Source organism: Pseudomonas sp. NY11955 (assembly GCF_048068035.1).
In the GTDB taxonomy this organism is placed as follows: Bacteria; Pseudomonadota; Gammaproteobacteria; order Pseudomonadales; family Pseudomonadaceae; genus Aquipseudomonas.
Map to the genome: position 1 here is coordinate 1 of NZ_JBLUPS010000018.1, position 52463 is coordinate 52463.

Sequence of the window (52463 nt, forward strand, 5' to 3'; positions counted from 1 at the left end):
CGTGCCTTCTGGCGTCCCGGCCCTGGGGTCGTACTGGCCAGGGCAAGGCGGCTACAACGCCGGCCTGGTGCGCGGCGAGAATGGCGCGCCGGACTATTACCTGATCGTGCCGCTGCTTACCGAGCAGGTGCGCGCCGAATGGGGTGGTCACGGCGAGGAATGTGAAGGCGCCGCCAGCATGAGCGACGGCCTGGCCAATACCCGGGCGCTGCTAGCCGACAGCAACGAACACCCGGCCGCAAAGCTGGCCAGCGAGTTCACCGCTGACGGGTATAACGACTTCTACCTGCCTGCCCGCCGAGAGTTGCAGGTGGCAGAAGCGAACGTGCCTGAGCTGTTCGAGAAGGCCTATCACTGGTCGTCTTCGCAGTTCTCCGCCTACGTCGCCTACAGCGTGGGCTTTGAGGGTGGCTGGCTCGGCACCAGCGGCAAGAACTACGAGCGTCTCGTCCGCCCCGTCCGCAGATTTATTCCGTAATCCAATTCTTCATTCATGGGCGCCTAGGCGCCCTCGCTTTTAGGAGGCCAGGATGGCCCTTCACACAGAGCTCGAAATACACAAGGTGGCCGAGGAACTGCTCGGCCTTTCGCTCGACCTGGTTCGAAACATCCCGCGCGACCTCAAGCAGGTCGTCGGCTCGAAGATCCGGGACGAATGCCTGCAAGCTCTGGTGTTGATTGGCCGAGCCAACATGGCACGGGACAAGCTCCCACACCTGAACCTCCTGCTAGAAAGCGTCTGGATGCTGAACTACCTGCTGCGTGCCCTCACCAACAAAGGGTTGATCAGCAAAGGCCAGCACGCCAAGGCAATGAAGCTCACGGCCTCCGTGGGCCGCCAGGCGAACGCCTGGAAGAAATCCGCAACCGCGCCCGCTGCTTGAGGGTTAAGGCCCTTCTGCCTGCGCGCTGAATCTGGTCGTGCCGCTGATGTGTGATCACCGCCATGCGCAGCACGGATACCACCAGCAGATGCTGGAAGGTCCGGCGCAGTTTCCAGGCTGAGCAATCGTCCTGGCGACGTAGATAGCACGATAGGTCGCAGTTCTCCGCCAACAACGCCTACAACATGGACTTTGAGGATGGCTGGCTCAACAACAACGACAAGAACAACGAGCGTCTCGTCCGCCCCGTCCGCAGATTCGCCCGTTGCGAGCTTCACCTTCGAGGAATTGGCCCAGGCCTACTACGACTGCCGACGGCACAAGCGGAACACCGCGAGCGCCCGACGCTTCGAAGTGGACATGGAGATCAATCTCCTCGACCTTTTCGACGAGCTACAGGCCGGCACCTACCGTCCTGGTCGCTCAATCTGCTTTGTGGTCACCCGACCAAAGGCCCGCGAGGTGTGGGCCGCCGACTTCCGCGACCGAATCGTGCACCACCTGCTGTACAACCGCATCGGCCCCGCCATCGAGCGCAGCTTCATAGCGGACAGCTGCGCATGTATCCCAGGGCGCGGCACGCTGTACGCCGGTAAGCGGATGGAAGCGAAGATCCGCAGCCAGACGCACAACTGGTCCCGGCCCGGCTTCTACCTCAAGTGCGACCTGGCCAACTTCTTTGTGTCGATCGACAAGCGCGTGCTGGGCCGGCAGCTGGCCGAAAGAATCGACGATCCGTGGTTCAGGCAGCTGGCCCTGCAGGTGCTGATGCACGACCCGCGTGAGAACTACGTCGAGCGCAGCCCGGCCCATCTGTTCAACCGGGTGCCGCAGCACAAGCGTCTCACTGCGCAGCCGTCGTACCTCGGCCTGCCCATCGGGAACCTGTCGTCGCAGTTCTTCGCCAACGTCTACCTCGACGCCCTGGACAAGTTCTGCAAACACACGCTCAAGGCCAAGCACTACATACGCTACGTCGACGACTTCGTGCTGCTTCATGAGTCGCCGCAGCAGTTGAATGACTGGCTCAGCCAGATCGAAGACTTCCTGCCCAGCCTGGGCGTCAGGCTCAACCCGTCGAAGACCATCCTGCAGCCAATTGATCGCGGCGTGGACTTCGTCGGGCATGTGATCAAGCCATGGCGGCGTACCACTCGCAAGAAATCGGTGGCCCAGGCCATGAAGCGCACAGCTGCCGCGCCAGCAGAGAACCTGCGCGAGACAGCCAACAGCTACTTCGGCCTGCTTGGCCAAGCCAGCCACAGCCAGAAAGACCGCGCCGCACTGGCCAACTTGGTGCTGAGGCGCGGGCATGTGGTCAATGGCGCTCTAACTCAAACCTATCCGAATCGTTGAGGTTACCCATGCCCACAGAAAACCGATCCAGCAACACCGAGATGGTCAGCGAACTGCTGCCGTGCCCCTTCTGCGGCCAGCAGGACTTCCTCATCGATCGCCTAGACAGCGACGCTTCAGTGGTGATCTGCCAAGGTTTGACAGGGCCGCATGAGGCTTGCCTGGCCCGCGGCCCGGTGGGCGTGGCGCAACATGAGGGTGAGGAGCAACCAGGCCGTGACAAGGCGGTCGAGCTGTGGAATGCGAGCGCCCAGCAGCACCAGGGTGAGCCGGTGGCGTGGATGTACACGCGCCCCGAGGTTGAATGGCCGGCCTTTTACGACAAAAGGAAAGATGCCGCAGGATGGAAAGAAACCCCGCTCTACACCCGCGCCGATCCTGGCGAGGTTGAGCGGCTGCGCAAGGAACGCCAGCGCATGGACGTGGCGCTGGTAGCAGCCGCCAATGAGCGCGACACCCTGCGCGTCCAGCTGGCCGAACGGGATGCACTGCTGGAAGAGGCATGGACACACGATATAAGCACGCCCTTGAAGCGCAGGATAAAGACCGCCCTATCAGCCAGCGCAGAGCCGAAGGTGAAGTCGTGAAGACGCACTTCGCACCATTCACCGACCTGGAAGACCTTGAGCAAGCGCCGTGCGGCACCTTCATAGGTGATTCATCTGAGCTATCAGGTGACTGGACCAAAGTCGATTGCATGCTCTGCCAGAAGCGCAAGGAAAAGATCATCGCAGCTGCAGCAGCTGAAGAGCGCGCCATAGTTGAGCAGATGGGCCACATGGCGGCCTTCATGCGCGCTCAAAGCTAAAACACCAAAGAGCACACCTGTACTCCTTCCAACTGTAACCCCTCTCCCCTCTATTCACTGCCGCGATATGGCGGCCAAGGAATCCCCGTGACTGAACAAAATCAGGTCATCGCCTGGTGCGGCATGGCCTTGCTTTGCTGCGTCGGGTTCGTGGCGATGTTCGCCATGGCCATGTTGGCCTTCAAGGACCGAGACGACGCTCGTCGGATCCGCGCCACCCTGGGCGTTCTGCAACTGACCTGCACTCCAGCAACGCAGGCCGGCAACCAGTGCCAGCTCTCCCCGCACGAAACCCAACCCGAACCTACACCCGCTCTTGCGCCTGGGCGCTGGATTGATGAGAGGTATCATCTGTGAGCAAGATCGATTGGAGCAACGCGCCGAAATGGGCAACGCACTATGGGGAGGACACTGAATCCCATGTGGCTGGCTGGTACCGGGTTGACGACCTTGGTGTTCGTGGGTTTTGTGCTGATGCGGATCCTCACAAGTATCAATTGTCATGCAGTTACCATGACGATTTTCCGTCGATTGACTCATTGCATGAAAGGCCAAAATCATGGCCAGGCGAAGGCCTTCCCTCTGTCGGGGATGTCATTGAACGACTTGATGTCAACGCCAAATGGGTGAGTGCTGAGGTGATGTACGTAGGCACTGATCGCGTAGTCCTTCGGGATGCCTCTGGGCAGGAGTTCGTACCGAGGCTCCAAGAGTTTTACCAACCTCCAGAATTCATTAGGTTCAGGCTGGTCGCGAGCGCCGAGCAGGTGAAGCCATGACCGACCTGATCGAAGTGAGGGTGTCCAACCTGGTCGGTGCGGCGCTGGATTGGGCGGTTGCCCAGGTTGAGGGTATCAACACCATCATGCTGTCGCCCCGGAAGAAGGAGACCCAAAAACCTTTCGCACTCTTCGGCTCCCTCGCTATCAGCGTGGGAGGTGGCGACGAATCGAGTTACACCCCTTCAACCTGCTGGCACTGCGGCGGCCCCCTGATCGACAAGCACCAGGGCAGCGTCCGGCACGATAAGCACCTCAACGACGGACCTTGCCGCTACTCCGGCGGCACCGGGATGAATTCGCCATGGTCCTATGGGCCGACTCCACTGATCGCGTTCTGCCGGTCACTCGTCCTTGCCAAGCTCGGCGATACCGTCCAGGTGCCGAAGGAGCTGATCAATGACCACTGAAGCAACCGACGTTCAGGGTCTGATGAAAGCCTGCCAACGCGGCGTGGCCGGCAAAGGCCCGGCTATCGAAGCGGCCAACAACCTGCTGGCTGAGTGTTACGGCCTGCTGGGCAAGCTCGCCGCCGAGAACGATGCGCTTCGCAAGGACCGAGACAGCCTGCTCGAAGCCGGAGGACACCTTCTATGATCGCCCTCGCCTACATGGCCTACCTGATCTACAGGGGGCCGCGATGAGCATTCACCAGGTCGACATTCAGCAGGAGGCCGCATGGGCTACATCAACCCGCTCCTGAAACTGCCAGCGGGGCGGGCCTTGCTGAAGCTACCGGCAGAGGACAGGGCGCGGATCGAAGCAGTGCTTCGCGAACTGCGCGCCCAAGCTGACGCCGAGGCAGAAAACTCATGGCTTCGCCGCAAGGGACCGATGGCCGCCTACTGGCGCGCCGCCTCGACCTACGCGCGCCACTTGGCGCATGCCCTTTCGCGCAACGCCCAGTCGTAACCCCTCCCCCTACTACTCAAGCCCGCCGACATGCGCGGGCATGGAGAGCTATCGCCATGCCAAACCACATCACCAACAAAGTCAGCGCGCCAGCGCACGTCCTCACATCGCTGATCAACGGGGACGGCCAGATCGACTTCGGCAAGGTCATCAAGTTTGAGGGCGAGTTCCCTTGGGATGGCGTCTGCGGTGCGGCTGAAACCGCAGCTGAGGCTGCAATCAATCTGCCCCTGAGCAACAACCCGATGCTCGCCGGAATGCAGCGCCACAGTCGCGAGACCTCTTCGGTGACGAAGCTCAGCGACGAAAGCTTCGAGCAGTTCATCCAGATGCTGCGCAATCACCGCAAGACAGGCTTTATGCACGACATGGACTTCGGGCGACAAGCTTGGGGCACCAAGTGGAACGCCTACAGCCAGAAGATCGATGCTGAGGGCTGCTCACTGTCATTCGATACGGCCTGGAATACGCCGGTACCAGTCTTCAAAGCCCTGTCCGCCTTGCACCCGACCGAAGAAATCACCGTCGTCTTCGCTGACGAGGACATCGGCAGTAACTGCGGCACGCTCAAGCTCAAAGGCGGCGAGCTGGTAGAGCAAGACTGCGCGGGCCCATGGGGAAAGATGAGCGAAGCCGATCAGGCGAAGTGGCGAGCCTTCGCCATGGAAGTTACCGGATGCACCGACGAAGACGACGACGAATAACCAACCTGCCGCCACCGGCGGCGTGGAGACCATCCATGAATCTGATCGACTGCTACGTCACGAAGATCCTCGGCGAGCCGTACCGCAAGTTCGGCCACTGGTGGGTATCGGTGGAATACACGGCCGAGGGCTGGCCGGGCACCAAAGAAATCATGTTCCGCACCGAGGAAGCCGCCCGCGCGGCGCAGGTCGGATACCACTTCACGGCCTGAACGGCACGGAGACCAATATGGCGAATGCCACAGCAGCAAAGCCCTCAAGCATTCAGCCTCGGTTCATCCGGTTCGGTGATGCGCCAGGGTATCTCGGCATGTGCCGGGATGAGTTCAACAAGACCGTAAGGCCCTGCGTTCGGGAATTCCCCATCGGAAAGCAGGGGGTCGCCTTTGATCGCCAGGAGTTAGACGAGTGGGCAGACGCCTACATTGAGGCAAAGGCGATTGAAAAAGCCACCGGACAGGACAACAATCGGCCCCGCAGCGAGCGCCGAGGAGATGATGCATGGCGCGAAAAACGATCACCGGCCTCTACGAGAAGGGCGGTGTCTGGCAAATCGACAAAGTCTACAAAGGGGAGCGAATTCGAGAAAGTACTGGAACTGGTGACCGGGAAGAAGCAGAGCAGTACTTGATCCACAAGCTGGAGAAACTGCGCCAGCAGAAGGTATATGGCGTTCGGCAGGTCCATACCTGGGAGGAGGCGGCGATGCGCTACCTCCTCGAGGTCAAAGACCAGCCATCAATCCACCTGACGGCGCTGTGCATGAAGCAGTTGCATCCATACCTTGGCCACCTGCCGCTGACGCACATTGACGATCAGGCGCTTGAACCCTTTATCAGGGACCGGCAGACGGAAAAGGTGCTGCCAGACGGATCAATTGAAAAGGCGGTGAGCAACCGGACAATCAACATCGCGATCGAGCGCGCAGTTCGGGTACTGAGCCTCTGCGCGAGGAAATGGCGTGATGATGATCGCCGGCCATGGCTGGATAGTGTGCCGATGCTGAAAAAACTCGAGGAGAAGAAGTCGAGCCGCAAGCCTTACCCGATGTCATGGGAAGAGCAGTCGATCCTCTTCAACGAGCTGCCAGGGCACCTGCAGACGATGGCCTTGTTTAAAGTAAACACAGGTTGTCGCGAACAGGAGGTGTGCAAGCTGAGATGGGATTGGGAGATTTCGGTGCCGGAACTTGGGACCAGTGTTTTCCTGATCCCCGCTGACTTCGGCGGGAGGCACGCCCGGTCGGGCGTAAAGAATGGCGACGAGCGCCTGGTGGTATTGAACAGCGTGGCCAAGTCGATAATTGAGCGTCAGCGCGGAATCAACAAGGAATGGGTTTTTCCATACAACGGCACCGCAATGCATCGAATGAACGACTCGGCTTGGAAGAAGGCGCGGGTGAGAGCGGCGAAACTCTGGCAGGAGGAAAACCTTCGCCCCGCTCACCCTGGGTATGCCTCGATCAGGATACACGACTTGAAGCACACCTTTGGCCGCCGACTACGGGCCGCGGGCGTTACTGAAGAGGATCGGAAGTCACTTCTCGGGCACAAGAACGGCAGCATCACCAGTCATTACTCCGGCGCTGAGCTGGGCAAGCTGATTGAGGCTGCGAACATGGTATCAACAACGGACTCGCGTGGGCCGGTGTTGACGATACTGAAGAGGAAAATCGGATGATGTCCCGAAAAAGTCCCCACACGCAGAAATGAAAAAGCCACCCTAAGGTGGCTAAGTCATTGGGATTATTTGGTCGGGACGGAGTGATTCGAACACTCGACCCCTTGCACCCCATGCAAGTGCGCTACCGGGCTGCGCTACGCCCCGACTACATTCTCACAACCTCTGAGAACGCTGAAGAATCTACCCTAACCTCCTGATAAATGAAAGCTTTTTATCAAATTTTTTTCACTCACCAGCAAACCGGCTCACTTCTTCAACACCACCAGCACATCTTCCAACTCAACAATCATCTGCCGAATCAGCTGCTTGTACTGGCTGGATTCATCTTTAGCCTCATCACTGGAAAGCCTCAACCGGGCCCCGCCAATGGTGAACCCCTGGTCATAAAGCAGCGCACGAATCTGGCGAATCATCAGCACATCCTGGCGCTGATAATACCGCCGATTCCCCCGCCGCTTCACAGGGTTAAGCTGGTCGAACTCCTGCTCCCAATACCGCAGCACGTGCGGCTTTACCGCACAAAGCTCGCTCACTTCACCAATGGTGAAGTAGCGTTTGCCCGGTATGGGGGGCAGCTCGTCGTTATGGCTTGGTTCCAGCATAGGCCTCAACCCGGGCCTTCAACTTCTGCCCTGGACGAAAGGTGACGACGCGCCGTGCGGTGATCGGGATCTCTTCCCCTGTCTTGGGGTTGCGGCCCGGCCGCTGGCGTTTGTCGCGAAGGTCGAAGTTGCCGAAACCGGACAGCTTCACCTGCTCGTTCTCTTCAAGTGCGTGCCGAATTTCTTCGAAAAACAGCTCGACCAGCTCCTTGGCCTCACGCTTGTTAAGCCCCAGCTCCTCGTACAGCCTTTCGGCCATCTCAGCTTTCGTCAGAGCACCCATGCCGTTATTTCCTTAACGTGGTGTTCAACCTTTGTTCGAGCGAGGTGAGGATGTTTTGCAGGGTAGTGTTCACCTCATCGTCGTTAAGAGTGCGCGATGGATGCTGCCAGGTCAAGCCGACGGCAAGGCTTTTTCTATCAGGATCAATGCCTTTACCTTGGTAGACATCAAACAGCCTGAGGTCTGTGAGCCATTCGCCTGCATTGTCACGAATTAATTCAAGCACCGCGCTAGAAGCGACATCACGTCCTGCAATCAAGGCCAGGTCGCGGCGGGTTTCCGGGAACTTGGACAGCTCGCTGAACTTCGGCAGGCGGCCTTCGACCACGTCGCCCAGCACCAGCTCGAACAGGAATACTGGGCGGTCCAGGTCCAGGGCCTTGGCCAGCTCTGGGTGGATGGCGCCCAGGTAGCCGACCAGTTTGCCGTCGCGCTCGATGGCGGCGGTCTGGCCTGGGTGCAGGGCTGGGTGCTTGCCGGCGCTGAAGGTGAAGTCGCTCAGGGCGCCAGAGTAGCCCAGCAGGGCTTCCACGTCGGCTTTGACGTCGAAGAAGTCGACGCCGTCGCGGCCGTTGGCCCAGCCTTCTGGCAGGCGGCTGCCGGTAATGACGCCGGCAATCATCGGCTGCTGCTGCAGGTCACCCAGCTGGCCGACGAAGCGCAGGCCGCTTTCGAACAGGCGCACGCGGTCCTGCTGGCGGTTCAGGTTGTGCTGCAACGCCTTGACCAGGCCCGGCCACAGGGATGCACGCATGGCAGCCATGTCGCTGGAGATAGGGTTGGCCAGCAACAGCGGTTCTACGCCTGGGCTGAACAGCTCGAACAGTTTCGGGTCGATGAAGCTGTAGGTGATAGCTTCCTGATAGCCGCGGGCAACCAGCAGGCGACGCAGGGTCGGCAGGTCACCGCGAGTCTCCGGCTTGCCTTTGGGGGCCAGGCGGGCTTGCGGGTAGCGAACCGGCAGGTTGTTGTAGCCGTACAGGCGGGCCAGTTCTTCGATCAGGTCCACTTCCAGGCTGATGTCGAAGCGGTGGCTTGGCACGTCGACGGTCCACTGCCCTTCACCGTTGCGAGTCGTGGTCAGTTCCAGGGCGTTGAGCAGCTGCTCGACCTGGGCTGGGTCCATTTCCATGCCGAGCATCTGGGTGATGCGTTCGGCGCGCAGGGTGACCGGGGCTACTTGTGGCAGGTGCTGTTCGCTGACGGCTTCGACGATCGGGCCGGCTTCGCCGCCGACGATGTCCAGCAGCAGCTGGGTGGCGCGCTCCATGGCTTCGCGGGCCAGTTGCGAGTCGACGCCGCGCTCGTAGCGGTGCGAGGCATCGGTGTGCAGGCCGTAGGAACGGGCTTTACCGGCGACGGAAATTGGCTCGAAGAACGCGCTTTCCAGGAACAGGTCGCGGGTTTTTTCGGTATTCACACCGCTGTGCTCGCCACCCATGACGCCGGCGATGGCCAGGGCGCGGGTGTGGTCGGCGATCACCAGGGTATCGGCGCGCAGTGCCACTTCCTGGCCGTCGAGCAGGACGAGCTTCTCGCCCTCTTCAGCCATGCGCACGCGGATGCCGCCGTTGATTTCTGCCAGGTCGAAGGCGTGCATCGGCTGGCCGAGTTCGAGCATCACGTAGTTGGTGATGTCGACGGCGGCGTCGATGCTGCGCACGTCACTGCGGCGCAGGCGTTCGACCATCCACAGTGGGGTTGGCTTGCTCAGGTCGACATTGCGGATGACCCGGCCCAGGTAGCGCGGGCAGGCAGCCGGAGCGCTGACTTCGACCGGGCGCACTTCATCATGGGCAGCCGCTACGGCTGGCACGACCGGGCGGGTGACCGGGGTGTCGTACAGGGCGCTGACGTCACGGGCGAGGCCTGCGATGGACAGGCAATCACCGCGGTTCGGGGTCAGGCCGATTTCGATGCTGGCGTCGTCCAGGCTCAGGTACTTGCGAATGTCTTCGCCAACCGGGGCGTCGGCCGCCAGTTCCAGCAGGCCGTCGTTTTCTTCGCTGATTTCCAGTTCGGCAGCCGAGCACAGCATGCCGAAGGACTCGACGCCGCGCAGCTTGGCTTTCTTGATCTTGAAGTCGCCAGACAGCTCGGCGCCGATCATGGCGAATGGGATCTTGATGCCTGGGCGGGCGTTAGGCGCACCGCACACGACCTGGAAGGTTTCCTGGCCATTGGTCACCTGGCACACGCGCAGCTTGTCGGCGTCCGGGTGTTGTTCGGTGGCTAGGATTTCGCCCACGACGATGCCGCTGAACTGGCCAGCAGCGGGGGTAACGCTGTCGACTTCGAGGCCGGCCATGGACAGGCGGGCGACCAGTTCGTCACGGGAGACTTGCGGGTTTACCCAACCGCGCAGCCACTGTTCACTGAATTTCATGCTGTTCTCCTGAAAGTTGCGTCGGGCATTGACCTAGCGGAATTGCGCGAGGAAGCGCAGGTCGTTGTCGAAGAACAGACGCAAATCGTTGACGCCATAGCGCAGCATGGCCAGGCGCTCGGCGCCCATGCCGAAGGCGAAGCCCTGGAATTCTTCAGGGTCGATGCCGGACATGCGCAGCACGTTCGGGTGCACCATGCCGCAGCCCATCACTTCCAGCCAGCCGGTTTGCTTGCACACGCGGCAGCCATTGCCGGAACACATCACGCACTGAATGTCGACTTCGGCGGACGGCTCGGTGAAGGGGAAGAACGATGGGCGGAAACGTACCGCCAGTTCTTTTTCGAAGAACACGCGCAGGAATTCTTCGATGGTGCCCTTGAGGTCGGCGAAGTTGATATCGCGATCGATCAGCAGGCCTTCGACCTGGTGGAACATCGGCGAGTGGGTGATATCCGAGTCGCAGCGGTAAACACGGCCTGGGCAGACAATGCGAATGGGCGGCTGGGTGGACTCCATGGTCCGCACCTGCACCGGCGAGGTGTGGGTACGCAGCAGCATGTTGGCATTGAAGTAGAAGGTGTCGTGCATCGCCCGGGCCGGGTGGTGGCCAGGGATGTTGAGCGCTTCGAAGTTGTGGTAGTCGTCTTCCACCTCTGGGCCTTCGGCAATGCCGTAGCCGATGTGGGTGAAGAACTGCTCGATGCGCTCGAGTGTACGGGTGATCGGGTGCAAGCCACCGGTGGCCTGGCCGCGGCCTGGCAGGGTGACGTCAATGCATTCGGCGGCCAGGCGAGCGCTGAGCTCGGCTTCTTCAAAGGCGGCTTTGCGAGCATTGAGCACGACGGTGACGCGCTCTTTGGCGTCGTTGATCAGTGCGCCGACTTTCGGCCGCTCTTCGGCTGGCAGGTTGCCCAGGGTCTTCATCACCTGGGTCAGCTCGCCCTTCTTGCCGAGATAATTAACCCGGATCTGTTCCAGGGCGTTGATGTCTTCAGCGCGTTCCACGGCCTCTAGGGCTTGGGAGACCAGCGCATCCAGGTTTTCCATGTACAGACTCCAGATACGAAAATAGGGGAAGAGCTTTGAAGGCTCTTCCCCTATCGATGACGTTCAATGCCCGGCGGCGCTAGCGCCGCCGGGTGATTGTCGCGGGTACTTAAGCCAGAACGGCTTTAGCTTTCTCGACAATCGCAGCAAACGCCGCTTTTTCGTTCACTGCCAGATCAGCCAGAACCTTACGGTCGATTTCGATCGAAGCCTTTTTCAGGCCAGCAATCAGACGGCTGTAGGACAGACCGTTGGTGCGGGCACCGGCGTTGATACGAGCGATCCACAGTGCGCGGAACTGACGCTTCTTCTGGCGACGGTCGCGGTAGGCGTATTGGCCTGCCTTGATGACCGCTTGCTTGGCTACACGGAATACGCGCGAACGTGCACCGTAGTAACCTTTAGCCAGTTTCAGAATTTTTTTGTGACGCTTACGAGCGATAACGCCGCGCTTAACACGAGCCATGAGTAACTTCCTCTATCTTAACCAGAATTAACGAACGCGCAGCATGCGCTCGACTTTTGCCACGTCGGACGGGTGCAGCAGGCTGGCACCGCGCAGTTGACGCTTACGCTTGGTCGACATTTTGGTCAGGATGTGGCTCTTGAAAGCGTGCTTGTGCTTGAAGCCCGAAGCTGTCTTCAGGAAGCGCTTCGCAGCACCGCTCTTGGTTTTCATTTTTGGCATGTTGGAACTCCGCATTCGATAAAATTACACATAATCATCAGGCCTGCCGTGCCCGGGAGATTACTTCTTTTTCTTGGGGGCGATGACCATCATAAGCTGGCGTCCTTCCATCTTAGGATGCTGCTCAACGGTGCCGTATTCGGCGAGGTCGGCTTCGACCCGCTTCAACAGCTCCATGCCCAGCTCCTGGTGGGCCATCTCACGACCACGGAATCTCAGAGAGATCTTGGCCTTGTCCCCATCGGTAAGGAAACGTACCAGGTTGCGTAGTTTTACCTGGTAATCCCCATCCTCCGTCCCTGGACGAAACTTGATTTCCTTGATCTGGATCTGCTTCTGGTTTTTCTTGGCTTCGTTAGCCTGCTTCTTCTTCTCGAAGAGGTGCTTGCCGTAGTCCATGACCTTGCAGACCGGTGGTACCGCGTCTGCAGAGATTTCTACCAGATCCAGTTTCGCTTCATCAGCGATACGCAGCGCTTCATCAATCGAGACGATGCCAACTTGCTCGCCGTCTGCGCCAATTAACCGAACCTCGCGGGCCGAGATATTCTCGTTGATCGGGGCCTTCGGTACAGCACGCTTATCGTTTCTCATTTCACGCTTAATAGTCATTACTCCGATTCTTGGCGACCACGCCGGGAAACCGCTTGTGTCAGCAACTCAGCGAATTGGGCGACGGGCATGGAGCCCAGGTCTGCGCCTTCGCGAGTACGCACAGCGACGGTTTGCGTTTCGACTTCGCGGTCCCCTATAACCAAAAGGTACGGGACCTTGAGCAAAGTATGCTCGCGGATTTTAAAGCCGATCTTCTCATTTCTCAAGTCCGACTTGGCACGGAAACCGCTACCGTTCAGAGATTTCTCAACCTCAAGGGCGAAATCGGCCTGCTTGTCGGTGATGTTCATGATCACCGCCTGGGTCGGTGCCAGCCACGCTGGGAACACGCCGGCGTAGTGCTCGATCAGCATGCCAATGAAGCGCTCGAACGAACCGAGAATGGCGCGGTGCAGCATGACCGGGCGAACACGGCTGTTATCTTCGGCGATATAGCTGGCATCCAGGCGCTCTGGCAAGTTCGGGTCGTACTGCAGAGTACCGCACTGCCAGTTACGGCCGAGGCAGTCGCGCAGGGTGAACTCGATTTTCGGGCCGTAGAAGGCGCCCTCGCCTGGCTGGTATTCCCACTCCAGGCCGGATTCGTTCAAAGCGTCGGCCAGCGCCGTCTCGGCGCGGTCCCACAGCTCTTCGGAACCGACACGCTTGGCCGGACGGGTGGACAGCTTCATGGCGATGTCGCTGAAGCCGAAGTCCTTGTACACATCCAGAGTCAGCTTGATGAAGTCGGCGGCTTCTTTCTTCACCTGTTCTTCGGTGCAGAAGATGTGCGCATCGTCCTGAACGAAGCCACGCACGCGCATGATGCCATGCAGGGCACCGGACGGCTCGTTACGGTGGCAGGCACCGAACTCGGCCAGGCGCAGCGGCAAATCGCGGTAGCTTTTCAGGCCTTGGTTGAACACCTGCACGTGGCACGGGCAGTTCATCGGCTTTACCGCGTAGTCACGGCTTTCCGACGATGTGGTGAACATGTTCTCGGCGTAGTTGGACCAGTGGCCGGAGCGCTCCCAGAGGATGCGATCGACAACTTGCGGGGTCTTGATTTCCTGGTAGCCGTTTTCGCGCTGCACGCCACGCATGTACTGCTCGAGCACCTGGTAGACGGTCCAGCCGTTGGCGTGCCAGAACACCATGCCCGGGGCTTCTTCCTGCAGGTGGAACAGGTCGAGCTGCTTGCCGATTTTACGGTGGTCGCGTTTTTCGGCTTCTTCGATGCGCTGAACGTAGGCGGCCAGCTGCTTCTTGTCAGCCCAGGCGGTGCCATACACGCGCTGCAGTTGCTCGTTCTTGGCATCGCCGCGCCAGTACGCGCCGGACAGCTTGGTCAGCTTGAATGCCTTGAGGAAGCGAGTGTTCGGCACGTGCGGGCCGCGGCACATGTCGACATATTCTTCGTGGTAGTACAGACCCATGGCCTGCTCATCCGGCATGTCTTCGACCAGGCGCAGCTTGTAGTCTTCGCCGCGGGCCTTGAACACGTCGATGACTTCGGCGCGCGGGGTCATCTTCTTGACCACGTCGTAGTCTTTTTCGATCAGCTCCATCATGCGCTTTTCGATGGCGGCCATGTCTTCAGGGGTGAAGGGGCGCTCGTAGGCGATGTCGTAATAGAAGCCTTCGTCGATGACCGGGCCGATCACCATCTTGGCGGTCGGGTACAGCTGCTTCACGGCGTGGCCGACCAGGTGGGCGCACGAGTGACGGATGATCTCCAGTCCCTCTTCATCTTTAGGGGTGATGATCTGCAGGGTGGCGTCGTTGCTGATCAGGTCGCAAGCATCGACCAGCTTGCCGTCGACCTTGCCAGCCACGGTGGCTTTGGCCAGGCCAGCGCCGATGGAAGCGGCTACTTCGGCTACGGATACGGCGTGATCAAACGAACGTTGACTGCCATCGGGAAGAGTAATAACGGGCATGGCGCCTCCTCTCCTAGTGGTGACCCCTACCAAAGGTCACGTGGGTTGGGATGAGCCAGTACAAGATCCGACCTGCCTTCCTGTTAAGAAAGCCTGCCTCACAGTGGCAGAAGCCTTTCGGCTTGTCAGGGACGAACCAGAGTGACTGGAAAGAAAAAAGATAGCAGCGGCCGGCAACAGCGCGACCGCAAGCCGAGCATGCTAGCACGCGGGTTGCACCCCAGGCAGAAATATTTGGAAATTGCACTGCAAGGGTGAACTAACGCGAAAAAATGCCTATCAGACGTTGGGAAGCAACCTACTCTTGATGAGACCTTAACCCAAGGAGTAACTGGTTATGCGAGTTCCGTCTCTTCTGGCCCTGGCGGCCGCTGGCGCCCTGCTGCTGCCTGTGGCTGCGAACGCCGGCAACTTCCCACCCGGGAAGGAGGCCGGCTACATGACCCAGTGCACGCAAGTGGCCAGCGGCCAGGGCGTTGACGCCGCCACCGCGAAAAAACACTGCGACTGCGGCGCACAAGCTATCAAAAAGAACTTCACCGATGCCGAGATTGCCGACCTGGACAGTCAGGATGGCGTTGACGCCAAGCTGATGCAGAAGGCGCAGGCGGTGGTGAAACAAGCCTGCGCACCTCGCAGCTGAAACCTTACAGCGAGGGCTGCCGAGCGATTCTTTGCGCTGGATCAATATCCGGCGAAGGTAAAAGGCGCTAGATCCGCAGAATTAGACTATGATGTCACCTGTGCCAAGTAGCTCAGGCGTCTATGGCACTTCGAAAAATATCAAGTTTCTGGAGATTCATCCCATGTCCAATCGCCAAACCGGCACCGTCAAATGGTTCAATGATGAGAAAGGCTTCGGCTTCATCACCCCACAAGGCGGCGGCGACGACCTGTTCGTTCACTTCAAGGCCATCGAATCCGACGGCTTCAAGAGCCTGAAAGAAGGTCAGACTGTTTCCTTCGTCGCCGAGCGCGGCCAGAAGGGCATGCAGGCTGCTCAGGTTCGTCCGGAGTAATTCGGAAGCTGTAAAAAAACCCGCCCTTGTGGCGGGTTTTTTTATGGGTACAGCCGACAAGGACGCACCCAATCCTTGTAGGAGCAGCCTTGTGCTGCGAAAAGGCCAGTGCTCGCTAAGCATGAGTATCGGCCATGCGGGTTTCTTCGCGGGCCTCTTCGCAGCGCAAGGCTGCTCCTACAAGGGTATAGGCCAGCCTATCAGCCGCAGTTGACGCGGGTAACGGTGCCCTGCTCGTCCACATTCAGGTTCAGGCGCTCGGAGCGATACTCCAGGGTGACCACGTCGTGCGGCTTGAGAATGCGTGCCATCTGCGAACCACTGGCCTTGCGCGCCTGCTCCAGCAGCTCGGCGTTGGCGGGCTTGCCAATGGCGAAATCGGCACCACTGGCTTCGCAGCGGCCGTCGTTGCCTGCCGATGTGGCCGGTGCAGCGCCACTGCCAGCGTTGCCACCAGTGCTGCAACCAGCCAGGACAGCAGCCACCGCCAGGGTTGCCAGGTAAGCACGGGTACGGAACATGAAGCCTCCTAAATCGGTCTGGGAACTGCCTGATCCGACAGTTCCGCTCATCATTTGTTGCAAAACCGGCCAAGTCTGCCTGAACTGTAGCAGCGAGGCGAAAAGCAATCGTGACCGGATTTTGCACAACCCACCGCGTTTGCCATATGCTTAGCTCGCACGATCACTGACGCAAAGTCATGATTTGCTAAAAGAAGTGGAGCGCATCCCGCCTCCATCGAACACCAGGGTCAGGTGTTCGCCCTTCGTTCCGGGCCCCAAGCGAGAGCTTTTCATGAGCACCCACAGCATCGATGCCGATATCAAGGTCAAATGGGCCGAGGGCCAGAGCGCGTACAGCCCTGGCACACCGGAAGAGTTGCTGTTGATCGCCATCGACTTGCTGGTGCGCGATAACGGTGCCGAGGCGGCACGCACCTTCATCGACCAGGTGCTCGAGCGTTACGCGCCGCACGCGGCTACTGCAATCGCGCCAGACGGGCACTGAGCAGGTCGAACAGCCCCTGGGCATCTCCCTGCTCCACCCACAGCACATTCGCTGGCTGCTTGAGCACCCCGTACCAGTCGGCAATGGTCTGGCCAAACGTCGGGCCTTCGCGGCTATCGATGCTGATGTGGATGCGCCGGCCGCTGAACAGCTCAGGCTTCAACAGGTAGGCGATGACGCTCGCGTCGTGCACCGGGCCGCCAGGCATGCCATACAGGTCCATGTCGTGGCTGATGTAGGCATTCAGGATATCCACCACGCGCGTGCTGGCCTGGTTGTTCACGGCAGCCAGTTGCTTCAGGCGGGCGTCGCTGGTCAGCAGCTTGTGGGTGACGTCCAGCGGCAGGTAGGTCAGTTGCACGCCGCTGGCCAACACCACTTCGGCAGCGTGTGGGTCAGCATAGAGGTTGAACTCCGCCACCGGCGTGATGTTGCCGCCGTTGAAATGGGCTCCGCCCATGACCACCACTTCCTTGATGCCCTTGGCGATGTCTGGACGCTGGATCAATGCCAGGGCCAGGTTGGTCTGCGGGCCGAGCATGGCGACAGTGATGCTGTGCGGCTTGGCTGTGCCGAGAGTATCGACCAGGTATTGCACGGCATTACCTTGGGCCAGAGGCGCTTTCGGCTCGTGCACCTGTGTGCCGGTGAGGCCCTCTTCGCCATGGACGTCGGCGGCATAGATGGGTGTGCGCACCAGCGGTCGGCCGGCACCGGCATAGACGGGGATGTCTTCGCGCCCGGCCCACTCACGAGCCAGGCGCGCGTTGCGCGAGGTTTTCTCCAGGCGCACATTGCCGGCCACGGTGGTGATGGCGCGGATATTCAGCTCGTCGGGCGAGGCCATGGCCAGGAACAGCGCGACCACGTCGTCGGCGCCAGGGTCGGTGTCGATGATCAGGTCGATGGGAGCGGCCTGAAGGGTGGAGGCTGCGGCCATGAAGGCGGCTCCTTGTAGCAAAGGTTTGAGCATGGGGGCACTCCTTGTTGCCTGATGGGTGACTTCCGGCAGTCGGGAGCAAAGCCCACCGCCTTCAGAACGTGACGCCGGAAATGAGGGCAATGTTGCTGTAGGGCTGGCACTCACCGGTACGCACCACCGCACGAGCACTGCGCGACAGCACTTTGAAGTCTTCATGGCTCAACCATTCGCGCTTGCCCAGCTTGCCCTTCAGCCGCTCGATCTCGACCAGCGCTGGCGGCACCACTTTCTGCATTTCTTCAGCCAGCGCATGCCGCTCTACCTGCAGTTCGCTCAGCACTGCCCGCAACACACTGGCAAAATCCGGCAAGCCCGGGGTAACGGCCAAGTCGATCAGCTCCACGCCCGGCGGCACCGGTAGCCCGGCATCACCGATCACCAAGATGTCGCCATGCCCCATGCCGGCAATGACCCGCGACAGGGCAACGTTCAGCAGTGGGGTTTTCTTCATGGCGTCAGCTCCGCCAGGTAAGGAATTGATGGCTGGGCACCGACGCGGGTAACCGAGATGGCTGCGGCACGCTGGCCAAAGGCGATGGCCTCGCCCTCCTCCAGCCCTCGCACCAGTGCGGCCGCGAAGCCACCAACGAAGGTATCGCCGGCAGCGGTGGTGTCCAGCGGCTGCACCACCGGCGCCGGATAGTGCTGATGGCCTTGGGCGGTAACCAGCAATGCCCCTTGCGCCCCCAGGGTGATGATCACCTTGCCCGCTCCCAGCTGCAGCAAGCGCTCGCCAGCGCGCCGGGCGCTTTCCTGATCGGTTACCACCAGGCCAGTCAAGGCTTCGGCCTCGCTTTCATTAGGGATGAGGTAATCGATATGCGCAAACCAGTCCGCCGGCAAAGGACCGGTAGCGGGTGCCGGGTTCAGAATCACCTTCTTGCCCAGCTCACGCCCCCTGGCCAGGGTCCTGGCCACGGTCTCGGCCGGCACTTCCAGCTGGCAAATGATCACCTCGGCCGCCTGCAACAGCGCATCGAAACGCGCCACCGACGCCGGCGTCAACAGGCCGTTGCCGCCAGGAATGATGACGATGCAGTTCTGGCTGGCGGCATCCACGGTGATCAGTGCGACACCGCTGCTCACCCCAGGGCAAGTACTGACGCCCTGGCAGTCGATGCCCTCGACATACAAGGCCCGGTGCAGTTGCCGACCGTAATCATCGTTACCCACATTGCCGATCATCGCCACGCTGCCGCCCAACCGTGCCACGGCCACGGCCTGGTTGGCACCCTTGCCACCCGGCACGGTGAAAAAGCTTTCACCGGGGAGTGTTTCGCCGGCCCGGGGCAAGCGCTGGGCGCGCGCCACCAGGTCCATATTGAGGCTGCCGACCACCACAACCTTGGCTTTCATGACGTTTCCTTAGCGTTAGCGGTAATCATTGAACAGGTCCGGGCGCGGCCCGGTGGACTCCCGCAAGACGATGCGCGGCGCAACGATGCGTTGCTCCGCCGCACCTTGCCGGGGTGTACCGATACGCGTCAGCAGCAGCGAGGCAGCACTCTCACCCAGCTCACGGATCGACTGGCCCACCGTGGTCAACGGCGGGTACACGTAGCGGCTGAGCTCGATGTCGTCGAAGCCGATTACCGACAGCTCGCCGGGCACGCTGATATTGCGCTCGGCGGCAGCACGCAGCACGCCGAAACCGATCATGTCGTTGCCGGCAAAAATCGCGGTGGGCCGCTTGCCTTGCAACACCTGCGCCGCCGCCGCATGGCCACCCGGGCTGGTGAAATCGCAGTGCAGCACACGGTTGCCCAGCACCGGCGCACCGACTTCGGTCATGGCGCGACGGAAGCCGCTCAGGCGCAATTGGGTAACGCCGGTCGTGGCAGGGCCGCCGATATAAGCGATGTCACGGTGGCCCAGCTGCAGCAGGTGCTGAGTGGCCAGGTACGCACCTTGCTCGTGGTCGATGCGTACCAAGTCGGCATCGACGCCCTCCAGCTCGCGGTCGACGATGACCATGGGTGTGCGCACGCAGGCCAGGCTTTGCAGCAGGTCGCTGTCCTGGCCCACCGAGGCCACCACCAAGCCGTCAATGCGCTTTTCCAGCAACACGCGCAGGTAGCTGCGTTGCTTCTGCGGATTGTCGTCGGAGTTGCACAGGATCACGCAGTAGCCATTGCGCTCGCAGGCATCTTCGATACCCCGCGCCAACTCGGCGAAATACGGGTTGACGCTGTTGGGCACCAGCAGGCCGATGGTGGCCGTGCTGCGTGCCTTGAGTGATCGCGCCACCGCACTGGGCACGTAGTCCAGTTCGATAATGGCGGCTTCCACTTTCAGCCGCACCTGCTCGCTGACGGGACGGGTCTTGTTCAATACATGGGACACGGTGGTGTAGGAAATACCCGCCAGTGCCGCGACATCTTTGATGGTTGCCATGTTGTCAGTTCCGCCGGCCTGCACGCCGGCTACGGTAAGTGTCGAGCACCACGGCGATGACGATTACCGCCCCGGTGATGATGCGCTTCGTCGGTTCGCTGGCGCCGATTTGCGCCAGCCCGGCGGCCAGCACGGAAATGATCAGCACGCCAAAGAAGGTGCTGATGACCGAGCCACGCCCGCCCATCAGGCTGGTGCCGCCAATCACTACGGCGGCAATTACCTGCAGTTCCAGGCCAGAGCCGGCATTGGGGTCGGCGGCTTCCAGCCGCGAGATCTGGAACAGCGCGGCCAGGCCGGCGAGCAGGCCCATCAGGGCGAACACCAGCACCTTGTAGGGGCGCGGGTCGATGCCGGCGAGGCGTACGGCCTCTTCGTTGGTCCCGATGCCGATCAGGTAACGGCCGAATACGGTGCGGGTCAGCACCAGCTGGGCCAACACGATGACCAGCAGGGCAATGATGAACGCCGGCGAAATACCAAAAGCGATCGGGTTGGAGAACCAAGCATAGGCATCGCCGATATACGCGGTGCGCGAGTCAGTGAACTGATAGGCCAGACCGCGGGCCATTTCCAGCACGCCGAGCGAGACGATGAACGACGGGATACGCCAGGCCACGGTCACGCCACCGGTGATGCTGCCAGCCAGCGCGGCCACGGCCATGCCCAGCAACGCCGAGGGCAGCACGCCCCAGCCCCAGCCGAGAATCGCCACGCTCACCGCCGAGGCGGCCAGCGCCAGCACCGAGCCCACCGACAGGTCGATGCCGCCGATGATCAACACAAAGGTCATGCCCACTGCCAGCACCATCAGGTCCGGGATCTGGTTAGCCAGGGTGCTGAAGGTGTTGTAAGACCAGAAGTGGCTGCTGAGGAACGAGAACAGCACGATCATCGCCAGCAAGGCGCCGGCCAAGCCCAAGTAAGTGGCCAAGCCAAAGTACGTGCCACTGCGGCGCACGGGAGCGGCGCCTTGGCTGTCTAGCGGGGTGGTTTTCATGCATCCATCCTGGGCGCTGCATCGTGCAGCAGTGCGTCACGTTTCTGATATCCGGCAAAGGCGGCGGCCAACAGCTGGTCCTGGGTCCAATGCTCACGCGCGAAGGTGTCGATCAAGCGGCCGGCGGACAGCACGGCGATGCGGTCGCAGATCAGCATCAGCTCGCGCAGGTCGCTGGACACCACCACCAGGGCCTTGCCCTGGCGCGCCAATTCGGCCAGCAGGCCATAGATGTCGAACTTGGCGCCAACGTCAATGCCACGGGTGGGTTCGTCGAACAGCAGCACCTGGCAATCGCGCTCCAGCCAACGGCCGATCACCACCTTCTGCTGGTTGCCGCCAGATAACTCGCCCACCACCTGCTGCGCACCAGCACTGCGAATACGCATGGCCTGGATCTGGCGTTCGGCCAGGGCCTTTTCCGCCTCGCCATCGAGCACCCCGGCTCGCGAGACCGCGCCCAGGTTGCCCAAGGCGATGTTGGCGCTGATCGATTGCGTCAACAGCAGGCCTTCGCCTTTACGGTCTTCGGTGATGAGTGCGATACCGGCCCGCACGGCCGCCTTGGGCGAGTCGACGGTCACTGCCTGCGGCGGCTGGCCGAGGGCGATGCTGCCGCTGTCGGCGCGGTCGGCACCGTAGATCAGGCGCAGCAACTCGGTACGGCCGGCGCCGATCAGGCCGGAGATGCCAAAGATTTCCCCGGCCCTGACTTCGAACGACACCTCGCGCACCTTGTCAGCGCGGCTGAGTTTGTCGACCTTGAGTAGCGGTGCACCGATCTGCCGGCGGCCCAGGTCGATATGCTCGCCCAGCTCGCGGCCGACCATCAGGTTGACCAGTTCGGCGCTGCTGTAGCGCTGAATCGGCTCATCGCACACCAGCCTGCCATCACGCAGCACGACGATGCGCTGGGCCACGCGCTGCAACTCTTCCAGGCGGTGCGAAATATAGACGATGGCCACGCCGCGCTGGCGCAGGCGCTCGATCTGGGTGAACAGCAACTCCACCTCGCGCGCAGTGAGCATGGCAGTAGGCTCGTCGAAAATCAGCACATGGCAGTCACCGATCAGGTTACGGGCGATCTCGACCATCTGCTGATGGCCGATGCCCAGTTCGCCGACCGGGGTATCCGGGTCGATGGCATCGAGCCCGACCTGGGCCATGGCGGCCATGGCCAACTGGCGCAGGCGCTTGTGATTGATCCAGCCAAAGCGGCTAGGCAGGTTGTCGAGGAACAGGTTTTCCGCCACGGTCAGCGTCGGCAGCAGGTTCAACTCCTGCATGACCATGCGCACTCCCAGGCGTTCGGCCTCGCTGCGGCTGGCGGGCGCATACGGCTGGCCGCGATAGGTCATGTGCCCGGTGGTAGGCACCTCCAGGCCGCTGATGAGCTTGGACAGCGTACTCTTGCCCGCGCCGTTCTCGCCGGTCAGGGCCAGCACTTCGCCCGCCCGCAGGCTTAGGCTGACCTCGCCGAGCACCGGCTGGGTGTAGGTCTTGCCCAGGCCGCTGGCGGCGAGCACCACTTCGTTGGCCGATGCAGGCATGGCCGTATCTCCTGCCAGCGATCAGGGTTTGGTGATGAGTTGGACCGGGGTCTGGATGACGTTGTCGGCATCCACGTCAGGCTTTTCGCCCTTGACCATCTTCAGCGCCGCCTGAATGCCGTACACCGCCTGCTGGCTGGCGGCCTGGTCGAGGGTGGCGAGTACGCGGCCATCGGCAAGCATCGGTTTGATGGCATTGATGTTGTCATAGCCCACCACTTGCACCTGACCAGTCTTGCCCGCGGCGCGCACGGCCGACACGGCGCCCAAGGCCATGCTGTCGTTGCCGGCCAGCAGCGCTTTCAGGTCGGGGTATTCGTTGAGCATGGAGGCGGCGACAGCATTGCCTTTGTCGATTTCCCAATTGCCGCTTTGTACCGAAACGATCTTCATTTGCGCGGCTTCCATGGCGTCCTTGAAGCCGGCGGTGCGCTGCTGGGCGTTGGTGGTGGTCGGCACGCCTTCGATGATACCCACCTGGTCGCCGGCCTTGAGCTTCTGGCTGGCCAGGTAGTCGCCGACCAGGCGCGCGCCCTTGCGGTTGTCAGGGCCGACGAAGGGTACGCTGATGCCTTTGCTCTTGAGCAGTTCTGGGTCCAGACGGTTGTCGATGTTGATCACCACCACGCCCTGGTCCATGGCCTTCTTCACTGCCGACACCAGCGCCTTGGAATCGGCCGGGGCAATCACCAGGGCCTTGGCGCCGGAATTGACCATCTGCTCGACGATGCGGATCTGTTCGCCGGTGTCGGTTTCGTTCTTGATGCCGTTGGCGATCAGGTCGAACTCAGCGGCGTGGGTTTTCTGATAGTCCTTGGCACCGTCTTCCATGGTGCGGAAGAACTCGTTGGCCAGTGACTTCATGACCAGGGCGACCTTGGGCTTGTCTTCGGCGTGGGCAGCAGACAATGGCAAGGCGAGGGTTAGCGAAGAAACAACGGCAAGGGCCAGCAGACGACCGGGGAACGGCAGTTTCATGAACGATGACTCCGAATTTTGTGTTTTTTATCGGATAGCAAACGTTTGCGATACCTAACTATGGAAACAGGATCGAGGTTTGTCAAATCCGTTCGGCTTTCGGAGGCCAAATCACTGCTGGGCTGATTATCCAGTTTTTTCCGAAAAACCGAACACCCTTTCCTATGCTTGTTCGGAATTTCGAATGGAATACGCCCCCTTTCATGGCCCGAGGCCACGCCTACGCTGATTCCCGCAAGCTGGTACGAAACATGCCTGAAGCCCTGCGCGACTCAATAACTATCTCACTAGGAAGAGAGAGAACAATAACGATGAATGCCGCACTGAAAACCTTCGCCCCCAGCGCACTCGCCCTGCTGCTGATCCTGCCAACCAGCGCGTCGGCCAAGGAAGCCGAAACCCAACAGAAGCTGGCCAACGTGGTCATCCTCGCCACCGGCGGTACCATTGCCGGCGCCGGTGCCAGCGCCGCCAACAGCGCTACCTACCAGGCTGCCAAGCTGGGCGTCGACAAGCTCATCGCCGGCGTGCCGGAACTGGCCGACATCGCCAACGTACGCGGCGAACAAGTGATGCAGATCGCTTCTGAAAGCATCAGCAACGATGACCTGCTGAAACTGGGTAAACGCGTCGCCGAGCTGGCCGAAAGCAAGGATGTCGACGGTATCGTCATCACCCACGGCACCGACACCCTCGAAGAAACCGCCTATTTCCTCAACCTGGTGGAAAAGACCGACAAACCGATCGTGGTGGTCGGTTCGATGCGACCGGGCACCGCCATGTCCGCTGACGGTATGCTCAACCTGTACAACGCCGTGGCCGTGGCCAGCGACAAGCAGTCGCGTGGCAAGGGCGTACTGGTGACCATGAACGACGAGATCCAGTCCGGCCGTGACGTGAGCAAGTCGGTCAACATCAAGACCGAAGCCTTCAAGAGCGCCTGGGGCCCGATGGGCATGGTGGTGGAAGGCAAATCCTACTGGTTCCGCCTGCCAGCCAAGCGCCACACGGTCAATTCCGAGTTCGATATCAAGCAGATCAGCAGCCTGCCGCAGGTGGACATCGCCTATGGCTATGGCAATGTCACCGATACCGCCTACAAGGCGCTGGCGCAGAATGGTGCCAAGGCGCTGATCCATGCCGGTACCGGCAACGGCTCGGTGTCGTCGCGGGTGGTGCCAGCACTGCAAGAGCTGCGCAAGAACGGTGTGCAGATCATCCGTTCGTCGCACGTCAACCAAGGTGGTTTCGTGCTGCGCAACGCCGAACAGCCGGATGACAAGAACGACTGGGTAGTGGCCCACGATCTGAACCCGCAGAAGGCGCGGATTCTGGCCATGGTGGCAATGACCAAAACCCAGGACAGCAAGGAGCTGCAGCGGATCTTCTGGGAGTACTGAGTGCTCCCCCTCAGCGCCGGCGTGCTGGCGCTGAGGGCCGCGCACCCCTCCAGGCTTGCGCCGTACCTGTAGGAGCAGCCTTGTGCTGCGAAGAGGCCGGTAAGGCAAAAGACCATCTCCAGCAGTTACGGCCTCTTCGCAGCACAAGGCTGCTCCTACAGAGATGGACTGCCCCCACGAGAATCGGCACATTGATGCCAACCATGCCCTGACAAGCTGTTGCGATTTTACTTACAGTGAAATACTGTATGCACATACAGCAAAATAAGGAACAGCTCGTGTCCAGCACCGCCTCCGCCACTCCAAGCAGCTATGAACAGCTGGGTGTCCGCATCCAGAAGATCATCAACAGCCCCACCGCCCAGCGCAGCCGTGCGGCGCTGATCTTCCGCCTGGAGCAGGAAAGCCCGGATGACTGGGAGACTTTGCTCGAGGAGATCGCCGAGAACGACAACGTCACCCTCGCCCACCGTGACGACGGCGGCGTACAGATTTTCTGGACTGTGCCGAAAGAAGACTGACCACGAAGATGCCGCGCCCGTCGACCCTCGGCATGATCGCGCGCACCTACTCAAGGCCTGTGGCTGAACCTCACGCCAACGCCTGCAAGTACGCGCTGGCTTCCCGATAACGGGCCAAGCGCGCGAGGTCGGCGGGGCCTGGGCAGGGGATGCGTGAGAGGTCACTGTTGTCGGCCAGGTCGGCCAGCTTGACGGTACGCGCCAGCGGGTCATCGCCCAGGCGTACCACGAAGTCCTGGTAAGCCTCGCCCTCACGACGGCTAAGCGCCAGCAGCGCGGCCAGGATTTTCAGCGCGAAGCCCTCGCGCGCCAGGTCGGACAGGGTCAGCGGGGTGTCTTCGATCACATCGTGAAGCACCGCGACAATCCGTTGTTCAGGTGTGGAAACCCGCATCATCACGCGTAACGGGTGGAGGATATAAGCCGCCCCACCCTTGTCGTGCTGCCCTTCATGCGCCCTGGCGGCCACGGCAATGGCCCGCTCCAGTGTAGACATGAGGCCCTCCCCGTTTGGCATCTCCCAACCCAAGCATAGCCAAACTTGTGTGAGGAATGTCTAGCACGAGCCCGACTGGGCTGCACGCACTGGGTTGAAATCGCCTTGTGGGAGCGGGTTCAACGAGCTACGCCGTGCTGGATAACCACCGAATCGGTACCCAGCTTGGCCATCACTTCATCTCTGCGCGCTTGCGCTTCTTCGCGGGTCGGGAACGGCCCCATCAGCACCACGGGTTTGCCGTTGCGGTACTCGACAGACGACGGGATACCCTTCTCGATCAGGCGCGCCGTCATGTCGCTCAGCGCGCCCATGTTGGCGCCCTGCACCACTTCCACATCCCAACCCTGGGGTGCCGGCTGGTCTGCCAGCGCTTCGGCACGCCGCTGCAGGTCGGCACCACCGCACAGCTCGCGAATACGCAGGTTGTTGCCGGTGTCGTCGACAATGATGTCGTACTGGCCATCGCGCTTGATCGCCACGTAGCTGCGGTAGGCTTCGTACTGCCCAGCATCATCCTTGCCGCGGACCTGGCCGCAAATGGTGCCCTGGGTGTCGATCCGTACGTTGCCGAACTTGGCGGTCTTGGGGTTGTGCAGGTGCTCGGCAACCTGTTTGTGCACGCCTTCGACCTCGTTCTCACAGCCCGCCAGGGCGAGCACTGCCATTACCACAGCCAGTTTGCGCACGCGTGTACCTCCAAATTCGAAGGGGCGGATTCTAGCATGCCGGACCATGCCCTAACTGCGACCAAACGTTACACGCTGCCTCGGACGCAAATGCAAAAAGGGCGATCATTGCTGATCGCCCTTTTTCGATTTGGTAGGCACAATTGGACTCGAACCAACGACCCCCACCATGTCAAGGTGGTGCTCTAACCAACTGAGCTATGTGCCTGTCGTGTGGTGCGCATATTAGTGATCGAATGCGTACCTGTAAAGCTTTTTTTTGATAAAAATCAGAAACTTTCGAATGCGAGCGCTTTGCGCCTGTTGCGTACCGACCTTTTTCGCAGCACAAGGCCGCTCCTGCACGGTGAGCGTTGGCTACAAAATATCGGCAATGAAAAAAGGGTGACCCTTGCGGATCACCCCTCTTCGATTTGGTAGGCACAATTGGACTCGAACCAACGACCCCCACCATGTCAAGGTGGTGCTCTAACCAACTGAGCTATGTGCCTGTCGTGTGGTGCGCATTTTACGCATTCCAAAAACCCTGTCAACACTTTTTTTCGCGCTAAGCTACTGAATCTTAAACTCTTTATATAAAGGGAAGCAGCTAGGCACCCCGTAAAGGATTTTCACCAGACGACTAGCGGGTGTTTATTATTATTGATAGCATCGGTACATTCGTTAAAAATATAAAACACGAGGTTCCTGCAGCATGGCTAACACCCCCTACCCCCAGTCCTACTACGCCGCCTCGGCCAACCCGGTGCCGCCACGTCCGGCGCTGCAGGGTGAGGTGGAAACCGATGTGTGCATCATCGGCGCCGGCTACACCGGCCTTTCCAGCGCCCTGTTCCTGCTGGAGAACGGCTTCAAGGTGAGCATCGTCGAAGCGGCCAAGGTCGGCTTCGGCGCGTCGGGCCGCAACGGCGGCCAGATCGTCAACAGCTACAGCCGCGACATCGATGTCATCGAACGCACCGTTGGCCCGAAACAGGCACAACTGCTGGGCCACATGGCCTTCGAAGGCGGCCGCATCATTCGTGAGCGCGTGGCCAAGTACAACATTCAGTGCGACCTGAAAGACGGTGGCGTGTTCGCCGCCCTTACCAGCAAGCAGATGGGCCACCTGGAGTCGCAAAAGCGCCTGTGGGAACGCTTTGGCCATAATCAGCTGGAGCTGATGGACCAAAAGCGCATCCGCGAAGTGGTTGCCTGCGACAGCTACATCGGCGGCATGCTCGACATGAGCGGCGGCCACATCCACCCGCTGAACCTGGCCCTGGGCGAAGCTGCCGCAGTCGAGTCGCTCGGCGGCATCATCTATGAGCAAACCCCGGCCGTACGCATCGAGCGGGGCGCCAACCCGGTGGTCCATACCCCGCAGGGCAAGGTCCGCGCCAAGTTCATCATCGTGGCCGGCAACGCCTACCTGGGCAACCTGGTGCCAGAGCTGGCCGCCAAATCCATGCCGTGCGGCACCCAGGTGATCACCACCGAGCCGCTGGGCGAGGAACTGGCACGCACCCTGCTGCCGCAGGACTACTGCGTCGAGGACTGCAACTACCTGCTCGACTACTACCGCCTGACCAGCGACAAGCGCCTGATCTTCGGTGGTGGTGTGGTATACGGCGCGCGTGACCCGGCCAACATCGAGGCGATCATCCGTCCGAAGATGCTCAAGGCGTTCCCGCAGCTGAAGAACGTGAAGATCGATTACGCCTGGACCGGCAACTTCCTGCTGACCCTGTCGCGCTTGCCACAGGTTGGTCGAATCGGCGACAACATCTATTACTCGCAGGGTTGCTCGGGCCACGGCGTCACCTACACCCACCTGGCGGGCAAAGTACTGGCCGAGGCCCTGCGCGGCCAGGCGGAGCGTTTCGACGCCTTTGCCGGCCTGCCGCACTACCCGTTCCCGGGTGGCCAGATGCTGCGCGTACCGTTCAGCGCCATCGGTGCCTGGTACTACAGCCTGCGCGATCGTCTGGGCTTCTGATGTAAGCAGGCAAGGCCTCTTCGCGGGCACGCCCGCTCCCACAGGATTTGTGCTGGTGGCACCATCCTTGTGGGAGCGGGCGTGCCCGCGAAAGGGCCGACGCAGGCAACGCTATTTACCCAGGCTACTCACCGCCTGCTTCGCCGCAATCTCCTGCCCCGCCCTGGCCAGCTCATCCGCAGCCGTCAACCAGCGCTGGCGATCCACCTGGGCCGGCAATTGCCGCGGTGGCTGCACCAGCACCGCCCAGCTCCCCTGCTTCGCCCACGCCGAGGCAAACTCATCGAATGCCATCACCTGCCGTCGGTGCATGCCAGAGCGCAACAGCACCCGCTGCTTGTAGCGGTCATAACCGATCAGCACCGCATACCGCGGCTCGCCCCACCAGGCCGAACCCTCTTCGTAACGCAGCAGCACCGGGTTGCCCGCCGCCACTTGGGTCAAGAGTGCGTCCAACTGCTTGTCCAGCGGGTACACCACCATGCCGTAGTCCCGCGCCACACGGGGGATGCCGGTGTCCAGCGCTTCGGCGCCCTGGGGCAAGTTCAGCGGTTTGTCCAGAAGCCCCGGCGTGATCGGTGCACCCTGTTGCGACAGCACTGCCGCCAGCGCCATGGCCCCGCTGTGGTTGGCATTGCCACGGTAGAACGGCACGCTGCTGATTTCGACTCGCTGCGGCAAACCCTTGAGGTTGCTGGGCGGTGCGCTGGCACAGCCGGCCAGGGTGACGGCCATCAGACAGGCAGCCAACAACCGCCGAGGGGCCGTTTTGAAGGAATGTTGCTCCATGGACACTCGCTTGTTCCAACGCCAGGCAGGCAGCGCCCGGCTCTGGCCACCGATCATAGGTCCGACAGCGGCGTGGGTATAGTCCGACAGCGGCTTGGAGCGAATCGGACCAAGCGATAGACCTTTGTTCGATGGAACGTCACAGGCGAAGGGCTAGACTAAAGCAGTGTCTGGAAGGCATGCGCTGGCCAATCGAGCGCGTGCCGTAGAGATGGAGGCACAGATGAGCCTGACCCTGGCAATTCTCATGCTGGTAGGCATGTGGCTGAGCGTTGCAGCCGCCATGCTGTGGGGTGTGCTGCGTATCGTGCGGCGGCATGCGCAACATCATCACCTGCCACCGCAGGCCCCGGCCAAGCCACAGCCAGTACGGCGGGCGCGGCGGCATGCCGGGGTGCACTGACCTCAAAATTTCCTGAAGCCCATTCGCGGGCAAGCCCGCTCCCACAGGTGCCTCACAATGCCACGGCGCTGTGATTTACCTGTGGGAGCGGGCTTGCCCGCGAATGGGGCGCAATGCGCCCCGCTTTTACATCAACCTTCAGCTGCCTCACGCTTCAAGCGCGCCCGACGAGCCAGGATGTTGAGGATCTCGATAGCTGTCGAGAACGCCATGGCCGCATACACATAACCTTTCGGTACATGAGCGCCAAAGCCTTCGGCGATCAGCGTCATGCCGATCATGATCAGGAAGCCCAGGGCCAACATCACCACGGTCGGGTTGTCGTTGATGAAGTTGGCCAGCGGGTCGGCGGCCACCATCATCACGATCACAGCGGTGATCACGGCAATGATCATGATCGGCAGGTGCTCGGTCATGCCCACGGCGGTAATGATGCTGTCGACCGAGAAAACGATGTCCAGCAGCAGGATCTGGAAGATCGCCGCGGCAAAGCCCAGGGTCACTGTCGAACCAACCTTGGCTTCTTCCTTGGCACCGTGCGGGTCGACGCTTTCGTGAATCTCCTTGGTTGCCTTCCACAGCAGGAACAGGCCACCGGCAATCAGGATCACATCTTTCCACGAGAAGGCGTTGCCGAACACTTCGAACACCGGGTCGGTCAGTTGCACGATCCAGGCCACGGTGCTGAGCAAGGCCAGGCGCATGACCAAGGCCATGCTGATACCGATACGCCGCGCCTTGGAGCGGTACTCCACCGGCAGCTTGTTGGTCAGGATCGAGATGAAGATCAGGTTGTCGATACCCAGTACAACTTCCATGGCCACCAGCGTAGCCAGGGCAACCCAGGCGGTAGGGCTAGCGACGAGTTCCAGCAAATATTCCATTGTTCAGATCCTGCAGCGGCGGTTGGGGTCAGATTTCCTGGGTTTCTTCTTTTTTCTCGGCATCCTTGGGCTTCTGCCCTTCGTTGCCGATGGCATCGCTCAACGCCTGCTGGGCAGCCTTGTTGGTATCGTCGATGGCCTGCTTGGCCGATTGTGCGGCCTGGTCGAGCATCTGCTGGGCGGATTTCTCGGCCTGGTCGCAACCGGCAAGGGTGAACAGGGCCAAGGCCAGCACCAACGGGGTGCCGATGGATTTGAGTTGTAGCATGGTGTCCTCGCTTGAAAAATCCCGGCGGCGCATGGCGCCTGATGCCGTGCATTCTAGAGACGCCAATAGTTCAGGAAAATTCGTATTTTCATGGCGTATACTTCGGTTTTTACGAATCGGAACGACCGACGGTGCTCAACTATCGCCAGTTGCATTACTTCTGGGCAGTGGCCAAAACCGGCAGCATCACCCGTGCCAGCCAACAACTGAACCTCACACCGCAAACCATCAGCGGGCAGATCACCCTGTTCGAGCAAACCTACGGGCTGGAACTGTTCCAGCGCGCCGGCCGCCAGCTGGAACTGACCGAAACCGGCCGCCAGACGTTGGTGTACGCCGAGCAGATGTTCCAGATCGGCGGCGAACTGGAAGCCATGCTGCGGGCCGGCCCACAGGAGCAGATTCTGTTCCGCGTGGGGGTGGCCGACGTGGTACCCAAATCCATCGTCTACCGCCTGCTGGCACCCACCATGGAACTGGATGAGGTGCTGCGTATCAACTGCCGCGAAGACAAACTCGAGCGGTTGCTGGCAGACCTGGCCATCCAGCGCCTGGACCTGGTGATTTCCGACAGCCCCATGCCCAACCACCTGGACATCAAGGGCTACAGCCAGAAGCTTGGCGAATGCGGGCTGAGCTTTTTCGCCACTCCCGCGCTGGCACAACGCCTGGACGGCCCTTTTCCGGCCTGTCTGCAGGATGCTCCGCTGCTTGTTCCTGGCCAGGAAACCGTAGTGCGCAGCCGCCTGCTGCGGTGGCTGGGCGAGCAACAGGTGCAGCCTCGAATCGTGGGGGAGTTCGATGACAGTGCCTTGATGCAGGCGTTCGGGCAATCGGGGAGCGGCATTTTCGTTGCCCCCAGCGTGATCGCCGAGGAGGTATGTCGCCAGTATGGCGTGGAGCTGATCGGCCAGACCGAAGCCGTGCACGAGTCGTTCTATGCCATTTCGGTGGAGCGCAAGGTCAAGCACCCGGGGATCATGGCGATTACCGAGGGCGCGCGGCGGGAGCTGTTCCATTGGTAGCCACCATTGACCATAGCCACGCGCTGAACCTGTAAGCACAAGGCCAGGCATGCCCTACGGGCCTCTATGGTAAAGTCCGCCCTTTCCAGATTCCGAGATACCGCTGCACATGACCCCCTTCCTCCGCCTCCTCAACCGCACCAGCCTGGTGACGCAGATCGTCATCGGCCTGCTCGCCGGCATCGCCCTCGCGCTGCTGGCACCTGCCATCGCCCGCGACCTGGCCTTCCTCGGCAAGGTGTTCGTCAGCGCCCTGAAGGCGGTTGCGCCGGTGCTGGTGTTCATCCTGGTCATGGCGTCGATCGCCAACCATCGCCACGGCCAGGAAACCCACATTCGCCCGATCCTCTGGCTGTACCTGCTGGGCACCTTTGCCGCAGCAGTGGTGGCCGTGGTTGCCAGCATGCTGTTCCCGTCCCATCTGGTGCTAAGCACCGGCGAGGCCACGCTCAGCGCCCCGGGCGGCATTGCCGAAGTGATGCAGAACCTGCTGCTGAGCGCGGTCGACAACCCGATCAACGCACTGCTCAACGCCAATTTCATCGGCGTGCTGACCTGGGCCATTGGCCTGGGCATTGCCCTGCGCCATGCCGGCGAAACCACCCGTACCGTGGTCGAGGACCTGTCCAATGGCGTAACCCTGATCGTGCGCGTGGTCATCCGTTTCGCCCCACTGGGCATCTTTGGCCTGGTCAGCTCCACCCTGGCCCAGTCGGGCCTCGACGCCCTGCTCGGCTACCTGCACCTGCTGGCGGTGCTGATCGGCTGCATGCTGTTCGTGGCGCTGGTGATGAACCCGCTGATCGTGTTCTGGAAGATCCGCCGCAACCCCTACCCATTGACCCTGCTGTGCCTGCGCGAAAGCGGCATCACCGCGTTCTTCACCCGCAGCTCGGCGGCCAACATCCCGGTCAACCTGGCGTTGTCGGAACGCCTTGGCCTGCATGAGGACACCTACTCGGTGTCGATCCCCCTGGGCGCGACCATCAACATGGCCGGTGCGGCGATCACCATTACCGTGCTGAGCCTGGCCGCCGTGCATACCTTGGGTATTCCGGTAGACCTGCCGACCGCCGTGCTGCTCAGCGTGGTAGCGGCGGTGTGTGCCTGCGGCGCCTCGGGTGTGGCCGGCGGCTCGCTGCTGCTGATTCCGCTGGCGTGCAGCCTGTTTGGCATCCCCAGCGAAATTGCCATGCAGGTGGTGGCGGTGGGCTTCATTATCGGCGTGTTGCAGGATTCGGCCGAAACGGCGCTCAATTCTTCGACCGACGTGTTGTTCACTGCCGCGGCATGCCAGGCCGAAGAACGGCGCAACGCTTGAGATGTTCGGGGCCGCCTTGCGGCCCCAATTGCCTTACGCGACGGCATTACCTACCCTAGTGGCCTTTCCCCAGCCATTGAGACAGGGCCATGTCAGAACACGAAACCGCCGGTGAAGGCCGCTTCAACAGCATCGAGATCCGCGTTCTCGGCTCGCTGATCGAAAAGCAGGCCACCAGCCCGGAAAGCTACCCGCTGACCCTCAATGCTCTGGTCCTGGCCTGCAATCAGAAGACCAGCCGGGAACCTGTGATGAACCTCACCCAAGGCCAGGTGGGCCAAGCCTTGCGCGCTCTTGAGGGGCAAGACATGACCCGCCTGCAGATGGGCAGCCGTGCCGACCGCTGGGAGCAGCGGGTAGACAAGGCACTGGAGCTGGTGCCAGCGCAACTGGTGCTGATGGGTTTGCTGTTCCTGCGCGGCCCGCAAACCCTCAACGAACTGCTGACCCGCAGCAACCGCTTGCACGACTTTGACGACACCGAGCAGATCCAGCATCAACTGGAGCGCCTTATCTCGCGGGACCTGGCCTTGCACCTGCCACGCCAGGCCGGCCAGCGTGAAGACCGCTACACCCACGCCTTGGGCGACCCGGCGGAAATCGAGGCGATCCTCGCCGCCCGCCAGCAGGAAGGTGGCGCACGCAGCAGTGGTGGTAGTGTGTCGGAAGAGCGCATCGAAGCCCTCGAAGCGCGTATTGCGGCGCTGGAGGCACGCCTGGCCGAGCTGGAAGGCTGAGCCGTCACGGTTCGGGGTCGGGGAAGTTGCGGCAGCTCTTGCGTTCGGCCAGTTCCCGGTCACTGGGGCGCTGATCGACGAACACGGTGCGGCCGTCGGCGTAGATTTCCAGGTAGCCCCAGTGCAGGTCCTGCTCTTTCTGCCCGGGGCTTGGGGGAACTAGCCACCAAGGTTCGCGGCTGATCAGGGTCATGTTCACAGCTCCTGAAGGTGTCTGCACTAATCATAGACACCCTCAGGCCACGATTTGCTTGTACTAGCCTCTTCGCGGCTAAAGCCGCTCCTACAGGACCGCACAGATTTCAGAATCTGCGCAACACCTGTAGGAGCGGCTTTAGCCGCGAAGAGGCCAGTACAGGCTTATGCCGGCGCCGAAGTGCGGATCAGGTGGTCGAAAGCCGCCAGCGAAGCCTTGGCGCCCTCGCCCACTGCAATGACGATCTGCTTGTACGGCACGGTCGTCACGTCACCCGCCGCAAACACACCCGGGATGCTGGTCTGGCCCTTGGCGTCGACGATGATCTCGCCACGCGGCGACAGCTCGACGGTACCTTTCAGCCAGTCGGTATTGGGCAGCAAGCCAATCTGCACGAAGATACCTTCCAGCGCCACTTCGTGCTGTTCATCGGTGGTGCGGTCCTTGTAGCGCAGGCCGGTCACTTTCTCGCCATTGCCCAACACCTCGGTGGTCAGCGCGCTGGTGATCACTTTCACGTTCGGCAGGCTGTGCAGTTTGCGTTGCAATACCGCATCGGCGCGCAGTTGGCTGTCGAACTCGATCAGCGTCACTTGGGCGACGATACCGGCCAGGTCGATGGCTGCTTCCACGCCCGAGTTGCCACCGCCGATCACCGCCACGCGCTTACCCTTGAACAGCGGGCCGTCACAGTGCGGGCAGTAGGCCACGCCACGCGCGCGGTACTCCTGCTCGCCCGGCACGTTCATTTCGCGCCAGCGGGCACCCGTCGCCAGGATCACGGTCTTGGCCTTCAGCGACGCACCACCCGCCAGGCGAACTTCGTGCAGGCCGCCCTCGGTTGCGGGAATCAGCGCTTCACCGCGCTGCAGGTTCATGATGTCGACGTCGTACTGCTTGACGTGCTCTTCCAGCGCCGTGGCCAGCTTCGGCCCTTCGGTTTCCTGCACCGAGATGAAGTTCTCGATGGCCAGGGTGTCGAGCACCTGGCCGCCGAAACGCTCGGCGGCAACACCGGTGCGGATGCCTTTACGCGCAGCGTAGATGGCAGCGGCAGCGCCAGCGGGGCCACCGCCGACCACCAGCACGTCGAAAGCGTCCTTGGCGTTGATCTTTTCAGCCTGGCGGGCACCGGCGTTGGTGTCGATCTTGGCAAGGATTTCTTCCAGGCCCATGCGGCCCTGGCCAAACACTTCACCGTTCAGGTAGATACTCGGCACCGCCATGATCTTGCGCGATTCCACTTCATCCTGGAACAGCGCACCATCGATGGCCACATGGCGCACGTTGGGGTTGAGCACGGCCATCAGGTTCAGCGCCTGGACCACGTCCGGGCAGTTTTGGCACGACAGCGAGAAGTAGGTTTCGAAGGTGAATTCGCCTTCCAGGGCCTGGATCTGTTCGATCACTTCAGCACTGGCCTTGGACGGGTGGCCGCCAACTTGCAGCAGCGCCAGCACCAGGGAGGTGAACTCGTGGCCCATGGGGATGCCGGCGAAGCGCAGGCTGATATCGGCACCCGGGCGGTTCAGCGAGAACGACGGGCGACGGGCATCGGTACCGTCCGCGCTGAAGGTAATAAGGTTCGACAGGCCGGCAATTTCCACCAGCAGGTCGTGCAATTCGCGGGACTTCGCGCCGTCGTCGAGGGAGGCAACGATCTCGATCGGCTGGGTGACCCGCTCCAGGTAGGTTTTCAGTTGCGATTTAAGCGTGGCGTCCAACATACGGGCGATTCCTTTTTCAAAACTCGGATACAAAAACGCCCAGGCGAGGTCGCCCGGGCGTTTGACGGGGCGGTAACAACTTCAGCTTTGGCGGCTGACTACCGCCCGCGACTGGCTCACAGTCTTAGATCTTGCCCACCAGGTCCAGCGACGGCGCCAGGGTGGCCTCGCCTTCTTTCCACTTGGCCGGGCACACTTCGCCTGGGTGAGCGGCAACGTACTGGGCAGCCTTCACCTTGCGCAGCAGTTCGGCAGCATCGCGGCCTACACCACCGTCGTTCAGTTCGACGATCTTGATCTGGCCTTCAGGGTTGATCACGAAGGTACCGCGATCGGCCAGGCCGGCTTCTTCGATCAGCACGTCGAAGTTGCGCGAGATGACGTGGGTCGGGTCACCGATCAGCGGGTATTCGATCTTGCCGATGGTGTCCGAAGTGTCGTGCCAGGCTTTGTGGGTGAAGTGGGTGTCGGTGGACACACCGTAGATTTCCACGCCCAGCTTCTGGAACTCGGCGTAGTTGTCGGCGAGGTCACCCAGCTCGGTCGGGCAAACGAAGGTGAAGTCGGCCGGGTAGAAGAACACGACAGACCACTTGCCTTTCAGGTCGGCTTCGCTGACTTGAACGAACTCGCCTTTGTGGTAGGCGGTGGCGTTGAACGGTTTGACCTGGCTGTTGATGATTGGCATGAGAGACGCTCCTTCATGGGGTTGGAATCAGTTGATGGATAGAATCCTAACTAATCATCCCGTTGAAGGCTCATTGGCAAAGCTCATGCTTTCGATTGGTTTTGGCTATAACAGGGGTTAATTAATAGAAGGGAATGGGCTGAGCAAAGGATTGCGGGCCTGGGCGCCGTCACATGGATCGGCATTACCCTTGTAGGAGCAGCCTTGTGCTGCGAAGAGGCCGGTATGCCTGGCAGCTGTTTGTCAGGCATACCGGCCTCTTCGCAGCACAAGGCTGCTCCTACAGGCTAGGCGTGATCAGCGGGTGGCGGTGCGCATGGTCACGAACTCTTCGGCTGCCGTCGGGTGCACGCCAATGGTTTCGTCGAACTGCTGCTTGGTCGCACCGGCTTTCAGCGCAATGCCCAGGCCCTGGATGATCTCGCCAGCGTCAGGGCCGACCATGTGGCAGCCCAGCACCTTATCGGTCTCGGCGTCGACCACCAGCTTCATCAGGGTTTTTTCCTGAATGTCGGTCAGGGTCAGCTTCATGGCGCGGAATCGGCTTTCGAACACCTGCACCTTGTGCCCGGCCTCCAGCGCCTGCTCCTCGGTCAAGCCTACGGTACCGATTGGCGGCTGGCTGAACACCGCGGTAGGGATGTTCTGGTAGTCCACCGGGCGGTATTGCTCTGGCTTGAACAAGCGCCGTGCAACCGCCATGCCCTCGGCCAACGCCACCGGCGTCAACTGCACACGACCAATTACGTCGCCAATGGCCAGGATCGACGGCGCGGTGGTCTGGTATTGCTCATCAACCCGAATGTAGCCGCGCGCGTCCAGCTCGACGCCGGTGTTTTCCAGGCCCAGGTTGTCCAGCATCGGGCGCCGGCCAGTGGCATAGAACACGCAGTCGGCGAGCAGCTCACGGCCGTCCTTGAGGGTGGCCTTGAGGCTGCCATCATCAAGCTTGTCGATGCGCTGGATGTCGGCATTGAACTGCAGGTCGAGGCCGCGCTTTTCCAGCTCTTCCTTCAGGTGGGTACGCACCGAGCCATCGAAGCCGCGCAAGAACAGGTCACCACGGTACAGCAGCGTGGTGTCGGCCCCCAGGCCCTGGAAGATGCCAGCGAACTCGACGGCGATGTAGCCACCGCCCACCACCAGCACCCGGCGTGGCAGGTCCTTGAGGTAGAAGGCTTCGTTGGAGGTGATGGCCAGTTCCTTGCCAGGGATGTCCGGCACCTGTGGCCAGCCACCGGTGGCGATGAGGATATGCTCGGCGCTGTAGCGCTGGCCGTCCACTTCCACTTCATTGGCGCCGGTCAGCCGTGCGTGGCCCTGCAGCAGGGTCACCCCGCTGTTGACCAGCAGGTTGCGGTAGATGCCATTGAGGCGTTCGATTTCCCGGTTCTTGTTGGCAATCAGGGTGCCCCAGTCGAAATGCCCCTCTTCCAGGGTCCAGCCGAACCCTGCGGCCTGCTCCAGTTCGTCGGCAACGTGCGCGCCATACACCAGCAGTTTTTTCGGCACGCAGCCAACGTTGACGCAGGTACCGCCCAGGTAGCGGCTTTCAGCCACTGCCACTTTCGCGCCAAAACCGGCAGCAAAGCGCGCCGCGCGCACACCGCCGGACCCGGCGCCAATCACGAACAGATCAAAATCGTAGGCCATGTATTCACTCTCCTAGGCAGGCGCCCAGCATAACGCACTGGGGCCGCTTTGCGACCCTTCGCGGGCCAGCCCGCTCCCACAGGAACTGCGCCACCTTGAAGGCTTGCGCAAGACCTGTAGGAGCGGGCTGGCCCGCGAAGGGCTGCAAAGCAGCCCCAGTGTTCAGCGTGGGTACAAGCAGCGGCTGATCAGTAAGCCTTGCCCGTTTTGTAGAAGTTCTCGAAGCAGAAGTTAGTCGCCTCGATGTAGCCCTCGGCACCACCGCAGTCGAAACGACGGCCTTTGAATTTGTAGGCGATCACATTACCTTCCGCCGCTTGCTTCATCAGTGCGTCGGTGATCTGGATTTCGCCACCTTTGCCCGGCTCGGTCTGCTCGATCTTCTCGAAGATGTCCGGGGTCAGGATGTAACGGCCGATGATCGCCAGGTTCGATGGCGCATCTTCTGGCTTCGGTTTCTCGACCATGGCGTCGACACGGAAGATGCCATCTTTGATCTCTTCACCGGCGATGACGCCGTACTTGTTGGTCTCCTGCGGATCGACTTCCTGGATGGCGACGATCGAGCAGCGGTACTTTTTGTACAAAGCGACCATCTGCGCCAGAACACCTTCGCCGTCGAGGTTGACGCACAGGTCGTCCGCCAGCACCACGGCAAAAGGCTCATCGCCGATCAGCGGGCGGCCGGTGAGGATGGCGTGGCCCAGGCCTTTCATTTCGGTCTGGCGGGTGTAGGCGAACGAGCACTCGTCGAGCAGACGACGGATACCCACCAGGTATTTTTCCTTGTCGGTGCCCTTGATCTGGTTTTCCAGCTCGTAGCTGATGTCGAAGTGGTCTTCCAGGGCGCGCTTGCCGCGACCGGTCACGATGGAAATTTCGCTCAGACCAGCATCCAATGCTTCTTCAACGCCATACTGGATCAGTGGCTTGTTGACCACCGGCAGCATCTCCTTGGGCATGGCTTTGGTAGCAGGCAGGAAGCGAGTGCCGTAGCCGGCTGCCGGGAACAAGCATTTCTTGATCATAAACGTCCTTACAAAAGGCTAGGCCTGTGGAATTCGGCGCAGTCTAATCAGGCGGCAGTCACCTTACAATGCCCCCGATCGCGACCGATGCCATCATAGAGATATCCCAGTGTAGATAGTTCCGGGGGATCGTGAATATTACGGTCATACATGACAGGCGGATGACAGCAAAATCTTGGTGCCTGCGCCGGCCTGTTCGCGGGCTTGCCTGCTCCCACAAGCCCGCGAAGAAGCCGGCGCAGGCACTGCATCAACTACCCGTGCCCTGCCCGATTAGCACCCCATCTACCTTCTGCCCATACAGGTTCACGCCATCGTTGGCATGAAACTTCACCCGCGTTTTCTCGATGGAACCCTCCACCAACCGCGGGTCCTGCGGCCGTTCATGGCGGTTGATCCACGCCGCCACGTCCCAGGCCTGCTGGTCGCTGAGGCTGCCCGGTTTACCCAACGGCATGTTGTACTTGATGAACGACGCAGCGGTGTTGATGCGATGCATGCCGGCGCCCCAGTTGTAGGAGTCCTGGCCCCACAGAGGCGGCATCACATACTCGCCTGCAACCTTTTGCCCTTCACCGTCATCACCATGGCAAATGGCGCACTGTTCGCGGTAAACCTGCTGACCACGCTTGAAGTCATACCCCCCCTTGGGCTGCTCCACCTCGGGGTATCCGCGCCCGGCGATTTCCACGCCAGTCGGCGCCTTGGTCGACAACCAGTACGCATACACCGCCAGCGCCGTCATTTGCGGGCTGTCGGCGGCCGGTGGCTTGCCGTTCATGCTGAACTGGAAGCAGCCCTGGATACGCTCGGCATACGTGTTGACCTTGTCGTTTTTCTTGCGGTAAGCCGGGTACATCGGGTAAGCGCCCCACATCGGCGCGGAATGCGCCAGCCGCCCCTGGTCGAGGTGGCAGTTGCTGCAATTCATGCCATTGCCCACGGCGTCGGGCATCAGCCGGCGGGTGTCGACGAACAAGGCATGGCCTTCGCGCACCATCTTGCCAAACGCATTGTCAGGCAACTCGCTTTCAGCGGGCGGCGCGAACTGCGGCGCCGCCTGCGCACCGGGCACCTTCAACTGCGACTGGTCTTCCATGGCGATCGGTGCTGCCTGGGCGCTACCCAAGGCCAGCAGCAACAAGGCTGAAATCATTGGTTTCATGGCGTGACCTCCTGGCTGGCGGGGCGGGCGAAAAACTCGGCAACAGCCTTGATCTCGTCATCGGTCATGGCTTTGGCCACGCCGACCATCAGCTGATTGGGGTCATTGCTGCGGTTGCCGTCGCGCCAGGCATTGAGCTGTGCCACCAGGTAACTGGCGGGCTGGCCGGCCAAGGGCGGGAAGTGCTCACCGACCCCGCCGCCACCCGGGCCGTGACATTGCACACAGCCAGGAATCTGCCGGCTCCAGTCGCCATACAGGGCCATGCGGGTGGTAGGGTCATTGGCAATCTGCTGGCGGCGCAGGTCGCCAGCGGGGTCTGCCGGCAGGCTGGCCAGGTAGCTGCTGACGGCCTTGATTTCATCTTCGCTCAGGGCCTTGGCCAGCGGCTCCATCACCGGCTGCTTGCGGCTGCCGTTGCGCCAGTCATGCAATTGCTTGCTGAGGTAACCAGCCGGTAGCCCGGCCAAACGTGGGAAGCCGGCAGCGGCAATGCCCTTGCCGTCCGGGCCATGGCAACCGAGGCAGGCCATGGCGGCGGGGTTGGCCCCACCCTGGGTGAAGACCTTCTGGCCCTCGGTGGCATGGGCCACCGGCCAGGCCAGGATCAGCAGGCCGCCGATCACCACGCGTCTCAACGGTGTCATCACGAAGCTCCTTTTCTATTGTTATATGTTTAGGCTTAAAACATATAAGCAAAGCAAGGAACATCCGTTGCCTCAGATCAACTTCCAGAGATGCATTGAGTGGCGGCAGTGCGCACGTCACCCAGGCGCAGCGGGAAGTTGTTCAGCCGCTCGTGCAGCTTGATGCTGCTACCGCTGCCACGCTTGTCGATATCCACCAACGCCGCCGGGCCAGCACCCGAGGTGAGCTTCTGCGGCACGATCAGCCGCAGGCCGTCGCCCCGCTGCTCTTCGGTCAGCGGGTCACGCGTATCAGCCAGCTTCTGCTTGACGCAATCGGCATAGGCGCGCGGGCTCTTGCCAGAGATCACATCCAGCGTTTCACGCGATTGTTCCAGCTCCGTAACGCTCACGCAGCCACCCAGCGTCACCGACAACGCCGCCACCATCCACTTCATTTGCAGCACCTCTGCCATCAAGAATTCGCTTCGACCACAGCCAGGCGGTTTTGCTCCCTGCTTTGGCAGAATTATCTACGCCCGGCGAACAGCGCGGCAGTGTAACGGCACATCGTGGTATCTTTTGCCTTTGCAGATCCAAACCTTGCGGAGCATCACATGAAATTCGTACACCAGCGCGAGCACCTCAACGAGGACGACATCGTCGTCATCGAATGCTCCCAGCGCTGCAATATCCGCCTAATGAACGACGCCAACTTCCGCAGCTTCAAGAACGGCGGCCGTCATACCTACCACGGCGGCCATTTCGAGAAGTTCCCGGCGAAGATCACCGTGCCCAGCACTGGCTTCTGGAACATCACCATCGATACCGTGACCACTCGCCCAATCTCGGTCACCCGCAAGCCAACCCTGACCCACAAGATCAAGATCATCCGTCGTTCGTCGTCGAAACTCAGATAAGGCCACCATGACTCAGACCATCAAGTACGTCATCAAATACAAGCTCGACGGCCAACGCCGCTGGGACTTCGCGCTGATGCCGGATGCCTCGCAAGAGCAAGCTCTCGAGGCCCTGCGCAAAATCCACGGCGAAGACGCCGAGAAAATCAGCGACATCCAGGTCAGCAAGGCCCTGTAAAAGCTGCAGCAAGCCCCCGCCGCGCCGCTCGCCGCCGAAGCAAGGAGAATCGCATGAGCCACTGGCCCGACCGCCGTATCCTCGACCTGCTGGGCATCGAGCTGCCCATTCTTCAGGCGCCCATGGCGGGGGCGACCGGCTCGCCCATGGCCATTGCCGTAGGCCTGGCAGGCGGCCTGGGCGCCCTGCCCTGCGCCATGCTAAGCGGCGAACAGGTACGCGCCGAAATCGCCGCGTTTCGCGCCAGCTGCCCAGGGCGGCCGCTGAACCTGAATTTCTTCTGCCACCAGCCGCCAGCGCCCGATGCCGAGCGCGCTGCGCGCTGGAAGCAGGCACTCGAGCCTTACTACAGCGAAGTGGGTGCCGATTTCTCGGCGCCCACGCCGGTATCCAACCGTGCGCCTTTCGACGAGCAGAGCTGCCAGCTGGTCGAAGCATTGCGCCCGGAGGTGGTGAGTTTCCACTTTGGCCTGCCCCAGGCCGGCTTGCTACAGCGGGTTAAGGCCAGCGGTGCCAAGGTGCTGTCCAGTGCCACTACCGTGGAAGAGGCCGTGTGGCTGGAACGCAACGGTTGCGACGCGATCATCGCCATGGGATATGAAGCCGGTGGCCATCGCGGCATGTTCCTCAGTGACGACATCACCAGCCAGATCGGCACCTTCGCCCTGGTGCCGCAGGTGGCCGATGCGGTCAGCGTGCCGGTGATTGCCGCAGGCGGTGTCAGTGACCACCGTGGGTTGGTGGCCGCGCTCGCCCTGGGTGCCTCGGCGGTGCAGATCGGCACGGCATACCTGTTCTGCCCCGAGGCCAAGGTATCGCCAGCGCATCGCCAGGCGCTGGACAGTGCGCCTGCCAGTGACACGGCGCTGACCAACCTGTTCACCGGCCGCCCGGCACGAGGTATCAACAACCGAATCATGCGCGAGCTGGGGCCGATGAGTGCGCTGGCACCGTGCTTCCCGTTGGCGGGTGGGGCGTTGATGCCATTGCGCGCGATCACCGAGCCGCAGGGTAATAGCGACTTCAGCAACTTGTGGGCGGGGCAAGCGCTGCGCCTGGGGCGGCATATGCCGGCGGGTGAGCTGACCCGGGAACTTGCCACCAAGGCGCTGGCGGCGGTCGCCCATCAGGTGTTTTGATAAGCAGGCTCGGCCTCTTCGCGGCGCACGCGAAGGGGCCGGCACAACCCCCAGCCACTCATTGCCCGTAGGTGATACTGCTCACATACCAGGTCGCCTCGCCGGTAGGCGTGTGCACCACCACCTCATCGCCCTCCTCCTTCTTCAACAAGGCGCGGGCCATGGGTGAGTCGATCGAGATGTAATCGTTGCGCCCGTAGATCTCGTCATAGCCGACAATGCGAAACTTCATGGTCTCACCCTCGTCGTTCTCGATCTCGACCCAGGCGCCGAAAAACACCTTGCCCTCCTGCTGCGGCGAATACGCCACCACCTTCACATCCTCGAGGCGCTTGCGCAGGTATCGCACCCGGCGGTCGATTTCGCGCAGAAGCTTCTTGTTGTACTGGTAGTCGGCGTTCTCGCTGCGGTCACCCAGCGACGCCGCCCATGCGACCTTCTGGGTGATTTCCGGGCGATACACCCGCCACAGGTGGTCCAGTTCTTTCTTCAGCGCCTCATGGCCATGGGTGGTGATGATGTTGGTGCTCAACAACGCGCTCCTCAGCGACGGGTAATCAGGCCCTGGCGCGCGATGCGGGTAAGGTGGCCGATGACTTCGGCGGCCTCGTCCGGCGCTGGCGCCTGGATCACGGCCAGGTCGAAACGGTCATTGCCATACTGCGCAAGGTAGCAACCACTATCGGCGAACTGGATCAGAAAGGCACGCGCCTGGCCCTTGCGCCGGGACAGGCCTTCGAGATGACGCAAAAGGGTGGGCTGATGTCGGCCGCCGAGCAGGATGCGCGGTGTGCGGGACGCCTGGCTGACAGGCAAAGGGCTCAAACAGACACTGGTACGTGGGCAACTCATGGAGCTTCTCTCCGCCTCGCGAATCCCGCTGGGCAGCGGTGGGAGGCGTCACCGAACCAGCGCTTTAGCGGTATTTCGGACGACCCGGAGGTGGGGCTTTCCTGCGCCCCGCAAGTAGCTGTTTAAATCGGCGCAGGCGGTATGCTAGAGCTACAAGCGGCAAGATACAAGCCTCAAACCGATCACTTTCGGCTTGAGGCTCGTATCTTGCCGTTGGCGTCGTATCAGCGGGCGATCAGGCGATCGAGCGAGAAGCGGCCAGCGCCTTCGATCATGACTGCAACAGTGCCTGCCAGCAGCGCCAGAGCAAACTCATAACCGTTGTTGGACATGAACAGGCCGTTGCCGATGTGCACCGAGAAAATCGCCACGACCAGGGTCACGGACAGCGCCAGCGCCGCCGGACGCGCCAGCAGGCCGACCACCAGGGCCAGGCCGCCGAAGAACTCGGCACTACCGGACAGCAGGGCCATCAGGTAACCCGGGGCCAGGCCGATGCTTTCCATCCATTGGCCGGTACCTTCCAGGCCATAGCCACCAAACAGGCCGAAGAGTTTTTGCGCACCATGCGCCATGAAGATGATGCCGACCAGGATGCGGATAACGCTGAGGCCAGCGCCAGCACGGGTGGAGAACAGGGCGTTGAGGGTGGTGTTGTTCATGTCGAAGCGTCCTTGAAGCGAAGAAGTTGTGTTGGGATGGGCGCCATCATAATCAATTAAACAGATATGAAAATCGCAAAAAACCCAACATAACAATCGATTAAATCGATTTATTAACGCTTCGCTACACGCTCCAGCGCGGCCCGCTCACGGTTGAACGCCAGATAGTACTTGTTGACACTGTTGACGAAGTTGACCGGCCCCATGCCCACTTGCTCCATGGCGATGCGCTCGGTCTGGAAAAACCACTGGTTGCCGTTGAGCCCGCGTCGCCGGGCCTCGGCACGCATGGCCTGGACCCGCTCGGGGCCGAGGTTGTAGGCCGCCAGCGCAAAGGCCATGCGTTCACGCTCGTTGATCTTGGGACTGGCAAAGAACTTGCGCCGGATAAGCGCCAGGTAACGGGCACTGGCCTGGACATTGCCATCCACCGTCGCAGTGTTGCTCACCCCCACGCGCAGGGCGGCCGAAGGGGTGATCTGCATCAGGCCATGGGCACCGCCGGTACCCCGTGCAGCCGGGTTGAGCGTCGACTCCTTGAACGCCAGCGCAGCCAGGTTGAGCCAGTCGATCTGTTGCGCCTGGCCATGCTTCTGCAGCACTGCCCGCACTGAAGCCAGGCGTTGGCGGTCCTTGTTGGCCAACGGGTTGTGCACCCGGTACTGGCGGCGGTAGATGCGTTCGAACGCAGCATCCTGGTTGTCTGGCGCGCGGTAACCTTGCAGGAAGTGATCGACCGCGGCCAACAATTGCGGCGCATCACGCCCCACATACCAGCGCATGGCTTGCGGCGCCCCCAGGTGCACCCGGCTGTCCAGGCGCAGGCGCGGCATGACCCGCGCCCAACGCCGGGCAATGGGCTGCTCGACCACGGTCAGGTGGTAGATGCCAGCCTGCACCATCTCCAGCACATCCTCCACCGCCAGCGTCGAGTCGACCCACTCCACCTTGATCGGCGGCCGCTTGCGCAATGCCAATTGTTGGTTGACCTGCTGGATCAGTGGCCCAGCGGCACTGGCGCTGGTCAAAGCCACGGTACGCCCGGAAAGTTGCTCGACCTTGCTGAAGCTTCGCTCACCTTTGCGCCCGACCAGCATCAATGGCACCTGGTCGAGTATCGGCGCACTGCTGCTGACGCCGCGCACCGTGCCGGGGTCGAGCAGCTCGCCCGGTGCAGCCAGGTCACCCTCGCCACGGGCCAAGGCGCCCAGCAACTGCTCCTTGGCTCTTGGGATAAGCTTTAGCTGGATCTGCTGGTCGTCTGCGGTGCGGGCATTGAGGTAGTGCTCCAGGGCACGAAGGCGATAATACTCAATGCCGACTGGCTCACCCTTCACCTCCCCTGAACTGTTGCGGCTCTGGTTGACCAGCACCCGCAACACTTTGCTGGTGCGTATTTGCTGCAGGTCTCGCACCTTGGCGGGCGGTATGTTCTGCTGCGGCCCCGGCGCGCGAGCCTGGGCCGGGCCGGTAAGCGTCAGCCCTAGCGTCAGCAAGAAAACAAGCCAGCATCGCAGCATGCGAAACGTGTCCGTGGTCGGTGGGCGGCATCCATGGGTTGCACCGCCAAGTGATAAATGACGGTAAAAGACCACGGCAACAGCATGAAGTTCTTGGTTTTTTCAGAAAAACGCGGTTTTTGCTATGCTGGCCGCCCCGCGGCACGAGATAGCACCATGCAACTGATCGATATCGGCGTCAACCTGACCAACAGCAGTTTCCACGACCAACAGGCAGCAATTGTCGAACGCGCACTTGAGGCTGGGGTCACGCAAATGGTGCTGACAGGTACCAGCCTGGCGGTCAGCGAGCAGGCGCTGGAACTGTGCCAGCAGTTGGATGCCAGCGGCGCACACCTGTTCGCCACGGCCGGCGTGCACCCTCACGATGCCAAAGCCTGGGAAACTGGAACCGAACGCCAGCTGCGCCTGCTGTTGAGTGAACCGCGCGTGCGCGCCGTGGGCGAATGCGGCCTGGATTTCAACCGCGACTTCTCCCCTCGCCCGCTGCAGGAAAAAGCCCTGGAAGCCCAACTGGCCCTGGCTGCTGAGCTGCGCCTGCCGGTGTTCCTGCACGAGCGAGATGCCAGCGAGCGCTTGCTGGCGATCCTCAAAGACTACCGCGACCACCTGACCGGCGCAGTGGTGCACTGCTTTACCGGTGAGCGCGAGGCGCTGTTCGCCTACCTCGACATGGACCTGCACATCGGCATTACCGGCTGGATCTGCGATGAACGGCGCGGCACCCACCTGCACCCGCTGGTGGGCAACATTGCCCAAGGCCGACTGATGCTGGAAAGCGACGCGCCCTACCTGCTGCCACGCAGCCTGCGGCCCAAGCCGAAAAGCGGCCGTAACGAGCCGGCGTTTCTGCCGGAGGTGTTGCGCGAAGTGGCCTTGCACCGGGGCGAGTCGGCCGAGCAGACGGCGGCGCATACCACGGCGACTGCGCGGGCCTTTTTCCAGCTCCCCTGATTCGACGCGTCCCTGGTAGGAGCAGCCTTGTGCTGCGAAGAGGCCGGTACAGGCGAAGCATGGGTACCGCCTTTTCTGGCCTCTTCGCAGCACAAGGCTGCTCCTACCAGGGGCGGACGCGGGCTGTTGATATGCATCAACATCTTGCTGAGTAGATGCAGGCACAATGATGGCACCTTGCCAATATTGTTTCCGCTCAACTCAGAGAAGACCTGCCCATGGGTGCCTGGCTTAGCAATGTTTCCTTGAAATACAAATTCTGGGCCGTCAACGCGGTTGCCTTCGTGACCACGCTGCTGCTAGTGCTGTACGCCGTGCACCTGGAGCAACGCGCGCGCGCCGAGGCGATACAGGCCCAGGCGGTCGCACAAGCGCAGTTGCTGGCTGCCTGGCCAGCCGGGCAAGCACTGCCGCGTCAGGCCAACGTCATCAGTTGGTCGGCCGGGCAAACGCCAAGCTTCGCCGGTGAGGCCCTCGATGCTCTGCGCAACGCCCAGGGCTGGGTCGAACTACCGAGCGCCTGGATCCTCGGTGAAAACCCGCTGCGCGGCGCACAAGTACTGCGCAATGGCGACCAGCAAGTGGCGGTGCTGGCCCAGTCGCCTAGCCTGCGCCAGGTGTTCTTCGATCGTTTCAGCAACTACGCGGTGTGTGTGTTAATCCTGATGCTGGCCATGCTTGGCGCGTCGCAGCTGCTGATCCGCTTCCTGCTCAGCCAGCTCAACACACTCAAGGACGTGATGCTGCACGTGGAGAAAACCGGCGACCTGGCGGCCCGGGTACCGCTGGCCTGTGGCGATGAGGTCGGCCAGATGGCCGGGGCCTTCAACGCCATGCAGGCAACCTACCACCGCGTGGTAAGCACCGTCGCTCACACAGCTGCACAGCTGGACTCGGGCGCTGCACGCCTGGCCGCCAGCATGAGCGACGTGCGCCACGGCATGCTCGGCCAACAGAGCGAGACCGACCAGGCCGCCACCGCCATCAACGAAATGTCGGCGACGGTGCACCACATTGCCCAGCACGCCGGCGCCACCCGCGATCTGTCACAAACCGCCGACACCTTGGCCGGCAGCGGCAAAGAGGTGGTCAGCCGGGTACAGGACTCGATTGCCGGGCTTTCCAGCGGCGTGCAGCAAACTGCCGAAATGATTCGTCAGCTGGCCGAGGACAGCCAGAAGATCAACGGTGTAGTCAATGTGATTCACAGTATCGCTGAGCAGACCAACCTGCTGGCACTCAACGCCGCCATCGAAGCCGCACGTGCCGGCGACTTGGGCCGCGGCTTTGCCGTGGTGGCCGATGAGGTACGCAACCTGGCCAAACGCGTGCAAACCTCCACTGACGAGATCACCACCATGGTTTCGGCTATGCAGTCGGGCACCCGCGATGCCGTGGAGTTCATGCAGGAAAGCTCTTACAAGGCTGACGACTGCGTGCGCCAGGCACAAGAGGCCGGTGAAGCGCTGGCTGAAATTACCGGCGCCGTGGCGCAGATGCGCGAAAGCAATACGCAGATCGCTGTAGCGGCCGAGCAGCAAAGCCAGGTGGCTGAGGAAATGAACCGCGCCGTGGTGAGCATCCGCGATGTCACCGAACGAACCGTGCAGCAGACGGTGGGCTCGGCGACCACCAGCAGCGAGCTGGCGACCCTGGCTGGCGAACTGAGCAAGGCCATCGGCCAGCTCAAGCTATAGTCACCATAGCCAGCCTCGATTGGCCCCCGCCCGGGGGCCGCACTAAGCTTTGTGCATGTCCGAGAGGAAATGCCCATGAGCAAACGCCTGCCCAACCTGCCCGCCTGGCAATGGCGCGGCTACCACCATAACCACCGCCACCCGGCCAACCTGGTGCTGCACCTGATTGCCGTGCCGTTGTTCATCCTAGGGGCGCTGCTGGTGCTGTCCGGTCTGTTCGGCTTCGACCTGGGCCAGATCGCGGTGGGTGTGATTGCCTTGATCGCAGGCCTGGGCCTGCAACGCCAAGGCCATCGGCTGGAGGCCGAACAGCCCGAACCGTTCGCCAACCGCCAGGATGCCGTGCAACGCCTATTGACCGAGCAGTTCATCACCTTTCCACGCTTCGTGCTGAGCGGGGGCTGGTGGAAAGCCTGGCGAGAGCGGCATAAACACCGCCACTGAGGCAACCGCGCTGCTTCTAGGCGAAAACGGTGACGGTCTGGCGGCTCAGGGCCAGCAGTTCACCCTCTGCCGTCCACAACGCCGCAGCAGCATGCCCATAGCCATCCCGCGCATGCTCGGTTTCCACGCAATACCGGCACCAGTCCAACGTCGACAGCTTCGCCATAGGCTGGATGAATTCGATGGTCCAGGTCAGCGTACTGCCTGCGGCGGGCTGCTTGAGAAATGGCATCAGGCTCGGCGGCCAGGCGTCCACCAACGCCAGCAAGTGTGCCTCGTTGACCTGCTCTTCAGCCACATCCCGCAAACGCACCCAGCCGCCCATCTTGCGCGACTGATTGCCACTGAAGGGCAACCCGCCCACTGCCCAGCGCAAGGCCACATGCCGCATGAACTCCGGGGTTACGCCTTTGATGTAAGGCAATTCGGGCGCTGCGTCGTCAAGTGCCGGCATGTCCATCGCCGGCACTGCTGGCACTTCGACCACCGACGGCCGGCCCGCACCGAAATTGCCTTGCACCAGGGTCACCACCTGACCATCCTGAACGGCGCGGCCCAGCAAGGTGCTGACCGCCTTGCCTTCGCGCAGTACCTCCGCCTCGAAGCGAATGGGCACATCTGCGGCCGCGGGTGCCACAAAGCTGATGGCCAGCGAGCGTACCGGGCGGCTGTCGCAGAGTTTCAGGCGCATGGTTTCATAGACCATGGCCGCCATCAGCCCGCCAAAGGCAGCACGGCCCTGGGCCCAACTGGGCGGGATACTGACGGAATCCGGTTGGGCCCGTACGGCGTCGAGCAATTGGTTGAAATTCATTGGCCGGCTCCTGCCTGCGGCGAAAAAGGTCTGCCCATCCTAGCCAGCAAACCTCAGGCAATCAGCCCGCATTTCGGTCATTTTTCGGGCTGATGCCGCGACAGCGCCTTTTGCAGCGCATCCAGCGTCACATCCGACTGGCGCTCTGCTGCATGCAGCTCCTGCTCCCAATCGACCTTGCAGGGGGCCAGGTCGGCATGGTCACGTGCTTGCAGCAGCCATTGCAGGCGGTCGTGCCAATCGCCCAGGTCACCCTGTGCCTGCTTCAACAAGCGCTGCAGCTTCTTGCCTGCATGGTTGAGCTGTGGATAGGCCTCATCACCATAGCGCGCACGCTTGATCAGCAATCGCAGGCGGTGGCGATCGTGTGCCGGGTCTTGCAGTGCTTCGTTCAAGCTGCGCCACTGCTTGACCAGGCGCTTGTCGATGCGTTTGTCCAGCGACTTGGCCAACCCTTCACGGCCCGCCGCCCGCAGAAACAGCGGAAACGCATCGACAATCGCCAGCACCCTTGCCAGCTGTGGACTGGCGGCGACACTGGCGAAGGTCCTGTCACGCCCGTCCAGGCGCCGCTGCCCCGCTGCGGGATGACCGCGCCCGATCAGTTCGGCCGCCAGCACCTCACGATCACGCAGGGGCGTGGTCAAGGTACCCAGCGAGCTGGCGGCATCTTCCAGTTGCTCCACACCAGGCAGCCCACGTAACGGCCTCAGCAAACTGCGCAGGCGCCGCACGGTGATGCGCAGGTCGTGCAAGGCCTCGCTGTCGGTATTGGCAGCCAGGCGTTCGCGGCAGGCCAGCAGACGCACCTGCAAGGCGAGCATCTGGGCTACGACATGATCGAGCATGGCAGACATACGACGCTCCTTGATCAGCGCCCAGCGCGCGACTCACGAATGTAGAAGCGCGCTTTTTCGGCTTTGCGGGTACAGCTTTCGTAGCCTTCGAACTGCTGCTGGGTCTTCGCCCCGGTCAACAGCGACAAGGCCTTGGAGTAACTCACGGCACCGGCGAAGCCTTCAGCCTTGGCCAGGTCCAGCTCCTTCCAAGCGGCATCCAGCTGGGTTGCGCAGCTGTCACGGTAGGCCGTCTTGCCCGCGCAGCCGACAAGGGCCAGGGCAATCAGTGGAAGGCAGATCCAGGCTTTCATCAGTAATACCTCAATGGAAAAATCGGTGGCTATTCGACGCCCCGGCAGCTTAAAAGTGCCGTGACGGGCCAGCTTGGTCCGGCCAGCTTTATTACAGTAGCTCAGCGCGGTCTACATTGAAGCACAGGCAGCGATGGGTGCATTGTAGGACCATGGTGGCACTGGCCGGGGAAAATTCATGAGTAAACGCGTGGCGCTGGTTCTGGGATCGGGCGGAGCCCGGGGGTATGCACACATCGGCGTGATCGAGGAAATCGAGCGCCGCGGCTACGACATCGCCTGCATCGCCGGCTGCTCAATGGGGGCGGTGATTGGCGGCATCTACGCCGCAGGCAAACTGGACGACTACCGCAACTGGATCGAAAGCCTGGATTACCTGGATGTATTGCGCCTGGTCGACGTCAGCTTCCGCCTTGGCGCAATTCGCGGCGACAAGGTATTCGGACAGATCCGCAAGATCGTCGGTGAAATCAACATCGAGCAGCTACGCATCCCTTACACAGCGGTGGCAACCGACCTCACCAACCAGCAGGAAATCTGGTTCCAGGAGGGCTGCCTGCATCAGGCCATGCGCGCCTCGGCAGCCATACCCAGCCTGTTCACGCCGGTGATGCAAGGCAATCGCATGCTGGTCGACGGCGGTATCCTCAACCCGCTGCCAATCGTGCCAGTAGTGTCCAGCCACTGCGACCTGATCATTGCGGTCAACCTCAACGCCACCAACCAGAAGCACTACCAGTTGCCGGTAATCGAACGCCCAGCGGCGTTCAAGATGCGCTTTGATGCCCTGTTGAGCTCGCTGGGCTCACGCTTGCCGTTCCGGCGCAAGCCCGCGGAAGAGCTGATCCGTATCGAGCAGGAAATCGTCGCCGAGGGGTTGGCACCGCCCAGCCCATGGCTTTCCGATGCCGCCGACCCGGAAGCCCAGCAACCCGCGGC

General features: G+C 61.6%; 66 protein-coding genes and 3 tRNA genes (1 of these 69 running past the window's edge). 30 read left to right on the top strand and 39 right to left on the bottom strand.

Features of this window, described 5'->3' with window-relative positions; genetic code table 11:
- The 13 genes from ACNFBR_RS24970 to ACNFBR_RS25030 form a co-directional block, all read left to right on the top strand.
- Positions 1–478, top strand: a 478-nt coding sequence (locus ACNFBR_RS24970; protein WP_416737220.1) for a DUF1566 domain-containing protein, incomplete at its 5' end; no start/stop codon positions are given.
- 52 nt (positions 479–530) lie between these two features.
- Positions 531–884, top strand: coding sequence for a four helix bundle protein (locus tag ACNFBR_RS24975; RefSeq protein ID WP_274297840.1), 354 nt, complete (start codon positions 531–533; stop codon positions 882–884).
- 354 nt (positions 885–1238) lie between these two features.
- Positions 1239–2240, top strand: a complete 1002-nt coding sequence (locus tag ACNFBR_RS24980; protein WP_416737304.1) for an RNA-directed DNA polymerase — start codon at positions 1239–1241, stop codon at positions 2238–2240.
- Positions 2241–2281: 41 nt separating this feature from the next.
- Positions 2282–2827: a Lar family restriction alleviation protein gene (locus ACNFBR_RS24985; protein WP_416737221.1), complete on the top strand. Its 546-nt coding sequence runs from the start codon at positions 2282–2284 to the stop codon at positions 2825–2827.
- Positions 2824–3048 carry a hypothetical protein gene (locus tag ACNFBR_RS24990; protein ID WP_416737222.1) on the top strand — a complete coding sequence of 75 codons (225 nt, stop codon included), beginning with the start codon at positions 2824–2826 and terminating at the stop codon, positions 3046–3048. Before ACNFBR_RS24985 ends, ACNFBR_RS24990 begins: the two co-directional genes overlap by 4 nt.
- Positions 3049–3135: 87 nt before the next feature.
- Positions 3136–3405: a hypothetical protein gene (locus ACNFBR_RS24995; protein ID WP_416737223.1), complete on the top strand. Its 270-nt coding sequence runs from the start codon at positions 3136–3138 to the stop codon at positions 3403–3405.
- A 418-nt stretch (positions 3406–3823) separates the two neighbouring features.
- Positions 3824–4237: a phage protein NinX family protein gene (locus tag ACNFBR_RS25000; protein WP_416737224.1), complete on the top strand. Its 414-nt coding sequence runs from the start codon at positions 3824–3826 to the stop codon at positions 4235–4237.
- Entirely contained in the window at positions 4227–4424 is a 198-nt protein-coding gene (locus ACNFBR_RS25005; protein ID WP_416737225.1) for a hypothetical protein, read from the top strand. Before ACNFBR_RS25000 ends, ACNFBR_RS25005 begins: the two co-directional genes overlap by 11 nt.
- An 81-nt stretch (positions 4425–4505) precedes the next feature.
- Positions 4506–4739 carry a hypothetical protein gene (locus tag ACNFBR_RS25010; protein ID WP_416737226.1) on the top strand — a complete coding sequence of 78 codons (234 nt, stop codon included), beginning with the start codon at positions 4506–4508 and terminating at the stop codon, positions 4737–4739.
- 56 nt (positions 4740–4795) lie between these two features.
- Positions 4796–5443 (top strand): hypothetical protein, encoded by a 648-nt coding sequence (locus tag ACNFBR_RS25015; protein WP_416737227.1) that lies wholly within the window; start codon positions 4796–4798, stop codon positions 5441–5443.
- Between the two features lie 35 nt (positions 5444–5478).
- Positions 5479–5655, top strand: a complete 177-nt coding sequence (locus tag ACNFBR_RS25020; RefSeq protein ID WP_195903738.1) for a hypothetical protein — start codon at positions 5479–5481, stop codon at positions 5653–5655.
- Positions 5656–5672: 17 nt separating this feature from the next.
- Positions 5673–6074: a hypothetical protein gene (locus tag ACNFBR_RS25025; RefSeq protein ID WP_416737228.1), complete on the top strand. Its 402-nt coding sequence runs from the start codon at positions 5673–5675 to the stop codon at positions 6072–6074.
- Positions 5996–7123 carry a tyrosine-type recombinase/integrase gene (locus tag ACNFBR_RS25030; RefSeq protein WP_416737306.1) on the top strand — a complete coding sequence of 376 codons (1128 nt, stop codon included), beginning with the start codon at positions 5996–5998 and terminating at the stop codon, positions 7121–7123. The genes ACNFBR_RS25025 and ACNFBR_RS25030 overlap by 79 nt, the downstream gene beginning before the upstream one ends.
- A 70-nt stretch (positions 7124–7193) precedes the next feature.
- Here ACNFBR_RS25030 and ACNFBR_RS25035 read toward each other — a convergent pair.
- The 9 genes from ACNFBR_RS25035 to thrS all read right to left on the bottom strand — a co-directional run bounded on the left by ACNFBR_RS25035 (position 7194) and on the right by thrS (position 14669).
- Positions 7194–7270 (bottom strand) — tRNA-Pro (locus tag ACNFBR_RS25035).
- 101 nt (positions 7271–7371) lie between these two features.
- Complete coding sequence (locus ACNFBR_RS25040; protein WP_003250681.1) at positions 7372–7728, bottom strand: MerR family transcriptional regulator; 357 nt, start codon at positions 7726–7728, stop codon at positions 7372–7374.
- Positions 7709–8011, bottom strand: coding sequence for an integration host factor subunit alpha (gene ihfA, locus ACNFBR_RS25045; RefSeq protein WP_003250679.1), 303 nt, complete (start codon positions 8009–8011; stop codon positions 7709–7711). Before ihfA ends, ACNFBR_RS25040 begins: the two co-directional genes overlap by 20 nt.
- Positions 8012–8015: 4 nt before the next feature.
- Positions 8016–10397 (bottom strand): phenylalanine--tRNA ligase subunit beta, encoded by a 2382-nt coding sequence (gene pheT, locus ACNFBR_RS25050; RefSeq protein WP_416737229.1) that lies wholly within the window; start codon positions 10395–10397, stop codon positions 8016–8018.
- A 33-nt stretch (positions 10398–10430) separates the two neighbouring features.
- Positions 10431–11447: a phenylalanine--tRNA ligase subunit alpha gene (gene pheS / locus ACNFBR_RS25055; RefSeq protein WP_003250674.1), complete on the bottom strand. Its 1017-nt coding sequence runs from the start codon at positions 11445–11447 to the stop codon at positions 10431–10433.
- Positions 11448–11556: 109 nt separating this feature from the next.
- Positions 11557–11913 carry a 50S ribosomal protein L20 gene (gene rplT, locus ACNFBR_RS25060; RefSeq protein WP_003250671.1) on the bottom strand — a complete coding sequence of 119 codons (357 nt, stop codon included), beginning with the start codon at positions 11911–11913 and terminating at the stop codon, positions 11557–11559.
- A gap of 27 nt (positions 11914–11940) precedes the next feature.
- A complete protein-coding gene (gene rpmI / locus ACNFBR_RS25065) occupies positions 11941–12135 on the bottom strand; it encodes a 50S ribosomal protein L35 (RefSeq protein WP_003250667.1) in 195 nt (64 codons plus the stop codon).
- 60 nt (positions 12136–12195) lie between these two features.
- Entirely contained in the window at positions 12196–12747 is a 552-nt protein-coding gene (gene infC, locus ACNFBR_RS25070; protein WP_012052879.1) for a translation initiation factor IF-3, read from the bottom strand.
- Positions 12747–14669: a threonine--tRNA ligase gene (gene thrS, locus ACNFBR_RS25075; protein WP_416737230.1), complete on the bottom strand. Its 1923-nt coding sequence runs from the start codon at positions 14667–14669 to the stop codon at positions 12747–12749. Before thrS ends, infC begins: the two co-directional genes overlap by 1 nt.
- 337 nt (positions 14670–15006) lie before the next feature.
- Here thrS and ACNFBR_RS25080 point away from each other — a divergent pair, with 337 nt between their 5' ends.
- Positions 15007–15312 carry a hypothetical protein gene (locus ACNFBR_RS25080; protein ID WP_416737231.1) on the top strand — a complete coding sequence of 102 codons (306 nt, stop codon included), beginning with the start codon at positions 15007–15009 and terminating at the stop codon, positions 15310–15312.
- A gap of 163 nt (positions 15313–15475) precedes the next feature.
- Positions 15476–15688, top strand: coding sequence for a cold-shock protein (locus ACNFBR_RS25085; protein ID WP_012273095.1), 213 nt, complete (start codon positions 15476–15478; stop codon positions 15686–15688).
- 200 nt (positions 15689–15888) lie between these two features.
- On the opposite strand, the gene ACNFBR_RS25090 is transcribed toward ACNFBR_RS25085, so the two are convergent.
- Positions 15889–16209 (bottom strand): I78 family peptidase inhibitor, encoded by a 321-nt coding sequence (locus tag ACNFBR_RS25090; RefSeq protein WP_416737232.1) that lies wholly within the window; start codon positions 16207–16209, stop codon positions 15889–15891.
- Positions 16210–16483: 274 nt separating this feature from the next.
- Here ACNFBR_RS25090 and ACNFBR_RS25095 point away from each other — a divergent pair, with 274 nt between their 5' ends.
- Positions 16484–16696 carry a hypothetical protein gene (locus ACNFBR_RS25095; RefSeq protein ID WP_416737233.1) on the top strand — a complete coding sequence of 71 codons (213 nt, stop codon included), beginning with the start codon at positions 16484–16486 and terminating at the stop codon, positions 16694–16696.
- On the opposite strand, the gene ACNFBR_RS25100 is transcribed toward ACNFBR_RS25095, so the two are convergent.
- From ACNFBR_RS25100 to ACNFBR_RS25130, 7 genes are all read right to left on the bottom strand, one after another.
- A complete protein-coding gene (locus ACNFBR_RS25100; protein ID WP_416737234.1) occupies positions 16668–17669 on the bottom strand; it encodes a nucleoside hydrolase in 1002 nt (333 codons plus the stop codon). The two genes, ACNFBR_RS25095 and ACNFBR_RS25100, sit on opposite strands and share 29 nt — an antisense overlap.
- 61 nt (positions 17670–17730) lie before the next feature.
- The gene (rbsD, locus tag ACNFBR_RS25105) at positions 17731–18129 is read right to left on the bottom strand and encodes a D-ribose pyranase (protein WP_416737235.1); all 399 of its coding nucleotides are present in this window, start codon (positions 18127–18129) and stop codon (positions 17731–17733) included.
- Positions 18126–19034 carry a ribokinase gene (rbsK, locus tag ACNFBR_RS25110; protein ID WP_416737236.1) on the bottom strand — a complete coding sequence of 303 codons (909 nt, stop codon included), beginning with the start codon at positions 19032–19034 and terminating at the stop codon, positions 18126–18128. Before rbsK ends, rbsD begins: the two co-directional genes overlap by 4 nt.
- A 15-nt stretch (positions 19035–19049) precedes the next feature.
- Positions 19050–20072 (bottom strand): LacI family DNA-binding transcriptional regulator, encoded by a 1023-nt coding sequence (locus ACNFBR_RS25115; protein ID WP_416737237.1) that lies wholly within the window; start codon positions 20070–20072, stop codon positions 19050–19052.
- A gap of 4 nt (positions 20073–20076) precedes the next feature.
- Positions 20077–21072: an ABC transporter permease gene (locus tag ACNFBR_RS25120; protein ID WP_416737238.1), complete on the bottom strand. Its 996-nt coding sequence runs from the start codon at positions 21070–21072 to the stop codon at positions 20077–20079.
- Complete coding sequence (locus ACNFBR_RS25125; RefSeq protein ID WP_416737239.1) at positions 21069–22622, bottom strand: sugar ABC transporter ATP-binding protein; 1554 nt, start codon at positions 22620–22622, stop codon at positions 21069–21071. Before ACNFBR_RS25125 ends, ACNFBR_RS25120 begins: the two co-directional genes overlap by 4 nt.
- Positions 22623–22643: 21 nt before the next feature.
- On the bottom strand, positions 22644–23600 hold the full coding sequence (locus ACNFBR_RS25130) for a sugar ABC transporter substrate-binding protein (protein WP_416737240.1): 957 nt from the start codon (positions 23598–23600) through the stop codon (positions 22644–22646).
- A 311-nt stretch (positions 23601–23911) separates the two neighbouring features.
- Between ACNFBR_RS25130 and ACNFBR_RS25135 the strand changes: the two genes are divergently transcribed.
- Positions 23912–25000, top strand: a complete 1089-nt coding sequence (locus tag ACNFBR_RS25135; RefSeq protein ID WP_416737241.1) for an asparaginase — start codon at positions 23912–23914, stop codon at positions 24998–25000.
- Between the two features lie 278 nt (positions 25001–25278).
- On the top strand, positions 25279–25521 hold the full coding sequence (locus ACNFBR_RS25140; protein WP_012273132.1) for a DUF1654 domain-containing protein: 243 nt from the start codon (positions 25279–25281) through the stop codon (positions 25519–25521).
- 70 nt (positions 25522–25591) lie between these two features.
- On the opposite strand, the gene ACNFBR_RS25145 is transcribed toward ACNFBR_RS25140, so the two are convergent.
- From ACNFBR_RS25145 to ACNFBR_RS25160, 4 genes are all read right to left on the bottom strand, one after another.
- On the bottom strand, positions 25592–26017 hold the full coding sequence (locus ACNFBR_RS25145) for a GTP pyrophosphokinase (RefSeq protein WP_416737242.1): 426 nt from the start codon (positions 26015–26017) through the stop codon (positions 25592–25594).
- A gap of 119 nt (positions 26018–26136) precedes the next feature.
- Entirely contained in the window at positions 26137–26706 is a 570-nt protein-coding gene (locus ACNFBR_RS25150) for an SPOR domain-containing protein (protein WP_416737243.1), read from the bottom strand.
- A 131-nt stretch (positions 26707–26837) separates the two neighbouring features.
- Positions 26838–26914: transfer RNA gene (locus ACNFBR_RS25155), tRNA-Val, on the bottom strand.
- 206 nt (positions 26915–27120) lie between these two features.
- Positions 27121–27197: transfer RNA gene (locus ACNFBR_RS25160), tRNA-Val, on the bottom strand.
- Between the two features lie 203 nt (positions 27198–27400).
- Between ACNFBR_RS25160 and ACNFBR_RS25165 the strand changes: the two genes are divergently transcribed.
- Complete coding sequence (locus ACNFBR_RS25165; RefSeq protein ID WP_003250557.1) at positions 27401–28684, top strand: NAD(P)/FAD-dependent oxidoreductase; 1284 nt, start codon at positions 27401–27403, stop codon at positions 28682–28684.
- A 111-nt stretch (positions 28685–28795) separates the two neighbouring features.
- Here ACNFBR_RS25165 and ACNFBR_RS25170 read toward each other — a convergent pair whose 3' ends face one another.
- The gene (locus ACNFBR_RS25170; RefSeq protein ID WP_416737244.1) at positions 28796–29530 is read right to left on the bottom strand and encodes a peptidase C39 family protein; all 735 of its coding nucleotides are present in this window, start codon (positions 29528–29530) and stop codon (positions 28796–28798) included.
- Positions 29531–29696: 166 nt separating this feature from the next.
- On the opposite strand from ACNFBR_RS25170, the gene ACNFBR_RS25175 reads away from it, so the two are divergent.
- Positions 29697–29876: a hypothetical protein gene (locus tag ACNFBR_RS25175; RefSeq protein ID WP_400622582.1), complete on the top strand. Its 180-nt coding sequence runs from the start codon at positions 29697–29699 to the stop codon at positions 29874–29876.
- 131 nt (positions 29877–30007) lie between these two features.
- Here the strand turns inward: ACNFBR_RS25175 and ACNFBR_RS25180 are convergent, their stop codons facing one another.
- Positions 30008–30760 carry a TerC family protein gene (locus ACNFBR_RS25180; protein WP_416737245.1) on the bottom strand — a complete coding sequence of 251 codons (753 nt, stop codon included), beginning with the start codon at positions 30758–30760 and terminating at the stop codon, positions 30008–30010.
- 28 nt (positions 30761–30788) lie between these two features.
- Positions 30789–31028 carry a hypothetical protein gene (locus tag ACNFBR_RS25185; RefSeq protein ID WP_416737246.1) on the bottom strand — a complete coding sequence of 80 codons (240 nt, stop codon included), beginning with the start codon at positions 31026–31028 and terminating at the stop codon, positions 30789–30791.
- A gap of 131 nt (positions 31029–31159) precedes the next feature.
- On the opposite strand from ACNFBR_RS25185, the gene nhaR reads away from it, so the two are divergent.
- The 3 genes from nhaR (at position 31160) to ACNFBR_RS25200 (ending at position 34111) form a co-directional block, all read left to right on the top strand.
- Positions 31160–32053: a transcriptional activator NhaR gene (gene nhaR / locus ACNFBR_RS25190; RefSeq protein ID WP_416737247.1), complete on the top strand. Its 894-nt coding sequence runs from the start codon at positions 31160–31162 to the stop codon at positions 32051–32053.
- A 109-nt stretch (positions 32054–32162) separates the two neighbouring features.
- Positions 32163–33374: a serine/threonine transporter SstT gene (sstT, locus tag ACNFBR_RS25195; RefSeq protein WP_416737248.1), complete on the top strand. Its 1212-nt coding sequence runs from the start codon at positions 32163–32165 to the stop codon at positions 33372–33374.
- An 89-nt stretch (positions 33375–33463) separates the two neighbouring features.
- On the top strand, positions 33464–34111 hold the full coding sequence (locus tag ACNFBR_RS25200) for a YceH family protein (RefSeq protein ID WP_416737249.1): 648 nt from the start codon (positions 33464–33466) through the stop codon (positions 34109–34111).
- A gap of 4 nt (positions 34112–34115) precedes the next feature.
- Here the strand turns inward: ACNFBR_RS25200 and ACNFBR_RS25205 are convergent, their stop codons facing one another.
- From ACNFBR_RS25205 to ACNFBR_RS25240, 8 genes are all read right to left on the bottom strand, one after another.
- Entirely contained in the window at positions 34116–34304 is a 189-nt protein-coding gene (locus tag ACNFBR_RS25205) for a hypothetical protein (RefSeq protein ID WP_416737250.1), read from the bottom strand.
- Between the two features lie 167 nt (positions 34305–34471).
- Positions 34472–36034: an alkyl hydroperoxide reductase subunit F gene (gene ahpF / locus ACNFBR_RS25210; RefSeq protein ID WP_416737251.1), complete on the bottom strand. Its 1563-nt coding sequence runs from the start codon at positions 36032–36034 to the stop codon at positions 34472–34474.
- Between the two features lie 124 nt (positions 36035–36158).
- Positions 36159–36722 (bottom strand): alkyl hydroperoxide reductase subunit C, encoded by a 564-nt coding sequence (ahpC, locus tag ACNFBR_RS25215; protein WP_003250537.1) that lies wholly within the window; start codon positions 36720–36722, stop codon positions 36159–36161.
- 297 nt (positions 36723–37019) lie between these two features.
- A complete protein-coding gene (gorA, locus tag ACNFBR_RS25220; protein ID WP_416737252.1) occupies positions 37020–38375 on the bottom strand; it encodes a glutathione-disulfide reductase in 1356 nt (451 codons plus the stop codon).
- A gap of 188 nt (positions 38376–38563) precedes the next feature.
- The gene (gene galU, locus ACNFBR_RS25225; RefSeq protein WP_416737253.1) at positions 38564–39403 is read right to left on the bottom strand and encodes a UTP--glucose-1-phosphate uridylyltransferase GalU; all 840 of its coding nucleotides are present in this window, start codon (positions 39401–39403) and stop codon (positions 38564–38566) included.
- 250 nt (positions 39404–39653) lie between these two features.
- Positions 39654–40568, bottom strand: a complete 915-nt coding sequence (locus tag ACNFBR_RS25230; protein WP_416737254.1) for a c-type cytochrome — start codon at positions 40566–40568, stop codon at positions 39654–39656.
- Entirely contained in the window at positions 40565–41215 is a 651-nt protein-coding gene (locus ACNFBR_RS25235; protein ID WP_416737255.1) for a c-type cytochrome, read from the bottom strand. The genes ACNFBR_RS25230 and ACNFBR_RS25235 overlap by 4 nt, the downstream gene beginning before the upstream one ends.
- 77 nt (positions 41216–41292) lie before the next feature.
- On the bottom strand, positions 41293–41652 hold the full coding sequence (locus tag ACNFBR_RS25240; RefSeq protein ID WP_416737256.1) for a hypothetical protein: 360 nt from the start codon (positions 41650–41652) through the stop codon (positions 41293–41295).
- A 159-nt stretch (positions 41653–41811) separates the two neighbouring features.
- Between ACNFBR_RS25240 and ACNFBR_RS25245 the strand changes: the two genes are divergently transcribed.
- Genes ACNFBR_RS25245 through ACNFBR_RS25255 form a run of 3 tightly spaced genes read left to right on the top strand, consistent with a single transcriptional unit; the run spans position 41812 to position 43431 of the window.
- On the top strand, positions 41812–42114 hold the full coding sequence (locus ACNFBR_RS25245) for a DUF1883 domain-containing protein (protein ID WP_003250918.1): 303 nt from the start codon (positions 41812–41814) through the stop codon (positions 42112–42114).
- A gap of 7 nt (positions 42115–42121) precedes the next feature.
- Positions 42122–42292: a hypothetical protein gene (locus ACNFBR_RS25250; protein WP_012051910.1), complete on the top strand. Its 171-nt coding sequence runs from the start codon at positions 42122–42124 to the stop codon at positions 42290–42292.
- A gap of 53 nt (positions 42293–42345) precedes the next feature.
- On the top strand, positions 42346–43431 hold the full coding sequence (locus tag ACNFBR_RS25255; RefSeq protein WP_416737257.1) for an NAD(P)H-dependent flavin oxidoreductase: 1086 nt from the start codon (positions 42346–42348) through the stop codon (positions 43429–43431).
- Positions 43432–43489: 58 nt separating this feature from the next.
- Here the strand turns inward: ACNFBR_RS25255 and greB are convergent, their stop codons facing one another.
- The 4 genes from greB to ACNFBR_RS25275 all read right to left on the bottom strand — a co-directional run bounded on the left by greB (position 43490) and on the right by ACNFBR_RS25275 (position 46465).
- Positions 43490–43963: a transcription elongation factor GreB gene (greB, locus tag ACNFBR_RS25260; RefSeq protein ID WP_416737258.1), complete on the bottom strand. Its 474-nt coding sequence runs from the start codon at positions 43961–43963 to the stop codon at positions 43490–43492.
- 11 nt (positions 43964–43974) lie between these two features.
- A complete protein-coding gene (locus ACNFBR_RS25265) occupies positions 43975–44283 on the bottom strand; it encodes a hypothetical protein (RefSeq protein WP_416737259.1) in 309 nt (102 codons plus the stop codon).
- Positions 44284–44507: 224 nt separating this feature from the next.
- Positions 44508–44945, bottom strand: coding sequence for a DoxX family protein (locus ACNFBR_RS25270; RefSeq protein ID WP_416737260.1), 438 nt, complete (start codon positions 44943–44945; stop codon positions 44508–44510).
- A 113-nt stretch (positions 44946–45058) separates the two neighbouring features.
- Positions 45059–46465, bottom strand: coding sequence for a transglycosylase SLT domain-containing protein (locus ACNFBR_RS25275; RefSeq protein ID WP_416737261.1), 1407 nt, complete (start codon positions 46463–46465; stop codon positions 45059–45061).
- A 156-nt stretch (positions 46466–46621) separates the two neighbouring features.
- Here ACNFBR_RS25275 and ACNFBR_RS25280 point away from each other — a divergent pair, with 156 nt between their 5' ends.
- The 3 genes from ACNFBR_RS25280 (at position 46622) to ACNFBR_RS25290 (ending at position 49560) form a co-directional block, all read left to right on the top strand.
- On the top strand, positions 46622–47419 hold the full coding sequence (locus tag ACNFBR_RS25280; protein ID WP_416737262.1) for a TatD family hydrolase: 798 nt from the start codon (positions 46622–46624) through the stop codon (positions 47417–47419).
- 218 nt (positions 47420–47637) lie between these two features.
- Positions 47638–49116, top strand: coding sequence for a methyl-accepting chemotaxis protein (locus ACNFBR_RS25285; protein WP_416737263.1), 1479 nt, complete (start codon positions 47638–47640; stop codon positions 49114–49116).
- Between the two features lie 75 nt (positions 49117–49191).
- The gene (locus tag ACNFBR_RS25290) at positions 49192–49560 is read left to right on the top strand and encodes an Mpo1-like protein (protein ID WP_416737264.1); all 369 of its coding nucleotides are present in this window, start codon (positions 49192–49194) and stop codon (positions 49558–49560) included.
- 16 nt (positions 49561–49576) lie between these two features.
- Here the strand turns inward: ACNFBR_RS25290 and ACNFBR_RS25295 are convergent, their stop codons facing one another.
- From ACNFBR_RS25295 to ACNFBR_RS25305, 3 genes are all read right to left on the bottom strand, one after another.
- Complete coding sequence (locus ACNFBR_RS25295; protein WP_416737265.1) at positions 49577–50374, bottom strand: acyl-CoA thioesterase; 798 nt, start codon at positions 50372–50374, stop codon at positions 49577–49579.
- Positions 50375–50451: 77 nt separating this feature from the next.
- Positions 50452–51231, bottom strand: coding sequence for a CHAD domain-containing protein (locus ACNFBR_RS25300; protein ID WP_416737266.1), 780 nt, complete (start codon positions 51229–51231; stop codon positions 50452–50454).
- Between the two features lie 14 nt (positions 51232–51245).
- Complete coding sequence (locus tag ACNFBR_RS25305; RefSeq protein WP_252458301.1) at positions 51246–51524, bottom strand: hypothetical protein; 279 nt, start codon at positions 51522–51524, stop codon at positions 51246–51248.
- Positions 51525–51702: 178 nt separating this feature from the next.
- On the opposite strand from ACNFBR_RS25305, the gene ACNFBR_RS25310 reads away from it, so the two are divergent.
- Positions 51703–52463: the 5' portion of a patatin-like phospholipase family protein gene (locus tag ACNFBR_RS25310; protein WP_416737267.1), read on the top strand. 280 nt of this gene lie beyond the right edge of the window; only the first 761 of its 1041 coding nucleotides appear in the window; its start codon is at positions 51703–51705; its stop codon lies beyond the right edge, outside the window.

What these genes read in the sequence shown, in the direction of transcription:
- ACNFBR_RS24975 (WP_274297840.1), top strand. Translation starts at nt 531, where the DNA reads ATGGCCCTTCACACAGAGCTCGAAATACACAAGGTGGCCGAGGAACTG.
- ACNFBR_RS24985 (WP_416737221.1), top strand. Translation starts at nt 2,282, where the DNA reads ATGGTCAGCGAACTGCTGCCGTGCCCCTTCTGCGGCCAGCAGGACTTC.
- ACNFBR_RS25000 (WP_416737224.1), top strand. Translation starts at nt 3,824, where the DNA reads ATGACCGACCTGATCGAAGTGAGGGTGTCCAACCTGGTCGGTGCGGCG.
- ACNFBR_RS25005 (WP_416737225.1), top strand. Translation starts at nt 4,227, where the DNA reads ATGACCACTGAAGCAACCGACGTTCAGGGTCTGATGAAAGCCTGCCAA.
- ACNFBR_RS25010 (WP_416737226.1), top strand. Translation starts at nt 4,506, where the DNA reads ATGGGCTACATCAACCCGCTCCTGAAACTGCCAGCGGGGCGGGCCTTG.
- ACNFBR_RS25015 (WP_416737227.1), top strand. Translation starts at nt 4,796, where the DNA reads ATGCCAAACCACATCACCAACAAAGTCAGCGCGCCAGCGCACGTCCTC.
- ACNFBR_RS25020 (WP_195903738.1), top strand. Translation starts at nt 5,479, where the DNA reads ATGAATCTGATCGACTGCTACGTCACGAAGATCCTCGGCGAGCCGTAC.
- ACNFBR_RS25025 (WP_416737228.1), top strand. Translation starts at nt 5,673, where the DNA reads ATGGCGAATGCCACAGCAGCAAAGCCCTCAAGCATTCAGCCTCGGTTC.
- ACNFBR_RS25040 (WP_003250681.1), bottom strand. Translation starts at nt 7,728, where the DNA reads ATGCTGGAACCAAGCCATAACGACGAGCTGCCCCCCATACCGGGCAAA.
- ihfA (WP_003250679.1), bottom strand. Translation starts at nt 8,011, where the DNA reads ATGGGTGCTCTGACGAAAGCTGAGATGGCCGAAAGGCTGTACGAGGAG.
- pheT (WP_416737229.1), bottom strand. Translation starts at nt 10,397, where the DNA reads ATGAAATTCAGTGAACAGTGGCTGCGCGGTTGGGTAAACCCGCAAGTC.
- pheS (WP_003250674.1), bottom strand. Translation starts at nt 11,447, where the DNA reads ATGGAAAACCTGGATGCGCTGGTCTCCCAAGCCCTAGAGGCCGTGGAA.
- rplT (WP_003250671.1), bottom strand. Translation starts at nt 11,913, where the DNA reads ATGGCTCGTGTTAAGCGCGGCGTTATCGCTCGTAAGCGTCACAAAAAA.
- rpmI (WP_003250667.1), bottom strand. Translation starts at nt 12,135, where the DNA reads ATGCCAAAAATGAAAACCAAGAGCGGTGCTGCGAAGCGCTTCCTGAAG.
- infC (WP_012052879.1), bottom strand. Translation starts at nt 12,747, where the DNA reads ATGACTATTAAGCGTGAAATGAGAAACGATAAGCGTGCTGTACCGAAG.
- thrS (WP_416737230.1), bottom strand. Translation starts at nt 14,669, where the DNA reads ATGCCCGTTATTACTCTTCCCGATGGCAGTCAACGTTCGTTTGATCAC.
- ACNFBR_RS25080 (WP_416737231.1), top strand. Translation starts at nt 15,007, where the DNA reads ATGCGAGTTCCGTCTCTTCTGGCCCTGGCGGCCGCTGGCGCCCTGCTG.
- ACNFBR_RS25085 (WP_012273095.1), top strand. Translation starts at nt 15,476, where the DNA reads ATGTCCAATCGCCAAACCGGCACCGTCAAATGGTTCAATGATGAGAAA.
- ACNFBR_RS25090 (WP_416737232.1), bottom strand. Translation starts at nt 16,209, where the DNA reads ATGTTCCGTACCCGTGCTTACCTGGCAACCCTGGCGGTGGCTGCTGTC.
- ACNFBR_RS25095 (WP_416737233.1), top strand. Translation starts at nt 16,484, where the DNA reads ATGAGCACCCACAGCATCGATGCCGATATCAAGGTCAAATGGGCCGAG.
- ACNFBR_RS25100 (WP_416737234.1), bottom strand. Translation starts at nt 17,669, where the DNA reads ATGCTCAAACCTTTGCTACAAGGAGCCGCCTTCATGGCCGCAGCCTCC.
- rbsD (WP_416737235.1), bottom strand. Translation starts at nt 18,129, where the DNA reads ATGAAGAAAACCCCACTGCTGAACGTTGCCCTGTCGCGGGTCATTGCC.
- rbsK (WP_416737236.1), bottom strand. Translation starts at nt 19,034, where the DNA reads ATGAAAGCCAAGGTTGTGGTGGTCGGCAGCCTCAATATGGACCTGGTG.
- ACNFBR_RS25115 (WP_416737237.1), bottom strand. Translation starts at nt 20,072, where the DNA reads ATGGCAACCATCAAAGATGTCGCGGCACTGGCGGGTATTTCCTACACC.
- ACNFBR_RS25120 (WP_416737238.1), bottom strand. Translation starts at nt 21,072, where the DNA reads ATGAAAACCACCCCGCTAGACAGCCAAGGCGCCGCTCCCGTGCGCCGC.
- ACNFBR_RS25125 (WP_416737239.1), bottom strand. Translation starts at nt 22,622, where the DNA reads ATGCCTGCATCGGCCAACGAAGTGGTGCTCGCCGCCAGCGGCCTGGGC.
- ACNFBR_RS25130 (WP_416737240.1), bottom strand. Translation starts at nt 23,600, where the DNA reads ATGAAACTGCCGTTCCCCGGTCGTCTGCTGGCCCTTGCCGTTGTTTCT.
- ACNFBR_RS25135 (WP_416737241.1), top strand. Translation starts at nt 23,912, where the DNA reads ATGAATGCCGCACTGAAAACCTTCGCCCCCAGCGCACTCGCCCTGCTG.
- ACNFBR_RS25145 (WP_416737242.1), bottom strand. Translation starts at nt 26,017, where the DNA reads ATGTCTACACTGGAGCGGGCCATTGCCGTGGCCGCCAGGGCGCATGAA.
- ACNFBR_RS25165 (WP_003250557.1), top strand. Translation starts at nt 27,401, where the DNA reads ATGGCTAACACCCCCTACCCCCAGTCCTACTACGCCGCCTCGGCCAAC.
- ACNFBR_RS25170 (WP_416737244.1), bottom strand. Translation starts at nt 29,530, where the DNA reads ATGATCGGTGGCCAGAGCCGGGCGCTGCCTGCCTGGCGTTGGAACAAG.
- ACNFBR_RS25175 (WP_400622582.1), top strand. Translation starts at nt 29,697, where the DNA reads ATGAGCCTGACCCTGGCAATTCTCATGCTGGTAGGCATGTGGCTGAGC.
- ACNFBR_RS25180 (WP_416737245.1), bottom strand. Translation starts at nt 30,760, where the DNA reads ATGGAATATTTGCTGGAACTCGTCGCTAGCCCTACCGCCTGGGTTGCC.
- ACNFBR_RS25185 (WP_416737246.1), bottom strand. Translation starts at nt 31,028, where the DNA reads ATGCTACAACTCAAATCCATCGGCACCCCGTTGGTGCTGGCCTTGGCC.
- sstT (WP_416737248.1), top strand. Translation starts at nt 32,163, where the DNA reads ATGACCCCCTTCCTCCGCCTCCTCAACCGCACCAGCCTGGTGACGCAG.
- ACNFBR_RS25200 (WP_416737249.1), top strand. Translation starts at nt 33,464, where the DNA reads ATGTCAGAACACGAAACCGCCGGTGAAGGCCGCTTCAACAGCATCGAG.
- ACNFBR_RS25205 (WP_416737250.1), bottom strand. Translation starts at nt 34,304, where the DNA reads ATGACCCTGATCAGCCGCGAACCTTGGTGGCTAGTTCCCCCAAGCCCC.
- ahpF (WP_416737251.1), bottom strand. Translation starts at nt 36,034, where the DNA reads ATGTTGGACGCCACGCTTAAATCGCAACTGAAAACCTACCTGGAGCGG.
- ahpC (WP_003250537.1), bottom strand. Translation starts at nt 36,722, where the DNA reads ATGCCAATCATCAACAGCCAGGTCAAACCGTTCAACGCCACCGCCTAC.
- gorA (WP_416737252.1), bottom strand. Translation starts at nt 38,375, where the DNA reads ATGGCCTACGATTTTGATCTGTTCGTGATTGGCGCCGGGTCCGGCGGT.
- galU (WP_416737253.1), bottom strand. Translation starts at nt 39,403, where the DNA reads ATGATCAAGAAATGCTTGTTCCCGGCAGCCGGCTACGGCACTCGCTTC.
- ACNFBR_RS25230 (WP_416737254.1), bottom strand. Translation starts at nt 40,568, where the DNA reads ATGAAACCAATGATTTCAGCCTTGTTGCTGCTGGCCTTGGGTAGCGCC.
- ACNFBR_RS25235 (WP_416737255.1), bottom strand. Translation starts at nt 41,215, where the DNA reads ATGACACCGTTGAGACGCGTGGTGATCGGCGGCCTGCTGATCCTGGCC.
- ACNFBR_RS25240 (WP_416737256.1), bottom strand. Translation starts at nt 41,652, where the DNA reads ATGAAGTGGATGGTGGCGGCGTTGTCGGTGACGCTGGGTGGCTGCGTG.
- ACNFBR_RS25245 (WP_003250918.1), top strand. Translation starts at nt 41,812, where the DNA reads ATGAAATTCGTACACCAGCGCGAGCACCTCAACGAGGACGACATCGTC.
- ACNFBR_RS25250 (WP_012051910.1), top strand. Translation starts at nt 42,122, where the DNA reads ATGACTCAGACCATCAAGTACGTCATCAAATACAAGCTCGACGGCCAA.
- ACNFBR_RS25255 (WP_416737257.1), top strand. Translation starts at nt 42,346, where the DNA reads ATGAGCCACTGGCCCGACCGCCGTATCCTCGACCTGCTGGGCATCGAG.
- ACNFBR_RS25265 (WP_416737259.1), bottom strand. Translation starts at nt 44,283, where the DNA reads ATGAGTTGCCCACGTACCAGTGTCTGTTTGAGCCCTTTGCCTGTCAGC.
- ACNFBR_RS25270 (WP_416737260.1), bottom strand. Translation starts at nt 44,945, where the DNA reads ATGAACAACACCACCCTCAACGCCCTGTTCTCCACCCGTGCTGGCGCT.
- ACNFBR_RS25275 (WP_416737261.1), bottom strand. Translation starts at nt 46,465, where the DNA reads ATGCTGCGATGCTGGCTTGTTTTCTTGCTGACGCTAGGGCTGACGCTT.
- ACNFBR_RS25280 (WP_416737262.1), top strand. Translation starts at nt 46,622, where the DNA reads ATGCAACTGATCGATATCGGCGTCAACCTGACCAACAGCAGTTTCCAC.
- ACNFBR_RS25285 (WP_416737263.1), top strand. Translation starts at nt 47,638, where the DNA reads ATGGGTGCCTGGCTTAGCAATGTTTCCTTGAAATACAAATTCTGGGCC.
- ACNFBR_RS25290 (WP_416737264.1), top strand. Translation starts at nt 49,192, where the DNA reads ATGAGCAAACGCCTGCCCAACCTGCCCGCCTGGCAATGGCGCGGCTAC.
- ACNFBR_RS25295 (WP_416737265.1), bottom strand. Translation starts at nt 50,374, where the DNA reads ATGAATTTCAACCAATTGCTCGACGCCGTACGGGCCCAACCGGATTCC.
- ACNFBR_RS25300 (WP_416737266.1), bottom strand. Translation starts at nt 51,231, where the DNA reads ATGTCTGCCATGCTCGATCATGTCGTAGCCCAGATGCTCGCCTTGCAG.
- ACNFBR_RS25305 (WP_252458301.1), bottom strand. Translation starts at nt 51,524, where the DNA reads ATGAAAGCCTGGATCTGCCTTCCACTGATTGCCCTGGCCCTTGTCGGC.